Raw genomic sequence first — 55,339 nt, 5'->3', positions numbered from 1 at the left:
ATCGGATATTGCAGATAGACTGGCTCGCCGGAGGATTTGACCGCGGTGATGAACGGAAGCTGCACCGGGCCGATCAGCCAGCTCGGCGTCGGGATCTGGTAGAAGTCGCCGCCGAACACCCACAGCATCAAATCGGCGAACACGATCGCAAGCCCGATCGTCACCATGGTCTGGCGCAAATCCTGGCCCTCCATGCGGCGGAATACCAGGATCTGCAGGAGCACGCCGACGAGCGCGACCGCGAGGAAGGCGACGACGAAGCTCAGGATCCAGGAGCCGGTCCAGGCGCTGATGGCGTATCCGACATAGCCGCCGAAAAGGTAAAGCGAGCCGTGCGCCAAATTGACGTTGCGCATCAAGCCGAAGATCAGCGTGAAGCCGCTCGCCACCAGGAAATAAAGCCCGCCGAGCGTGATGCCGTTGAAGACGGCGTTGAGGAAGACCCGCTTGCGGCCGATCGCCTGCTCCAGGCCCGGCGGCCAGACCGCGAAGACCAGCCACAGCAGGAGCGCGATCGCGACGATCGCGATCAGCGCCCATGCCGGATGGCGTTCGATGAACCGTGCCATCGACGTGCGTTCCCTCAAGGCCTCGCGATCGTCTTTGCGGATCGCGTTGTTTGCATCCTAGTGCGGGCCGAGGCGGCGGATTTGACCGGGAGTATCTTTTATCGGCGCTGACGATGGGGTCGAATTGCATCCGCAGGCGACGCTGCGCTCCCTCTCCCGCTTGCGGGAGAGGGCTGGGGTGAGGCTGTCTCCGCATTGGGACTCCCCGTGTGGAGAGAACCCTCACCCGGCGCTACGCGCCGACCTCTCCCGCAAGCGGGAGAGGTGAAGTCGGCGCTAGGGGCGCAGCACTTTGGCGGCGCGGCGGTAGTCGGTTGGGGCCATGCCGACATTGGCGGCGAAGAAGCGGGTGAAGCCGCTTTGCGAGGAGAAGCCGAGATCGTAGCCGATATCGGCGATCGGCGCCTCGGTGGCGACCAGCGCGTCCAGCGCCTGCTCCATCATCAGCGTGTTGCGATAGAGATGCGGCGTGACGCCGGTCTGGGTGCGGAACAAGCGGTAGAAGTGAGGCCGCGACAGGCCGGAGGCGCGGGCGATCGAATCCAGCTCGATCTCGGCCCCGGGGCTTTCGGACAACAGCTTGACCGATTTGCGGATGCGAAAATCAGTGATCGCGGCGGCGGTGCGAATTTCCTGCGGGACTTCGGATTGTCGCCAGCTTTCTTCGTAACTGAGATCGATCAGGCGCCGCAATTCGCCATCGAGGCTCTTGAGCGAGGGTGCGCCGCACACGAGTGCTGCGGTGTGGCGGATGAGCCTGTCGAGCGTGTCGCTGCGCTTGAAATGGGTGCGGCCGAAGCGGAGGACTTGCGCGCAGGACACGTCGGGCGCGAACCATTCGGCGTTGACATAAAGCACGAAGAAGATCGCGCCCCTTTCCATGTCCGTTGGCAGGAAGTTGTGCGGCTCCCACGGGTTGACTGCGACCACGGAATCCTCGGTCAGAAGGCGGCGCTGATCGCAGACGTCGATCTGCGCCGGCGTGCCGCCGACGTGGAAGATCAGATGTCCTTCACGGTGCGCATGCACGTTGAAGGGACGGTTCAACTGATAGACCGTCGCGCGACCGAACCGGCCGTGGAAGACGGCAAGCGCTTTGCTCAATGCGCTCCCTCCCGCGGGATGTTCTTGATCTTTTCAACCAGCGTTCAACATCCGGGAAAAGAACGCAAGCGTGACAACGCAGCGCGCCCGTCAGCCAACGGTCGGTTCGCACCTGCAAAAATTAGGTCAGTACTTCTTGCATTCCGGGACGGTGCGGCTCGGCAGGCCGATCTTGGCGAACACCGCCGGATCGTAACCGAGCGTCTGGTTCACGTTCGGGATCACCTTCACGACCTTGCTGAACAGGGCGCCCTTGCCGTCATCCACCACCTCGGTCACGAAATTGGTTCCGATCGCTTGGCGGTTGGAATCGAGCTTGATCTTGCCGTTGGGCGCGTCGAGCTCGATCTTGGCCAGCGCTTCCTTGAGCTTCGCCTGGTTGTTGCTGAGGTCGCCATTGACCTGACGCAGCGCCAGGATCAGGGCCATGGTCGAGCCGTAATAGTTGGTGGCGAGCAGCGAGGGGCTCGGGAAGCGCTTGTTCGGCGGGAAGGAGTCCTGATAGGCCTTCACGAATTTCTGCCAGCCGGGATCCTCCCAGGTGTCGGCCTGGCCGCTCGCGGCGATGGTGCCGATCAACGCGTTCTTGGCGTTGCCCTTGGAGGACAGGATGGTCTGGTCGATCATGATCGAACCGCCCATCAGATGCGCCTTGCCGCTGGCCTGCTGATACTGGTTGAGGAAGTTGACGGCGTCGGCACCGCCGAGGCCGAGATAGATCGCATCGACTTCGTCGGGCAGGGCGGCGATCACGGAGGCGAAGTCCTTGGTGCCGAGCGGCACCCATTGCCGGTTCGTGACCTGTCCCCCGGCACCGCAGAATTCAAGCACAAGGCCGAACACCTGGGTGTAGATGAAGGAATAGTCCTCGCCGACGGTCGCGATCTTGCGATAGCCCTTGTTTTCATAGGCATATTTGCCGAGACCGACCTGCCACTGCGCGCCGTCCATGTTGTAGCGGAAGAAGTTCGGGGCGGGGTCGACATAGGTCGTCTCCTGCGCACCGGAGGCGGCGTTGACGAAGGTCAGCTCGGGACGTGACTTGGCAAAATTCTTCACCGCGATGCCTTCGTCGCCGGAGAGCGGCGAGAGCAGGATCTGCACCTTGTCCTGCTCGATCAGCTTGCGCACCGCGCGCACCGCGGAATCGGGCGTCGCATCCGTCGAGGCGATGACGAATTCCAGCTCCTTGTCGCCGACCTTCTTGCCGAGCGTGTTGAGCGCAGTCTGGAAACCGCGGATGCCGTCCTCGCCAAGCACGGTGTAGGTGCCTTCGAGGGTTGCGGTGACGCCGACCTTGATCTTCTCCTGCGCGACTGCGGCGCCTGAAAGCAACAGGCTGCCTAGCGCGATCAGTCCCACACTGCCTTTCAACATCGCTCTCCTCCTCCCATTTTTCAGCGTCTTGCATACGGCCCGCGTGTTTGCGATGGCCGCGACGTCTGGTTGTTGGGCGAAGGCTAACCGATGGCGGATGCAGCGCGGACGTCTCCGCGCCGCGCGGCTTGACGGGCAGTCTCATTTTGCATGCTGCGCCGCAGCGAGCCGCGCGATGACGCGTGGGTCACGCTAGGCCGGCTCGGACGCGTGAAATCGGCTATGCGCCTCCGCGAGATGCAGGAAGCGCGTCAGACTCTGCGCGATCGGGTCGCGCGTGAGTCCGCGGGTGATGAACACCAGGAACGACGGCTGCCCGGCGTCCTCGCCGGTGAGATGAACCGGCGGGTGCATGGAGTGCTGCACGCCATGGATCACGACTGGATTGGCGCCGGCCGACGTTCGGACCAGGCCTTTGACGCGCAGGATGCGGTCGCCGTGCCGGTGCAGCAGTGCGGAAAGCCACAGCGTGAATGCAGGCCAGTCGATCCGCTCGGGCAGCGCCAGCGTGAACGAGCCGACGTCCTGATCGTGCTGCGGGACCTCGGTGGCGGTGAATGGCGTCCTACCGCGGGACGCACTCTCGCCCGCCGTCCGGTCGAACAGCCATGCAAGACTGAAGTCGGGATCCTGCGCATCGTGCAGGACAAGGTCGGGCGCGATCGTTGTCGCTGCCGCGGTGATGTCGCGGGTAGGATGTGCGGCGCGAAGATCGGTCTTGGTCACCACCAGCGCGTCAGCAATCGCGACCTGTCGCCGCGCTTCGTCAAAGTCCCGCAGGTTGCGCAGGCCCGCGACGGCGTCGATCACCGCGATCACGCTGACGAGTTCGACATGCTGGCGCAGCCATGGGTCGCGTGCGATGGTGCCGACGATCGGGGAGGGGTCCGCAAGTCCGGAGGTCTCGATGATCGCGCGGGTGAAGCGGGACTGTCCGTCCTGCCGCGACATCCGCACCAGATCGTAGAGCGCGCGGCCGACATCGGCGCGCCGCGCGCAGCACATGCAGCCATTACCGATCAGCTCGACGTTCTCGGCGGCATGCACCATCAACCGATGGTCGAGACCGGCCTCGCCGAATTCGTTGACAACAACGCCGGTGCCCTGGCCTTCCGGCTCCCGCAGAAAGCGCTGGACCAGCGTCGTCTTGCCGCTGCCGAGAAAACCCGTGACGATAAAGAGCGGCAGGCGATCAGGCATGTCGGCTACCGCTGGCGAACGATGGGTCAAGCGGGTCGATGCGCCGTCCGGACAGCGCCTCCGTCGCCGGCCAGACATCGTTGAGGGTCGGCGCGATCCTGGAGCGGCCGACCCGGTCGAATACCATCAGGGCCTCGCCGTCCCAGTCCTCGCAGCTCGTTTCAAGCGGCGCCAGGATGATGTTCAGGAGCTCGATGCGGCGCTTGCGCTCGTCCCGATAGTGCTGGATGTCATCGAACGGAAAGCGCTCGTCGCGCAGGCGGCCGAAGTCGCTCCAATGCTCGCCGGCGCCGAAGATGGCGCATACTTCACACATCGGCCACCTGTTCGCCAAGCCGGATCTCCATCGCCGGCGTCATCGTCTGCGTCAGGCTCTCCGACACCCGCTTGCGGGCGAGGTCGGCATGGGATCGCGCCAGCTCTTCAGCGCGATCGCCGTCGCGCTCGCGGATCGCTTCCACCAGTTCGCGATGCTCGCGGACGATCTGGCTCACATGGCTGCGATACGAGCGCTCGGTCGGAAAGCACTCGCTGGTCATGGCGAGCCGCGCAATGCGCAGGTCGGCCGTAAGCTGCTGGATATAGAAGCGTTGCAGCAGGGAATTGCGGCAGGCGGCTCCGATCACGGCGTGAAAGCGGAAGTTGGCGTCCAGCATCGCCACCGAGTCGTCCTGCCTGAACGCGGTCTCGAACGCCTTGCGCTCGATATCCATCTTCGCGACCTGCTCGTCGGTGCGGCGGATTGCCGCCCATCGCGTGACGAGGCGCTGTGACACGTCGAACGCTTCGAGATGTTCGCGGATGTCGTTCCAGCCCATCGGCGCGACGCGTGCACCGCGATTGGGGACGAGCTGCACTAGGCCTTCGGCGGCAAGCCGCACAAGGGCTTCGCGCACCGGCGTGCGCGAAACGCCGAAGCGGGCGACCAGCGTCGCTTCGTCCAGATCCTCGCCCGGCACCAAGGTGAAAGAGACGATCTCCTGCATCAGGGCGCGGTAGGCATGCTCGCTGCTGGCACCCTTCAGTGCCTTAACATTAGAGCGCGATGCCTTGTTTTTGCTCATTGCGGCCTCCGTCGCTTTATGTATATTTTGTGTATGCACCGTTTGCAACTCATCGTCGACAAGGTTTTTGATGCTCGCACAAGCCACCGTGAATGGCATCTTGCTGGGAGGCCTCTACGGCCTCGCGACGGTCGGCTTTTCCATGGTGTGGGGCGTGATGGGGGTGATCAATCTCGCCCACACCGCCTTCATCACGCTCGGCGCCTACGTCACTTACGTGCTGTTCGAGCGCTACGGCGTCGATCCCTTGCTCTCGATGCCGCTCGCCATGGCGTCGATGTTCGTGCTCGGCTACGGCATCCAGAGATTGATCCTCAATCACGTCATCCGCACCAGCCTCTTGCTTTCGCTGGTCGTGACGTTCGGCATCGAACTCGTCCTGACCGATGCCACCGTGCTGATCTTCACTTCCGATGTGCGCTCGGTGAACGCCTCCTACGCCAGCACCTCGGTCGCGGTGTTCGGCACGCTGGTGCCGGTGGTGCGGTTGCTTGCTGCCGGGCTCTCACTTGCGCTGGGCGTCGGGTTCTTCGTGTTCCTGCGCCGCGCCAGCCTCGGGCAGGCGATCCTCGCGACTGCGCTGGACCGCGAGATGTCGAACCTGATGGGTATCAATCCGCAGCAGGTGTTTGCGCTCACCGCAGGCGCCGGCGCGGCGCTGGCGGGGGCCGCGGGCTCGCTGTCGAGCATGCTGTTTCCGGTATCGCCGACCATGGGCGTCAGCTTCCTCGGCGCTGTGTTCGTGATCACTGTGCTCGGCGGCATCGGCAGCGTCGAAGGCTGCATCGTGGCAGGCTTCCTCTATGGCCTCGTGCAGGCCTGGGCTGCCTATTGGCTCGGGACCAGTTTCCAGGAAATCGTCGCGTTCGCGATGTTCCTCGGTGTGCTCGTGGTGCGGCCGCAGGGCCTGTTCGGTCGCGCCTTCTTCGGAGAACACGCATGAGCGAGGCCGCAGTCCTGGAGCAGGGCGCCAAGGCGTCCACCATGCGCCCCCTGGTGTGGGCTGCGGTCGCGATCGGTCTTCTCGTGCTGTGCGCGGCGCCGCTCGGCATCAGCTCCTACTGGCTGCGGGTGCTGACCACGGTGCTGATGTATGTGATCGTCACGCAGGGGCTCAACGTGATCGTCGGCATCACCGGCTATCATGCCTTCGGCAACGGCGTGTTCTTCGGGATCGGCGCCTATGCGTGCGGCACCGCGATGGTGGCGGGGCTGCCGTTCGTGGCCGGCATCGCGCTCGCCATCGTGATGTCGGCGGTTTGCGCGTTCATCCTTGGCTGGCCGATCCTGCGGCTGAAGGGCCATTACTTCGCGATCGCGACGGTGGCGCTGAACCTTGCGGCGGTGCAGATCATCATCCAGATCGGCGGCATCACCGGCGGCGCGCAGGGCCTTGCGCTGCCGCTCAGCGACTGGGACCCGAAGCCGCTCTACATCGCGCTCTATTATCTGATGCTCGGCGGCGCAGTGGCGTCGACCGCCATCGTCGCCATCCTGTTGAAGCGTCCGCTCGGCTTCGCGCTGCGCGCGATCCGCGACAGCGAGCGTGCCGCCGCGGTGATGGGCATCAACACCACGAAGGCGAAGGTCTATGCCTGGGCGATCAGCGCGGGCCTGACCGGTTTCGCCGGCGGCGTCTGGGCCTACTGGATCACTTTCATCGAGCCGTCCAGCGCCTTCGATCCGGCCGTCGGCGTGAAGGCCTACATCATGCTGATCATCGGCGGCATGGGCAGCATCCTGGGGCCGGTGATCGGCGCTTTCGTGCTGGAGATCGTCTCCACTCTGGTCTGGAGCGGATTCCTGAAGGCGCATCAGTTGATCCTGGGGCTCCTGATCGTCGTCGTCTGCATCGTCGCCCCCAATGGCATCATCAACGCCTTTGCACGGCTCGTTCGATCGGTGAGGAGGAACGATGGCGCTGCTTGAAGGCCGCAACCTCACTATCAAGTTCGGCGGCGTGCTCGCGCTCGATGGCGTCAGCTTCGGCGTGGAAGCCGGACAGATCTTCGGCGTCATCGGCCCCAATGGCGCCGGCAAGACCACGCTGCTGAACGCCATCTCCTCGGTCTACAAGCTCGATGGCGGCTCAATTTCGTTCGCCGGGGAGGACGTCACCAACGTTCCCTCGTACCAGCTATCGCAGCTCGGCGTGGCGCGCACGTTCCAGATCGTGCAGCCGTTCAACCACATGACCGTGCGCGAGAACGTGACCGTCGGCGCCATGTATGGCCACGCCCGATTGCGCCAGCGCAACGAATATCTCGATGCCGCCGACGAGGCGCTGGAGCGCGTCGGCCTGATCGCCAAGGCGCATTTCATGCCGCCGCATCTGACGCTGTCGGACCGCAAGCGGCTCGAAGTCGCCCGCGCGCTCGCCATGCAGCCGCGGCTCCTGCTGCTCGACGAGGTCATGGCGGGGCTCAACCTCACCGAGATCGAGCGCATGATCGACCTCGTTCGCGAGATCAATGCCGCAGGCATGACGGTGATCGTGATCGAGCACGTCATGAAGGCGGTGCTGGCGCTGTGCCACCGCGCCATGGTGCTCAATTTCGGCCGCAAGCTGACCGAAGGCCTGCCGCATGACGTGGTCAACGAGCCTGCCGTGATCGAGGCCTATCTCGGCACCCGCTTCGCAAAGACCCGCACAGGGAGTGCCGCATGAGCCTGCTGTCGGTCGAACAGCTCGCGGTCAGCTATGGCGACAGCCGGGTCCTGGTCGATGTCGGCTTTACGCTGCAGCAGGGAGAGATCGTCGCGCTGGTCGGCGCCAACGGCGCCGGAAAGACGACGCTGCTGCGAACCTTGACCGGGCTGGTGTCGCCGCGATCGGGCTCGATCACGTTCGACGGCCAGCCGATCCTCACTGTCCCGCCCTATGAGCGCGCGCGGCTCGGGCTTGCGATGGTGCCGGAGGGACGCCGCCTATTCCAGGGGCTGACGGTGCGACAGAACCTGGAGCTGGGTTCGCGCGCCGCGCCTGATACCTCGCACAAGACAGAAGATATCGACTTCGTCTTCGAGCTATTCCCGGAGCTGGTGCGGCTGCAGAACCGGCTGTCGGGCCTTCTTTCCGGCGGCGAGCAGCAGATGTGCGCGATCGGCCGCGCGCTGACGGCGCGGCCAAGGATGCTGCTGATCGACGAGATGTCACTCGGGCTCGCGCCTGTTGTCGTCGAGCGCATCGCCGGCGTGATCCGCACCATCAACCGCGACCGCGGCATCAGCATCCTGCTGGTCGAGCAAGACGTCGGCCTCGCGCTGGAGATCGCAGCGCGCGGCTACGTGCTCGACACCGGCCGCATCCTCATCGACGGCCCGTCGTCGGAGCTGCTGCTTCGCGACGACATCCGAGCGGCCTATCTCGGGCTGCAATAGATCAAGCTGGAGGAGTTAGTGAGCGTAGCCTACGATCTCGTTATCGAAAACGGCACCATCTGGTCGCCGACGTCGTCCTACCGCGCCGACGTCGCGGTGAAGGACGGCAAGATCGCCGCGATTGGCGGCCCGTTCCCCGATGCCGCCAAGCGCATCGACGCGCGTGGGCAGGAGGTGCTGCCCGGCATCTGGCACGTGCACTGCCATTTCCGCGAGCCGGGGCACACCTACAAGGAAGACTTCCAGACCGGATCGGCGGCCGCGGCGGCCGGTGGCGTGACGTTCTGCATCGACATGACCAACAACACGCCGCATCCGACCAGCCTCGAGCATTTCGAGGAGAAGAAGGCAATGGTCGCGCCGAAGGCGCATGTCGACTATGCGCTCTATGGCGGTGGGCTCTATCCGCGCACGGTCGAGGCCCTGGCGAAGGCCGGCGCGATCGGCATCAAGATCTTCAACACCCGTCACATCAAGGAAGTCTATCCCTATATCTCCGAGCTCGGCGTGCTCGACCACGGCATCCTCTACGAGCTCTACGAGGCGACCCGCGATGTCGGCCTGGTCGCCTCCGTGCATCACGACGATCCGGAGTGGTGCAAGCGGCTGACCTTCCGCGACTACATCGACAAGGGCCGCACCGACGCGATGGCCTATCAGGAAAGCTTCGCCAAGGGCTACATGTACGGCCATGGCATGGTCGCCGGTCTCGCCGCATCGCTCTATTACGCGCGGATCGCCGGCGTGAGGCTCCATGTTCTGCATCTCGGCGTGATGCCGCCCGGCGCCAACGAGATGATTCGCCATGCCAAGTTCGAGCTAGGCCAGGACGTTACCGCGGAACTCGAACTCGGCACGCTGTTCATGACCCGCGAGCAGATGGAGAAGGTCGGGCCCTATACCTACAACTGGGGCTACGCGCCAGAGCACGGTTGGAAAGCGATCGAAAACGGCGTTGCCGATTTCATCGTGCTGGAACACGCGCCGCATACCCGCGACGACGTCGAGCCGGGCTGGAAGGACATGTTCTCGGTTCCGCTCGGCATGACCGGGGCGCAGGAATTCGTGCCGCTGATGATCAACGCGGTCAACGAGGGAAGGCTGACGCTCAACCAGGTGGCCCGCATGGCGGCCGAAAAGCCGGCGCGCACCTTCGGAATCTATCCGAAGAAAGGCGTGATCCAGGTCGGCTCGGACGCCGACTTCAGCATTATAGACATGAACCGCGAAGGCGAATTCCGGCATGAGGACATGCTGTCGAAGTCGGCGCATACGAGCTGGGTCGGCATGCGCACCAAGGGCGCGGCGACCTACGGCATCGTTCGCGGCACCGTGGTGATGCGCGACGGCAAGGTCGTCGGCTCGCCCGGCTATGGCCAGTTCACGCCCGGCACCGCCGGCCGTTCGACCTAACTGCGAACTGAAGGGGGAAGGCGATGAGGATGAGTAGATCTGCGTTTCTGGCTGGCGCGCTTGCCAGCGGTTTGTTGCTGATCGGCGGCGCGCAGGCGCAGGAGGTCGTCAAGATCGGCGCGGCCGTGAGCCTGACCGGCAACTTCTCGCGCGAAGGCAATCTTCTCAAGAACGGCTATGCCTATTGGGAAAAGCTCGTCAACGAGGCGGGCGGCATCAATGTCGCCGGCAAGAAGGTCAAGGTCCAGGTCATCTATTACGACGACGAAAGCAAGCCGCAGAGTTCGGCGCGCCTGACCGAGAAGTTGATCACGGAAGACAATGTCAACTTCATCCTCGGGCCGTATTCGTCCGGCATCGCCACCGCCACGGCGGCGATCAGCGAGAAATACAAGGTCATCACCATGACGCCGATGGCCACCGCCGACAGTCTCTATCAGCGCGGCTACAAGTTCATCTTCTGCCCCGCGCCGCTCGCCTCGACCACGCTCGATCCGATGCTGGACATGATCAAGAAGCTGCCGACGCCGCCGGCGACGGTCGCGATCGCCGGCCCCGACGATCTATTCCCCAACGTCTTCGCGGGCGCCGCGCAGAAGAAGGCCGAGGCGCTTGGCTTCAAGATCGCCTACAACAGCAAGTATCCGAAGGGCGCCGTGGATCTGTCGTCCGTCGCCACCGCGCTGAAGGACGCCAATCCCGAGGTGCTGATCCTGACCGGCTATGTGCAGGATTCGATCCAGCTCGTGAAGGCGCTGCAGTCCTTGAAGGTGAACCCGAAGATCATCGGCTTTGCTTTCGCCGTCGGCATTCCCGACGTCCTGAGCGCGCTTGGACCGGCTTCGGAAGACCTCATCGGCGTGCAGATCTGGGATCCCGCGGTCAAGTACAAGGGGCCGCTGGTGGCCGACGCTGCCGCCTATGTCAGCGGATATGAGAAGGAGTTCGGCGGCTCCAAGCCGAACTACATCACGGCATCGGGCACGGCGGGAGCGCTCGCGCTGCAGCTCGCGATCGAAAAGGCCGGTTCGCTCGATCCGGTGAAGGTGCGCGACGCCATGCTGCAGCTCGATGTGGAGACCTTCTTCGGCCACGTCCAGTTCGATCAGACCGGGGTCGACAAGAAGGCATCGGCGGTGATCTCGCAGGTTCAGGGCGGCACTGCCGTTCCGGTTTATCCGGCGGAGATCGCGGCCAAGCCGGTGCGCTATCCGCGCAAGCCGTTCGAATGATCATCGACGTACACGCCCATGCGCTCACGCGCGCGTTCCTGTCGGAGCTCGCGCGCGAGAAGGCATTCGGGATCGAGGCGAGGGAAGAGGGCTTCGGGTTCGGCGGCTATGGGCCGCTCGATCCGCTCCTGTTCGATATCGAAAGCGCCGCACAGAGTGTTGCCGCGCGCGGCATCGCATTGCAACTTGTGTCACCACCGCCGCGCATCGTCAGTCATGCGAGCTGGGGAGCCGATCGCGCATTCGCGCGCAGGCTGAACCGGCAGACCGCGGATTTCGTAAAGGAGGCTGGTCGGCGCCATGGCGGTCTCGCGGTGCCGGCATTGACCGAGCCGGAGCATGCCGTCGCCGAGATCAGCCGCGCGCTCGACGAGGATGGACTGACCGGCGTAGCGCTGCCGACCTCGGCGGCAGGCCGGCCGCTCGACGATCCGGCCTTCGAGCCATTGTTTGCGGAATGCGCCCGGCGCGGCGTGATCGTGTTCATGCATCCGACCACCGGCATCGAACGCCCGGCGTTCGGCCAGTACACGATGCTGCAACTGGTCGGCTGGCCGTCGGAGACGGCGTTGTGCGTAGCGCGTCTCATCTTCGCCGGTGTGTTCGAGCGCCATGCGGGATTGAAGCTTGTGTTGGCGCATGGCGGCGGAACGCTGCCGATGCTCGCCGGACGGCTCGATCTCGCCTATGAGGCGCCGCGCTACGAGGCCAATCCCGATTGCCGCAAGAACATCTCGCGGCCGCCGAGTTCATATCTGAAGCAGATTTTCTACGACTCTGTGGTCGCCCATGCCGCGCCGTTGCGCTACCTGATCGACCTCGTCGGTCCCGGGCAGATCGTGTTCGGCTCTGACTTCCCGTTCGAGATCGGTGATCCCGTCGGCGCCAAGGCGCTGCCGGCGATCGCGCAGCTTCCCGAGGCTACCGCGGCCGCAATCCTACACGGCAATGCGTCGCAGATTGTCGGCGGGAGCAGACCGAACGCGGTGTGACGGAAGCGGGTATCGTGTGGGAGGCTTGATACTTTCAGGGCGGCGTTTCGGGTTGAAACGCCGCCCTGATTTCTTGTCTATGGCTTGCGACAGCCTTCAGGGTCTCAATGGGCCACGAGGTCGAAGCGGTCGAGGTTCATGACCTTGGTCCAGGCCGCCACGAAGTCCTTTACGAACTTCTCCTTCGCGTCCGAGCTCGCATAGACTTCCGCCAGCGCGCGGAGCTGCGAGTGCGAACCGAAGATCAGGTCGGCGCGGGTGCCGGTCCACTTGACGTCGTTGGTCTTGCGGTCGCGGCCCTCGAACACCAGTCCGGCGCTGTCGGACGCCTGCCACTGCGTGCTCATGTCGAGCAGGTTGACGAAGAAGTCGTTCGTCAGCTTGCCCGGCTGCTTGGTCAAGACGCCGTGCCCGGACTTGCCCGTGTTGGCGCCGAGGACACGCAGGCCGCCGACGAGAGCCGTCATCTCCGGCGCCGTCAGCGTCAGCAACTGCGCCTTGTCGACCAGCAGCTCCTCGGGCGAGATGTGCTGCGCGCCGTGCTGATAGTTGCGGAAGCCGTCGGCGATCGGCTCGAGCGGCGCAAAGGATGCGACGTCGGTCTGCTCCTGCGAAGCATCCGTGCGACCGGGCGTGAAGGGCACCTTCACGTCGAGGCCGGCGTCCTTGGCGGCCTTCTCGATCGCCGCGCTGCCGCCGAGAACGATCAGGTCGGCAAGCGAGACTTTCTTGCCGCCGGACTGCGAAGCGTTGAACTCCTTCTGGATTCCTTCCAGCTTCTGCAGAACCTTCGTAAGCTGAGCCGGCTCGTTGACCTCCCAGTCCTTTTGCGGCGCAAGGCGTATGCGCGCGCCGTTCGCGCCACCGCGCTTGTCGGAGCCGCGGAACGTCGAAGCCGACGCCCAAGCCGTCGAGATCAGCTCGGAAACCGACAGCCCGGATGCCAGGATCTTCGCCTTCAGCGCCGCGATGTCCTGCTCGCTGACCAGCTCATGATTGACGGCGGGAACATGATCCTGCCAGATCAGCTCTTCCTTCGGAACGAGCGGGCCGAGGTAACGCACGATCGGACCCATGTCGCGGTGCGTGAGCTTGAACCAGGCGCGAGCAAACGCATCCGCGAACTGATCCGGGTTCTCGTAGAACCGCCGCGAGATCTTCTCGTAGTCCGGATCGACCCGCAGGGCGAGGTCCGTGGTCAGCATGGACGGCGCGTGACGCTTCGACGCATCGTGCGCATCCGGCACCGTGTTGGCGCCTCCGCCGTTTTTCGGCGTCCACTGATGCGCGCCGGCCGGGCTCTTGGTCAGCTCCCATTCGTAGCCGAACAGGTTCCAGAAGAAATTGCTGCTCCACTTGGTGGGCGTCGTGGTCCAGATCACTTCCAGGCCGCTGCCGATCGCGTCACCGCCCTTGCCCGAGCCATACTTGCTCGCCCAGCCGAGGCCCTGCTGCTCGATGTCGGCGGCTTCCGGCTCCGGGCCGACCAGCGTCGCATCGCCGGCACCGTGCGTCTTGCCGAAGGTGTGACCGCCGGCAATCAGCGCAACCGTTTCCTCATCGTTCATCGCCATGCGGTGGAACGTCTCTCTGATATCGCGAGCCGCAGCCAGCGGGTCCGGATTGCCATTCGGCCCTTCCGGGTTGACGTAGATCAGGCCCATCTGCACGGCAGCGAGCGGATTCTGAAGGTCGCGGTCGCCGCTATAGCGCTCGTCCGCCAGCCACTTGCCTTCGGGACCCCAGTAGATGTCGACTTCAGGCTCCCAGGTGTCCGCGCGTCCGCCGCCGAAACCGAAGGTCTTGAAGCCCATCGACTCCAGCGCGACGTTACCGGTGAGGATCATCAGATCGGCCCAGGAGATCTTGCTGCCGTATTTCTGCTTGATCGGCCACAACAGGCGGCGCGCCTTGTCGAGGTTCACGTTATCAGGCCAGCTATTCAGCGGCGCGAAACGCTGCTGGCCGGCTCCGGCGCCGCCGCGGCCATCGTGGATACGGTAGGTGCCCGCGCTGTGCCACGCCATGCGGATGAACAGCGGCCCGTAATGGCCGAAGTCGGCCGGCCACCACTCCTGCGAATCCGTCATCAGGGCTCGAAGGTCCTTGATCACGGCATTCAGGTCGAGGCTCTTGAATTCCTTGGCGTAGTCGAACGCCTCGCCCATCGGATTGGACAGGCTGGAGTGCTGGTGGAGAACCGAGAGGTCGAGCTGATTCGGCCACCAGTCTTTGTTTTGATTTATGCGGGTCGCACCCGAAAACGGGCACTTGGTAGTGTCATCCATCATCGCCTCCTGCGGCAGTTTCTGGTGGGGCTCTGGAAGGACTCTAAACAACCGATATCATAAGGTGAAATTGACTTTCGTGATTGTTGCGATAAGCTTTCCTGATGATCCAGTTTACCCTGCGACAACTTCGTTATTTTGACGCTCTGGCGCGTCACGGCCATTTCGGACGCGCAGCGGAGGCATGCGCCATCACGCAGCCAGCGCTGTCGATGCAGATCAAGGAGCTGGAAGAAGCGGTCGGCGGCGTGCTGCTCGAGCGCAGCGCCCGGCAGGTCGTGCTGACGAAGTTCGGCGAAGAACTCGCCCAGCGCGTCCGCGAAATCCTGCGCTCGGTCGATGAACTCGGCGACTTTGCGCGGGCGTCGCGGGACCAGCTCGTCGGCCGGCTCCGCATCGGCATGATCCCGACGATTGCTCCCTATCTGCTGCCCAAGGTGATCGGCAATCTCACGCAGATGCATCCCGAACTCGACATTCACGTCCGCGAGACGGTGACGCCGAAGCTGATCAAGGAGCTGGCGGAAGGCCGGCTCGACACCGCCATTGTCGCCCTGCCGGTGTCCGAACCCTCGCTGACCGAGGTCGCGCTGTTCACGGAAAATTTCCTGCTGGTGCGGCCGGGGGAGGACGAGGGAACGCCGGTGCCGAGCAGCGAAGCGCTGCGCGAAATGAAGCTTCTCCTGCTGGAGGAGGGACATTGCTTTCGCGAACAGGCGCTGTCGTTCTGCAACATGAAATCATCGCCGCCGCGCGAGGTGCTGGAGGCGAGCTCGCTGTCCACCCTCGTTCAGATGGTCGGCGCCGGCATCGGCGTCACCTTGATCCCGGAAATGGCCGTGGGGGTGGAGACGCGCTCGGCATCGGTGTCGGTCGCCCGCTTCAAGGACCCGCAACCCTCGCGAACCATCGGTATGGTCTGGCGCAAGACCAGTCCTCTGTCCAGGCAGCTCATGCAGATTTCCGAAGTGGTTTGTTTGTCAGCCGATGCGTTGCGCGAGCAGGGCGCTCCAAAGTCTTCATCGCGATCGCGCCATCGCCGGGCCTAAACAAAGAAACGAGAGGAGATCGATACGATGGCGGGACAGTGGATCGACATCGCCACAAAGGACGGCGGCGGCGGCTTCAAGGGATATCTCTCCGTGCCCGCTTCGGGCTCCGGTCCCGGCATCCTGCTCCTGCAGGAAATCTTCGGCGTCAACGCCTCGATGCGCGCGGTGGCGGACTACTACGCTGAGGAAGGCTATGTCGTGCTCGCGCCGGATCTGTTCTGGCGCATGGAGCCGGGCGTCGAGCTCGGCTACAGCGAGGCGGATTTCGGCAAGGCGATGGGCTACTACCAGCGCTTCGATGTCGACCAGTCGATCAAGGATGCGGCCGATGCGCTGAAGGTCCTGCGCGCGCGTCCCGAATGCAAAGGCGGGGTCGGCACGCTCGGCTTCTGTCTGGGCGGCAAGCTCGCCTATCTCCTCGCCGCGCGCACCGATGTCGATTGCGCCGTCAGCTATTACGGCGTCGGCATCGAGGCCGATCTTGGCGAGGCCGGCAACATCAAGGGACCGATGGTGTTTCATTTTGCCGAGCTCGACCGCTTTGCGCCGGCGGAAGCGCGCGAGCAGATCAAGGCTGCGTTTGCGGGGCGTCCCGACGTCGAATTCTATCTCTATCCCGGTTGCGATCACGCGTTCGCCGCGCCGGAGCGGACGAGCTTCAACAAGCCTGCATCGCTGATGGCGCATACGCGTTCGATCGCGTTGTTCCGGAAGGTGCTGGGTCCTCGGTACGATCTCTCCGCATTGTGGGACAAGCATACCGAGCTCGAATTCGCGACGCGCTCGGCTGAGGAGACCATGAAAACCATGGTCGCCGAGCCCTATGTCAACCACATCCCGACCATGACCGGCGGCGTCGGCTATCGCGACCTGCTCCGCTTCTACAAGAACCACTTCATCCCGAAGACGCCGCAGGACACCAAGCTGGTGCCGATCTCGCGCACCATCGGCGCCGACCGCATCGTGGACGAGATGCTGTTCTGCTTCACCCACGACATCGAGATCGACTGGATGCTGCCCGGCATTCCCCCTACGGGCAAATATGTCGAGATCCCGCTGGTCGCGATCGTCCGTTTCCGCGGCGACAAGCTCTACAATGAGCATATCTATTGGGATCAGGCCTCGGTGCTGGTGCAGATCGGATTGCTCGATCCTGCGAAGCTTCCGGTGGCGGGCGTCGAGACCGCGAGGAAACTCGTCGACGAGTCCTTGCCGCGAACACGTTGATGGCACGCTGGGCCGAGAGCGCTCCGAAATAATAGGAACTAATCATCGGCGGCGCGGCGCTAGCCGCTGTCGCGCAGCACCAGTTCGAAGCCGAGATCGATCCGGCGCTCGCCGCCGCGCTCGAGCGTCAGTGTCGCGGCGGTGCGGCCGATCGCATCGCCATGGACGCTGATGGTGCTGAGACTCGGCGAGATCAGCCGTCCCATCTCGAGATCGCCGAGGCCGACAACGGCGACCGGCTGCGCCGCGGCCGGGCCGTCGCGGAGCAATCCGGCCTTGCGCAGGCCGGCCATGAAGCCGATGGCATGGGCGTCGTTGGCCGCGAACACGGCATCGACGCCGGGCAAATTCGCATGCGCGGCGACGCTGCCGGACGCGTTGCGTTCGAGGATCAGCCGCCGCGGCGGTTGCAACCCGCACGCCAGCGCGTGGTCTTGGAACCCGAGCCATCGCCGCGTGCCGCGCGGGTCGTCGCCGCCGATGAAGGCGAGTTGCTGTCGGCTCTGCGCGATGAAGTGGCGCGCGACTGCGACGCCGGCTTGGTAATTGTCGAAACCCGCAACGGCGTCGATCGGATCGATCGGCAGCTCCCAGGTCTCGACGATCGGAATGCGCGCGTGACGCAGCAGGCGCTTGCCGTCCTCGGTCGCGGGCGAGCCGACCATGATGATCGCTTCCGGCCGCCGCGACAGCAGCGCCGCGAGCATGCGGTCCTCGCGCGCGGCGTCGTAGCGTGACTGCGCGAGGATCACCGAATAGCCGAGCGGCTCGAGCTTGTCGGACAGGCCCTGCACAGTGTCGGCAAAGATCGAGTTCGCGATCGTCGGCACCAGGACGCCGACCGAATTGGTCTTCGCGCTCGCGAGTGCGCCCGCGACCAGGTTGGGTACGTAGCCGAGTTCCCGCATCGCCTTCTCGACCCTGGCGCGGGTCGCCGGCGCGACCAGTTCCGGCAGCCGGACCACCCGGCTCACGGTTATCGATGAAACGCCGGCGCGCTTGGCCACCGCCGACAGCGTCGGGGCGACCTCGTCGGAACTGATGTCGGTCTCAGTCAATTCGGAACTCATGGCGGTGGGAATCTGCACGATTCCGGATTGCGCATCCATAGTGACAGCTCTAGCATTGACAATGATAGCGCTAACATGTGGAAATAATAGCGCTAGCATAATAATAAGGAGGAACCGCCGTATGATTTCCGACGAAGTGGTCCAGGCCTACCAGCGCGACGGGGTGATCGTGGTCCCCGAGGTGCTCGACAAGGAGACGCTGGCGCAGGTCCGCACCGTGCTGGCCGAACTCATTGCCGGTGCGGCTAACGTCACGGAGCACACCGACGTCTATGACCTCGAACCCGGGCACACTCCGGACAATCCGCGAGTCCGCCGCATCAAGGCACCGCACAAGGTGCATCCGATCTTCGATCAGATCGTGCGTAGCGAGCCCGTTATCTCCATCCTTACCAAGCTGATCGGACCCGGCCTGCGCCTGCATGGCTCCAAGCTCAACATGAAGTCCGCGCAGTACGGCTCGCCAGTCGAGTGGCACCAGGACTGGGCGTTCTATCCCCACACCAATGACGACATCCTTGCGATCGGCGTGCTGCTCGACGATTGCGACCTGGAGAATGGTCCCATGCTGGTGACACCGGGATCGCATGTCGGCGACGCCATGTGGAATCATCACGGCGAGGATGGCTGCTTCGCCGGCCTGATCGATCCCGACCTGATTCAGGACCAGATCAAGCGTGCGGTGCCCTGCATCGGCAAGGCGGGCAGCATGTCGTTCCATCACGTGCGCGCGCTGCACGGCTCGGCGACCAACACGTCGAACCGCCCGCGCAACCTTCTGCTCTATGAAGTCGCGGCAAGCGATGCCTGGCCGCTGGCAGGCGTGAAGGATCTTGCCGAGTTCGACAGCCGCCTGCTCGCCGGCGGCTCGGTGGTTGCGCCGCGCATGACCCGCCTTCCGGTGCGGATGCCGTTGCCGCCGCCCAAGCGCCAAGGCTCGATCTACGAAACGCAGTCCGCGTCGAAAAAAAGCTACTTCACGCGCGCCGCCTAAAAGAATTCCGACGAAGCCCGCGGGGAGCAACACCCGCGGGCTTCGTGCTTGCGACGACCAATAAACAAACAACAGGGATGGAAACCAATGACCGAGCTCAAGGCCGGCGCCGCCGGCCAATCGCGTTTACGTGTGATCCTTGCTGCGAGCGTCGGCTCCGCGCTCGAATGGTATGACTTCTTCCTCTATGGCACCGCGGCCGCGCTGGTGTTCGGCGAACTGTTCTTTCCCAAGAGCGATCCCGTCGTCGGAACGCTGCTGGCGTTCCTGACCTTCGGCGTCGGCTTCGTGGTGCGCCCACTCGGCGGCATCCTGTTCGGCATCATGGGCGATCGCTATGGCCGCAAGCCGGTGCTGGTTGCGACGCTGTTGATGATCGGCATCGGCACCACCGCGATCGGCCTGTTGCCGACCTATGCGCAGATCGGGATCTGGGCACCCCTGCTGCTGGTCGCAATGCGCGTGGTGCAGGGTCTCGGCGCCGGCGCTGAATATGGCGGTGCGGTGATCTATCTCGTGGAGAATGCGCCCGCGAGGCATCGCGGCTTCTGGGGCGGCTTCGCGCCGCTCGGCGTGTCGGTCGGCAATCTGCTCGCCGCCGGCGCCTTTGCCCTCGTGACCATGCTGCCGCGCGAGGCGATGCTGAGCTGGGGCTGGCGCCTGCCGTTCCTGGCGAGCTTCCTGTTGATCCTGGTTGGTATCTTCGTGCGCTTGCGCGTGACGGAAACGCCCGTCTTTACCGAAGCCGTCGTTGCGCGCGGCAAGGTCGAGCGCAATCCGGCCATGGAGGCGCTGCGCCAGCATCCGCGCAACTTCATGGTCGTGCTGGGCGCGCGGATGGCCGAGAACGGGCTCGGCTATTTCTTCCCGGTGTTCGGGCTCAGCTACGTCATCACCACGGTGGGCGTACCGAAATCGGATGCGCTAAGCGCGCTGATGCTCGCATTCACCATCGAACTGTTCGCGATTCTTGGCTTCGCGGCGCTGTCGGATCGCATCGGACGGCGGCCGGTCTATCTGTTTGGTGCGCTCGCAGGCGTGGCGCTGGCTTTCCCGTTCTTCTGGATGGTCGGGACCAAAGAATGGATCTGGATCGCGGTGGCCTTCATCCTGGCGAGGGCCGTGGTGACGGCAGCGATGTTCGGACCGCAAGCTGCTTACTTCGCCGAGTTGTTCCCGCCGCAGCGGCGCTTCGCCGGATTCGCGTTTGCGCGCGAGCTCGGCTCGCTGCTCGCGGGCGGTCCGGCGCCGTTCGTCGCAACAGCGCTGGTCGCCGCCTACGGCAGTTGGTGGCCGGTCGCCTGCTACGCGATGTTCCTGTCGCTATGTACGGTGATCGCGATCTGGATCGGGCCCGAGACCTATCGCGAGGATATCACCGCCGACGAGCCCGTCGTGCAGCACGACTTGCCCGTGGCGATGCCGCAGCGGGCCTGAGGGGCAGTGCAGCCACTCCGCGTCCAGTCGCCGCTCCAGTTCATGGAGCGGCGATTGGCCGACGCGGCAACGCCGCCGCTATGACGGCAGCGGTTTGCCGGCCTGTTCATTGACGATGTACTCGGCGTACCAGTCAGGCCAGTTCTCGTCGCGCTGGCCGCCGTTCCGCTTCTCGTGCTCGCCGTGCGCGGCCGCCGCGCGCCGCAGTGCGCTCGCGAGTTCGGTCGATGAGCTGAACGTCGTGCCGTCCGTGTCCACGCGTCCCGGCAAACGCGCGGTGATCTCCTGGAGCAGCCAGCCGTTGCCATCCGGATCGCTGAAGGAGGCAAACGACTGGTAGCTGCCACGCTCGGGATCGCGGCCGCTGACCCGCAGCCGGCCGAACAAATAGGGTTCGTCACTGCCAGTGTGCACGTCGCCGCCGCCGTGGAAGGCCTCGCTGACCTTGATGCCGCGACCGAGCAGATCGTTGCGGGCGGCCTCGATGTCGGGAACGACGAGGTACAGGCCTTGCGCGGAGCCGGGCGCCGCCGCGGTGACATTCTTGCCGAAGATGACCGAGGAGGGCGAGCCGGGCGGCGTGAACTGGATCACGCGCCAATCACCAGCGGCGAAGTCGGCATCGAGCCTCCAGCCAAGGTTCGCGTAGAACTGCTTCGCGCGGTCGACATCCGAAACGGGAATGACGACGATCTCCAGTTTCATGTCGACCCGCGCCCTCGCGCCTTCGGTCACATCTGTCATGGATCTCTCCCTGATGTTGATAGTTGATCGGCGAGCACGCGGCGCGTGCCTGATCATCCTATATCGATTGCCGCAGGCGATACGGCGTGAGGTGGTCACGGACTTTCGGTTCCCTTTTCTCACGTGCTTTCACGATCTTTTTATTCCCACATCGGGACTATGGGATGCGGATTCGGACAGGCCTCACAATTTACTTGAAATGACAGCCGTCATCTGACGGGGGATTGCCCAAATTTTGCCTGGAGCCGCATATGGGTGAAGTCGTTCGATTTGTTCCAAAGGCTGAGCTCGAGCGGGCTCGGCTTATTCGAGAGGCGCGCGCGATATACGACGCCATATTCCCGGCGGCCGACGAGGCCAGCTCACAACAGGGCGACGAGACACCGCAACGTCGGTGACTTTACCGTTCAAGACGGCCGCTGCTCGCGTGCATTGAGCGCTCGGGCAGCCTCGATCGAAATCTGCTTTGGCGCCGGCTAGGATCCACGCGCTACGTTCGACGTTTCCCCGCGGCCGACCGCGATGAGATCCGCTGCTCCAGTACCGAGAATTTCCTCGGCACGTTGCCCATCCCAGATCATATCGACCGTCATTGTGGTCATACCTGCGCCCCCTCGGGTCGCGCGGAGGAAATACCTATGGAGCTCGCTCGACTACCAATCACCAGATGTCGCCGATCCCCCTTGAGTTCACTGGGAAACCAAGTGTAAAAGGACAACGACAAAATAGAACATCGTTCTGCTACACAGAACGATAGGGTTGGAGGAATCGAGCGTGAACCCTGATGCGGCATCGACCGACCGGCCATCTGTCGCGTTCGACAATCAGGTGGTCGAAGCGTTCAAGACCATTCCGGAATTGCTGTCGCGCGATGAGAAGCTGATCAGCCGCGGCCGGCTGCTTGATGTGGAGTGTCTGCTCGGACCCACGGTGCAGCCCTTTCATGTGACCATTTGCGGCGGGCAAATTCTCGATATGACTCCCGCACCGGTGCTGATGCGGTCCTGGCGTTTCGCCTATCGCGCGACGCCGGCCGCATATCGCGCCTATTGGCAGGCGATGCCGCCGCCGGGCTGGCACGATCTGCTCGCGCTCACCAAGCGCGGGGAGGCGACGCTGGAAGGCGATCTGCATCCCTTCATGTCGCACCTGCAGTACTTCAAGGATCTCCTGGCGTTGCCGCGTGGCAGCGGTTTGGTGGGCGCGTCATGAGTGGCTTTGTCGAACCGATCGTTGGACGCTACGTCCATGTCGAGATCGATGGCGAGATCAACCGCATCTATTTCGAGGAAAATGGCACCGGCATTCCCCTGGTCTGCCTGCACACCGCCGGCTCCGATGCGCGGCAGTGGCGCCATTTGCTCATCGACGAAGAGTTCACGAAGCAGTTCCGCATCATCGCGTTCGACATGCCCTGGCACGGCAAGTCGAATCCGCCGGACAGCCGATATGGCAACGAATACAGGCTGACGACCGCGACCTACACGGCCACCATCCGCGCCTTTTGCAGCGCCTTGAGGCTCGATCGGCCTGTCGTGATGGGCTGCTCGATCGGGGGACGTATCGTCCTCAATCTTGCGATATCGCATGCCAGCGAGTTTCGCGCGCTGATCGGACTCGAGGCCGCCGACTTCCAGCAACCCTGGTACGACACGGCCTGGCTGAACCGGCCCGATGTCCATGGCGGCGAAGTCTGCGCCGCGCTGGTCTCCGGCCTGATCGCGCCGAACGGTCCGCAGGTCGCGCGCGACGAGACCCTTTGGGGCTACAAGCAGGGCGGTCCCGGTATCTTCAAGGGCGATCTCTATTTCTACCGGGTCGACGGCGATCTGCGCGGCCGCGTCGGCCAGATCGATGTGCGCCAGTGCCCGCTCTATCTCTTGACCGGCGAATACGATTTCTCCTGCACGCCGGAGGACACGCTACGTACTGCCGCAAGCATTCCAGGCGCCAAGGCCACGATCATGGAGCGGCTTGGCCATTTCCCGATGAGCGAGAATCCAGCGCAGTTCCGCGCCTATATCGCTCCAGTACTGCAGGACATCCTGAGCAGGCAGAATACTTGAGTTAGGTAGGGAGCGTATTGATGAAGTTGTGTTGGACGATTGTGGCCGTGCTGGCCGCGCAGGTGAGCGTCGCGTCGGCAGCCGATAACGTCATTCGGATCGGCGTGCTCAACGACCAATCCGGTGTGTTCGCCGACAATGGCGGCCGCGGCTCGATCGCCGCGGCGAAGCTCGCGGCGGAGGATTTCGGCAACGAAATTCTCGGCAAGAAGATCGAGATCATCACCGCCGATCACCAGAACAAGCCGGACATTGCCTCTGCCACCGCACGCAAATGGTTCGACAACGAAGGCGTCGATATGATCGCCGATGGCGCCGCATCCTCCGCGGGCTTTGCCATCCTGGAAATCGCGCGGCAGAAGAACAAGATCTTCGTCATCAGTGGGCCCGGCTCGTCCGACTTCACCGGAAAATCCTGCTCGCCGATCAGCTTTCACTTCAACTACGACACCTATGCGCTGTCGAAGCTGACCAGCGATGCGATCACGCGTGCCGGCGGCAAGACCTGGTACTTCGTCACGGCCGACTATGCGTTCGGCCATGCGTTGCAGCGTGACGCCACCAAGTTCATCGAGGCCGCCGGCGGCAAGGTGATCGGTTCGGCCGCACACCCGCTGGGCACCGCGGACTTCGCCTCGTTCCTGCTGCAGGCGCAAGGCTCCAAGGCCGATGTCGTCGGGCTCGCGACCTCGGGCGCGGACGTGCAGACCGCGATCAAGCAGGCCGGCGAGTTCGGCATCGTCGAGGGCGGGCAGAAGCTGGCCGGTCTCCTTGTGTTCATTACCGACGTCAACTCGCTCGGGCTGAAGGCGACGCAAGGCCTGCAGGTGACGACCTCGTTTTACTGGGACCTCAATGAGGAAACCCGCGCCTGGTCGAAGCGCTATGCGGCGTTGATGGACGGCAAGGTCGCGAGCATGGTTCAGGCCGGCGTCTATAGCGGCGTCCACCACTATCTCGCCGCGGTCAAGGCGGCCGGCACGACCGATACGGCCGCCGTTGCCGCCAAGATGCACGAGATGAAGGTCAACGACATGTACAACAAGGATGTCGCGGTCCGCCCTGATGGACGCGTGCTGCACACCATGTATCTGGTGCAGGTGAAGAAGCCGGAAGAATCCAAGTACAAATACGATTATTACAGGATCGTCAGCTCCAGGCCCGGCGAAGAAGTGTTCCGGCCCATGAACGAAGGCGGCTGTCCGCTGGTCAAGTGAAGCTATCGAGACGGGCAGGCGTTCGCATCGGTCGCCGCCCCAAAGTGTGAGGAGAATGCCTGCATGACAGGGACAATCGGTTTCATCGGTCTTGGCGTCATGGGCGAGCCGATCTGCCGCAATCTGGTGCGCAAAAGCGGACGGAAAGTGCTGGCGTTCGACCTTGCGGCGGAGCCGCTGGCGCGGATCGTCGCCGATGGCGCCGCGGCCGCCGGATCGGTTGCTGATGTCGTCAGCGGCAGCGAGGTCACCTTCATCTGCCTGCCGAGCGCAAACCATGTGTCATCGGCCTTCGAGGGCGGCATCGCGCAGTCGATCCGAAGCGGTCAGACCGTGATCGACCTCGGTACCTCCGATGTCGGCATGACCCGCGAGTTTGCGCGGCGGCTGGCGGAAAAGGGTGCGCTGTGGATCGACGCGCCGATCGCGCGCACCCGCCAGGCGGCGCAGGAGGGTACGCTCAGCGTGATGGTCGGCGCGACGGCCGATGCGTTTGCCAAGGTCGAGCCGCTGATCCGCCATTTCGCCACCGACGTCACGCTCTGCGGCGGCACCGGCGCCGGACAGGTGACGAAGATCCTGAACAACATGGTGTTGTTCGAGACAGTCAATGCATTGGCGGAAGCTGTCGCCGTTGCGAGCCACAGCGGCGTCGAACCAAGGCTGCTGCTGGAAACCTTGTCCAAGGGCTCGGCGGACAGTTTTGCGCTCCGCAACCACGGCATGAAGGCGATCGTTGCGAAGGAATTTCCGCAGCGCGCGTTCTCGACCGAATATGCGCTGAAGGACCTGACCTATGCGCTGGAGCTGGGAGGGCAGGCCGGCCTGAACCTGCGGGGCGCGGCGCTCATGCGCAGCATTTTCGAGGAGACGATCGACAAGGGGATGGGCGATGCGTACTTCCCGGTTATCGCAAAACTGATCGATCCGGCCGGCTTCTCCAAATAGGAGATACGAGACACCATGCGTTCGCCCGGCGTTGCCGCCGTCGATCGTGCGCTCACCATCCTGGGGGCGTTCGAGGAAAAACCGGAGCCGATGAGCCTCGCCGAGCTCTCCCGGCATACCGGGATGTACAAAAGCACGCTGCTGCGGCTGATGACCTCGCTGCAGGAATTCGGCTATCTCGTGCAGCTCCCCGAGGGCCGCTACCATCTCGGGCCGACGCCGTTCCGATTGGGCGCGATCTATCAGCGCGCCAACAATCTGCATGACCAGGTGATGCCGGTCCTGAGGCAACTGGTGGCCGCGGGCACGGAAAGTCCGTCGTTCCACGTTCGGCATGACGGCAAGCGCCGCCTGTGCGTCTTTCGCATCGATTCCCAGCACTCGACGCTCGACCGCGTCGAGGTCGGCATGCTGCTGCCGCTCGACCGCGGCGCCGCGGGACGAGTCATCCTGGCGTTCGACGGCGAGAACGGCGAGGCCTACGACCGTATCAGGAAAGGCGCCATTGCGGCTTCGTTTGGCGAGCGCGACCCGGACTGCGCCGGTATCGCCTGTCCCGTGTTCGGACCGAACGGGAAGCTCGTCGGCGCGCTGTCGCTGTCCGGCCCCAAGCCGCGCTTCACCAAGGATAGCATCAAGACGATGTCCGCACTGCTGTCGCAAGCGGCGTCCAGGCTGACGCGGTCGCTCGGCGGACCGACTGAACTCCCGGATCGCGTTGCTCCGCCGCTCGAGGGGACGGCGCGCTCGCCGCGGCGGGCAAGGAAATAGCGCGGAGCGTTCGCTACTGCTTCTGCAGAAGTTTCAAGCGGCAGCGCAGCGCTTCCCTGATATGGGCGCGCGCCAATTTCTCCGCCTTGTCGCCGTCGCGGGCGGCAATCGCGCTGATGATGGCCCGATGTTCCCTACGGCTAGTCGAGGGGCGGCCGGTCACGGAGAAGGTGGTGGGGCCGAGCAGCGCAATCCAGTCCTGCAGCTCCCTGGAGGCACCATCGAGATAGCGGTTGCGGGCAGCGCGGCAGATCGCTTCATGGAAGGCGCGGTTGAGCTCTGCCATCTCCGTGGGATCGTCGGGGTGTTCCGCAAAGGCCTGCTCGATATCCGTCAGGGCATCGATCTCGGGCCGTGAGGCGTGTTCGGCGGCAAGCCGGGCGGCCGCGCCTTCCAGGATCTCGCGCATGGTATAGAGCTCGAGCACTTCGCCGACATCGAGGCTGCGGACGATCAGCCCGCGGCCGCCCGCCGGCGCCACGAAGCCGCGCTCCGCAAGCCGGCCCAGCGCCTCGCGCACCGGGGTGCGGCTGACCTTCAGCCGCTGCGCAACTTCCTCTTCCCGCAGCCGGTCTCCGGCCCGATAGGCTCCCGCCTTCAGCGCCTCGCACAATGAGCGGAACACGGCTTCCCCGAGCTGAACGCCGGAGCCGCGCGAAATCGATCCGATCGCCTTGTTCGGCCGCTTTGCCATCCTGCCTCCGGTCGCAGGCGCATTAATCCCATGCAAAGACGGCGCTTGCGGCGCTTATGTATATCTTTGTATACAAAAAGGACAATGGTGCAGGCATCCCGGAAAACGCCGAAAATGGCCTTTCTCGGTTGGGCAGAGGAATGAACAGCAAATACGACGTGCTGGTGATCGGTGGCGGCAATGCGGCCCTGTGCGCGGCGATCAGTGCGCGGCGTGCCGGCGCCTCCGTGCTGGTGCTCGAGGGGGCGCCAAAATTCTACCGCGGCGGTAATACCCGCCACACACGCAACATGCGCTGCGCCCATGACGCGGCGACCGAGATCCTTACCGGCCCCTATACCGAGGAGGAGTTCTGGAAAGACCTGCTGCTCGTGACCGGCGGCCAGACCGACGAGGAACTTGCCAGGTTCATGATCCACGAGTCCAAGGACATCCTGAACTGGATCGTGGAACAGGGCGTACGCTGGCAGCCCTCGCTCGGCGGCACGCTCAGCCTCGGCCGCACCAATTCATTCTTCCTCGGCGGCGGCCGCGCGATGCTGAACGCGCTCTATCTTACGGCGGAACGGCTCGGCGTCGAGATCCGCTACGACGCCGAAGTCGTCGATCTCAGGATCGAAGACGGCATGTTCCTCTCGGCCGAGCTGAAGCAGCCGATCGACGGCGCGACCGAGGTGCGCGCCGCGGCGCTGGTTGCGGCCGCCGGCGGCTTCGAAGCGAATATCGAATGGCTGAAGGAATATTGGGGCGAGGCCGCCGATAATTTCCTGATTCGCGGCACGCCCTATAATCGCGGCTCGATCCTGAAGATGCTGCTGGCCAAAGGCGTGCAGGAGGTCGGCGATCCCACCCAGTGCCACGCCGTGGCGATCGACGCCCGCGCGCCGAAATTCGACGGCGGCATCATCACACGACATGACTCCGTCGTGTTCGGCATTGTCGTCAACAAGCATGCGGAGCGCTTCTACGACGAGGGCGAGGACATCTGGCCGAAGCGCTATGCGATCTGGGGCCGGCTGGTCGCCGCGCAGCCCGACCAGATCGCCCATATCATTTTCGATTCAACCGTCGTGACCAGCTTCATGCCGACGCTGTTCCCGCCGATCGCCGGCGCCACGATCGCTGAGCTTGCCGGCAAGCTCGAGCTTGATCCAACGGCGCTGGAAAAGACCATCACCGAGTTCAATGCCGCGGTGCGGCCCGGCACTTTCGATCACACCATCCTCGATGATTGCCGCACCGAGGGCATCGTGCCGCCGAAGACGCATTGGGCGCGCCGGATCGAGACGCCGCCCTATCTCGCCTATCCGGTGCGGCCCGGCATCACCTTCACCTATCTCGGCACGCGCGTGAACAGGCAGGCGCGGATGCTGATGAAGGATGGAAAACCTTCCGCCAACATGTTCGCCGCCGGCGAGATCATGGCCGGCAATGTGCTGGGACGCGGCTATGCCGCCGGCATCGGCATGACCATCGGCAGCGTGTTCGGCCGGATCGCAGGACGGGAAGCGGCAAAGAATGCACGGAACTAGGACATTGCAGGAAGCCGATCGTCTGATGACGGTCTGCAATTCGTGTCGCTATTGCGAGGGATTGTGCGCGGTATTCCCCGCGATGGAGATGCGCCGCTCGTTCTCCGACGGCGACCTCAACTATCTCGCCAATCTCTGCCATGCCTGCGGCGCCTGCTACGTCGACTGCCAGTTCTCGCCGCCGCACGAATTCAACGTCAATGTGCCGAAGACGCTGGCGGTGGCGCGCGCCGAATCCTATGCCGCCTACGCCTGGCCGCGCGCGCTGTCCGGTATGTTCGCACGCAACGGGCTCGTCATCAGCCTGATTGCCGCGTTCAGCATGGCCGCTTTCATTCTCGGCTTTGCCGCGTTCAACGATTCCACGCTGCTCTTCGGCGTCCACACCGGCCCCGGCGCCTTCTACAGACTGATGCCGCACAATGCGATGGCGGCACTGTTCAGCGCGGCCTTCCTCTATGCCATCCTGGCCCTCATCATGAGCGTGCGCGCGTTCTGGCGCGACATTGGCGAGCCGATCGGTGGCCGCGCCGATGGCGGCTCGATCTTTCAGGCGATCCGCGATGCCGGCGAGCTGCGCTATCTCCATGGCGGCGGGGTCGGCTGCTACAATGAGGATGATCGGCCGACCGACCGGCGCAAGCTCTATCACCATCTCACCTTCTACGGCTTTCTGCTCTGCTTCGCGGCGACGTCGGTTGCCACGCTCTATCACTACCTCCTGGGACGTGAGGCGCCCTATGCGTGGTGGGACCTGCCGGTCGTGCTCGGCTCGCTCGGCGGCATCGGTCTGATCGTCGGGCCGATCGGGTTGTTGCTCGCGAAAGCCCAGCGCGATCCCGCGCTGCTCGATGATACCAGCTATGGCATGGATGTCGGCTTCATCGCCATGCTGTTCCTGACGGGCGTCACCGGAATGGCGCTGCTGGTGTTGCGTGCGACGCCGGCCATGGGACCGCTGCTCGCGCTGCACCTCGGCGCCGTGTTCGCGCTGTTCATCACCATGCCCTATGGCAAGTTCGTCCACGGCATCTACCGCTTCGCCGCGCTGGTGCGTTACGCGCAGGAGCGGCGCGACGGCTTGAATGGTTAGGCGAATCAAGGAGGGCGAGATGTTGACCATCACCGCGATCATCCGGGCCAAGAAGGGCCATGAGGCCGCCATGCGTCAGGCGCTGCTCGAAGTCGCAGCGAGCGTTCGAGCGAACGAAACGACGACTGTCGGCTATCACATATCGCAGGACACGACGGATCCGTGCGTGTTCACGACCTACGAACGCTACGTCGATCGCGCGGCGATGGATCGGCATAACAACTCCGAAGCCGTCCTCCGCTTCTTCGGCGTAGCCAAACCCATCATTGACGGCGAGGTAACGCTGGTCGCCGGCACGGAAATTTCCACCAAGTCGAACGAATAGGTTTAAAATCTATCCGGTCGCGCGGGGCAGGCTTCCGTTCGCGGCGATCTCAGCCGACATCTGCTCGATTGTTTTGCGCTGCTCCATGGCAGCTCGCCGGATCAGTGCAAAAGCGGCAGGTTCGGCAACAGAGTGCGTATGCATCACTTGCAGGACGGCAGCCAATACGACACGGCGCGAGCGAAGACGTTCTTCCAGCTTGAGGAGTTGCTGCTTTAGCTCGCTGGTGCGCTCGGCCCGCTCGAAGGCCATCACCAGCGCCGCATAGATGCCCGCGGAGCGCAGCGGCTTGACCAGAAACGACGCCGGATCGAGTTCCAGCACCAGCTTCAGCCGGCTTGGGGTCTCCGTGCCCAAAAGGGCGATGACGGGACATCGTCCAAGCAAGGCCCGCTGCGCCGGCGAGGTGAGCGGCAGGAATTCATCGTCGATCAGCGTGACATCCGGATGGCACCCGAGAGCGCTTCCTTGCTCCCATGTGAGGACGTCGATTCCCAGACGTTCGAACTGGCGCCTGACGATCGACAGGTCACGCTCGTCCTTGATGGCGACGAGGGCCTTGCGGCCGCGGAGGGAAAATGAAGATGGTTTGCTCATTTCACGACCCGCAAGTGGAGTGCACTCGGCGACGATCCGTCCCTTGACTTCTCACGCACGGGGCCGACGGCGACGTCGAGCTGTGTCAGGTAGGGATCCGGCTTAACCGGCGCGTCGGACTCCCAGAAGATGTCGAACTGTCCCTGCGCATTCGATACGGCCAGGCGTGGCGTAAGGACGCAATGGTTATTGGCACCATCGATCCAGACCGGTCCCTGCGGCGAATTGTAGCGATACCCGGCGGCCGCGCGCCGCACTTCACCAATGTTGGACGTCCCGGCCCGATGCAGCGCACGCGCCAGCAGATACACCGCGACATAGGCGGATTGTCCATCGACGGATGGGCTGCTCGCCTCGCCATGACGCGCCTTCCAGCGCTGCACGAAAGCAAGGTTCTCGGGCAGGCGGATGCTCTCGAAATAGGCTGACGATGTGATGCATCCGGCGGATGCGGGTCCGACGATCTTGAGCTCCGGTTCGCAGAGGCTGCAACTCAGCATCGGAATGTCGAGACCTGCAGCCGTGGTGGCGGCATGAAAGGCGCGGATGAAATCGTAGCTCGAACTGCCGACGAGCGTATTGAAGACGACGGGCGGCTTGCGGCGGACGATTTCGTCGACGATGTGCCCGACTGCGCTTTCGCCCAGCTCGAGCAGCCGTTCGGCAAGGATGCTTCCCTGCGCCGCCGTCACCAGCTCGCGGGTGACGCGATTGGTCTCCCACGTCCAGACATAGTTGGATCCGACGCAGAAGATGTGCCTTGACAAATTGTCGAGCACGTACCGCACGAGCGGCAGGACATTATGATTGGGCGATGCGCCGACGTAGATGACATTGTCTGAACATTCGAACCCTTCGTAACGCGCGGGATACCAGAGCAGGCGATCGGTGCGCTCGACGATCGGCAGCACTTGCTTGCGCGAGGCGGATGTGTAGCAGCCGATGATATGCTCGACTCCGGCGTTGCGAATGAGATCGTCGCAAACCGTGTGGTATTCCGAAATGACTCCGCGGGGATCGCGGACATGCGCAGTGAGCGAGAAATCAAAGTCAGGGTGATCGTTGATCTCGTCGACCGCCATCAGGGCGCTCTTCAATATCTCGCGCCCCATGGCCTGATAGGGCCCGGACTGCGAACATATGATGCCAACTGGAACCGACGGCTTTGTCATTGATGGCTTTCGAAGGGGCGGAGCCTTGAGGAAATCATCATCGCCGATACCGGTGCAAGAGGTCTTGCCGATTTACTGCGCATGACGCTTGCGAAATTTGTGCAACCTCCCTCGTTGACAATGCGCTAGGCACGAACCTAGACTTTTTGACTACCGGGCTTACTGTCGAACCTTAATCTGCTTCGGTCAGGCCGATGACGTCCTGATCCCTGCAGCGACTGCTCCGTTCGATCTTGAGCCCATGCGATAGACCATAGCAGCGGCATTTGAGCCATTCGTCACCTCATTCCGGAGGGGCGGGTGGCTTTTTTCTTTTGCCACACAAGAAACTGGCGAAACATGCGTGTCGCCAGGCTGATGGCGCGTACGCGACGATCGGCCTGATGCGCCTGGGAAGCGACGAGCGAGGAGCGAAAGGCGATGCCGACGACAGATATTGGTTATCTCGGGCTGGTTGAGGTTGGGCAGCAGATACAGGCGAAGAAGCTGTCGCCCGTCGAAGTGACGAAGGCGATGCTTGAACGGATTGAGCGGCTCGATTCGAAGCTCAAGAGTTACGCCTATGTCATGGCTGATTCCGCGCTTGCGGAAGCGGCCGTTGCGGAAAAGGAAATCGCGTCTGGAAAGCTGAAGGGGCCGTTGCACGGCGTGCCGGTTGCGATCAAGGACCTTTGCTGGGTCAAGGGTGCGCCGGCCGCGCACGGCATGACCATCCACAGCGACTTCCGTCCGAATGAGGATGCCACGGTCGTCGCACGGCTGAAGGACGCGGGCGCGATCATCCTCGGCAAGCTGCAGCAGACCGAAGGTGCTTACGCCGATCATCATCCGAAGATCGACCCGCCGAAAAATCCGTGGAATGCGGATTTGTGGTCGGGCGCGTCGTCGAGCGGTTCGGGTTCCGCCACCGCGGCCGGCCTCTGCTTCGGCTCACTCGGCACCGATACCGGCGGATCGATCCGCTTTCCTTCCGCAGCCAACGGCATCACGGGGCTGAAGCCGACCTGGGGGCGGGTCAGTCGCTATGGCGCATTCGAACTCGCGGCGACGCTGGATCATATCGGGCCGATGACGCGCAGCGCGGTCGATTGCGGCGCCATGCTCGGTGCGATCGCGGGCGAGGACGCCAAGGACACCACCGCTGTGCCGCTGGCTGTGCCGGATTATCTTGCAGGACTGTCCGGTAGTCTGCGGGGCGTTGTGATTGGTGTCGATCGACGCTGGACCAGCGAAGGCACCGATGAGGCCGTAAGCAAGGTCCTCAGTGAAGGTTTGCGCGTCGCGGCGGACCTCGGCGCAGAGATCAGCGAGATCACCTTTCCGGATGCCAAGGCCATTGTGGACGACTGGTTTCCGCTTTGCGGCATCGAGGCGGCGGTCGCGCATGAGGGGACCTATCCCTCGCGCAAGGACGAATATGGCCCATCCCTCGCTGGACTGCTCGATCTTGGCCTGCAGCAGTCCGGCACCGATTATCAGAAGATCGTGCTGCGGCGCGAAGCGTTTCGCGGTGCGGTGCGACGGCTCTTCGAAACGGTCGATCTTATCGCTGTGCCGGCCCAAGCCTTTGCCGCACCCACGCTAGCCAAGATGGCGACGCTCGGCGAAGACGCTTCCCTGATTGCCGGATTGTTGCGCTTCACCTGTCCGTTCGACATGACCGGAAGCCCGACCATTACCCTTCCGGGCGGCTTCGCCCCGAACGGCGGTCCGGTCGCCTTCCAGTTCGTCGGCCGCCACTTCGACGAAGCGGGTCTCGTCCATGCGGGTGACGCGTTTCAGCGCGTCACTGACTGGCACAAGCGCCATCCCGCCCTCTGATGCAAGGAGCCGTTCGCATGAAAGCAGAAGATTGGTTGCAGGGTTCCATCATGTCGAAGCGCGCCGTTGCCAAGGGGGCGGCCGGCGCGAGGCGCAGCCTGACGATCGAGCAGCAGGGGGGCTTCCACTACGTCTACGGACCTTATGCGAAGCCAACACTGTCGATCGATCCGGGAGAAGTCGTTGTCGTCGAGACCGAGGACGCCTTCGGCGGCGTGCTCACCAGTGAGAGCGACAGTCCGACGGCGAAACTGAACTTTCCGTACCTCAACCCGCAATGCGGACCGATAGCAGTCAAGGGCGCGAAGAAGGGCGATTGTCTCGCCGTCTATATCCACGACGTCGAGACGCGCGGCGAGCAGCCGGCCGGAACGACCTGCATCATCCCCGAATTCGGCGGGCTTGTTGGGACGAGCTCCACCGCGATGCTCAATCCGCCGCTGCCTGAGCGCGTCCGCAAGCTGCATGTCGACAGGAACGGCGTTCGCTGGAACGACAAGATCACGCTGCCCTATGAGCCGTTCATCGGCACGATTGGTGTGTCGCCCGAGATCGAGGCGATCTCCTCGCTGCAGCCGGACTATCACGGCGGCAACATGGACCTGCCCGATGTCGCACCCGGCGCCATCCTCTATTTGCCTGTGCATGCCGAGGGCGGGCTTCTTTACGTCGGCGACTGCCACGCAACACAGGGCGATGGCGAACTCTCCGGTGTCGCGCTCGAGCAGCGTGCGACGGTCACGCTACAGATCGATCTGATCAAGAACTGGAGCTTTGCCTGGCCGCGTCTGGAGACGCGCGACTTCATCATGACCATCGGCAGCGCACGCCCGCTCGAGGATGCGGCCCGCATCGCCTATCGCGAACTCACGCGATGGATGAGTGCGGACTACGGCTTCGACGAGATCGACGCGTACATGCTGCTCAGCCAGGCCGGGCGCATGCGGCTCGGCAACATGGTCGACCCGAAATACACGATGGGTGCATCGATCCTGAAAACTTATCTCAAGGCGTGAATTCAGCAGCTTTTCAACAAGGGGACATTTCAATGCAATCAGCACATCTGTTCAGAGCTGCCTTTTTTGGCGTCGCGCTGGGGACGGCGGCCCTCGGCGCCGCGCGGGCGGCCGAACCGCCGTTGAAGGTCGGTCTCCTCGAAGACGTCTCCGGCGATCTTGCGTTCATGGGCATGCCGAAACTGCACGGCTCGCAGCTTGCGGTCGAGGAGATCAACAAGAGTGGCGGCATCCTCGGGCGGCAGATCGAGCTCATCCATCTCGACCCGCAGGGCGATAATGCCCGCTATCAGGAGTTTGCGCGACGGCTGCTCAGCCGCGACAAGGTCGACGTGCTGATCGGAGGCATCACGTCCGCTTCGCGCGAGGCCGTCCGGCCGATCATCGATCGCACGACCACGCCGTACTTCTACACCAACCAGTACGAAGGCGGCGTGTGCGACGCCAGCATGATCAGCATGGGGGCGGTACCCGAGCAGCAGTTCTCGACGCTGATCCCCTGGATGGTCGAGAAGTTCGGCAAGAAGGTCTACGTCATCGCCGCCGACTACAATTTCGGACAGATTTCGGCGGAGTGGAACCGGAAGATCATGAAGGATCTGGGCGGAGAGGTCGTCGGAGAGGAATTCATCCCGCTCGGCGTTTCCCAGTTCGCGCAGACGATCCAGAACATCCAGAAAGCGAAACCGGATTGGCTTCTGACGATCAATGTCGGCGCCGCCCAGGACTCGTTCTTCGAGCAGGCCGCCGCGGCGAAGCTCAACCTGCCGATGGGCTCGTCGATCAAGGTCATGCTCGGTTTCGAGCATAAGCGGTTCAAGCCGCCGGCGCTCAACAACATGCATGCGACCGCGAACTGGTTCGAGGAGATCGATACGCCCGAAGCCAACGACTTCAAGAAGCGCTGGCATGCGAAGTTCCCCGACGAGCTCTACATCAACGACATGGGCTACAATGCCTATAACGCGCTCTACATGTACAAGACGTTGGTCGAGAAGGCGAAATCGACCAAGCTCGAGGACATGCGCAAGGTGATCGCGACCGGCGATGCCTGCATCGATGCGCCCGAAGGCAAGGTCTGCATCGACCCGAAGAGCCAGCACACGTCTCACCGCATGCGCCCGATCTCCGTCGGTCCTCAACACGAAGTGACGGTCGAGAAGGACTACGGAACGATCAAGCCGTATTGGCTTGGCGACATCGGCTGCGATCTCACCAAGAAGAATGACAAGGACCAGTACACGCCGAGCCATTTGCCCAACAAGTCGTGACGCCACTCATCGGATCATGACTTCGGACTGCGCGGGCGCCGCATCGCTGCGGCGTCCATGATGAAGGAGCAGGAGACCGATGATGTCGGCTGAACTTTTCTCGGTATTCTACCAATTCGCCGACGTCTTTGCGTTTCTGATCCTCTCGGCCGCAGGCCTCGCCATCGTGTTCGGCATGATGGGCGTAATCAACATGGCGCATGGCGAGTTCATCATGTGCGGCGCCTACGTGACGGTCGGGCTTGTGAAGCTCGGTGTACCGCTTGCCCTAGCTCAGGTGCTTGCCGCGGTGACGGCTGGATTGATCGGTGTTGCCGTCGAATACCTCATTGTTCGTCGGCTGTATAAGAGGCCGCTCGACTCCTTGCTCGCCACCTGGGGGCTCAGCCTGATCGTGACGCAATCGATGCTCCTGATCGTGGGATCATCGATAACGGGGATTGGCACGCCGGAGGGCAGCTTTGCGATCGGCGGCTACACATTCTCGACCTATCGCCTGGTGCTGTTCGCCTGCGCGGTCGCCGTGCTGATCGGTCTCTACGTGATCTTCATGAAGACGCGCTTCGGCGTGATGGCGCGTGCGACCATGCAGAATGCCGCAATGGCAAAGGCGTTGGGTGCGCGCACGGGACGGATCTACGCAATCAGTTTCGGCATCGGCGCCGGGCTCGCGGGCCTTTGCGGCGCGCTTTATGCACCGACGATGACGCTGATTCCGACGATGGGTGCGACGTTCGTGGTGGAGAGTTTCGTTACCGTCGTGGTCGGAGGCGCAAATGTCCTGCTCGGAACCGCGCCGGCCGCCGTGTTCCTGGCGATGATTCGAATGGCCTTGAATGCAAGCTATGGGCAGATCATCGGCCAGATCGGCATGTTGTTTGCAGTGATCCTGATCATCCGTGTCTTGCCCGAAGGCCTTTCCAGCGTGTTGGTCCGTCGCGGGCGCTAAGCGGGGGTGTGATGTTCAAACTGCTTGATGGTCCGCAGACCTTGGGACGTGGACGGACGTTCTGGTCCTGCTTTCTCGCCGTGCTGGCAGCCGCGTTGATCTATCCGGTCTTTGCGGACTCCTACGATGTCGGCAACTTCTCCTATTTCCTGATCTGGGTTTTCATGGCGCTCGGCCTCTGCCTGATGTGGGGCTATGGCGGCATGCTGTCGTTCGGCCAGACGTTCTTCTTCGGCATCTCCGGTTATGCTTATGGCGTGCTGGCCATCAACATGGGTGGAGGTTCGACGACGATCGCGGCGCTCGTACTGTCGGTCATCATCGCGATGATCGCGGCGGGGATCCTCGGTTACTTCATGATCTGGGGCGGCATCAACGGCATCTTCTTCGGTATCGTGACGCTGTCGGCGACGCTGGTGCTGGCGTTCTTCCTCGGACAGACGGCCGGACCGGAATGGCACATCGGCACTGCGCGACTGAACGGCTTCAACGGCATGAAGGGCATGGATCCGCTCACCGTCGGCGATTTCTACATCGAGGGGTCCGCCCTCTACTATGTCATGGTCGCGCTCATCGTGATCGTCTACATCGCGCTGCGCATGCTGGTGAACTCGCGCATCGGCAACGTGATCGTTGCGACGCGCGAGAACCCGCAGCGCGCCGAGATGCTCGGCTACGACGTCCGCAAGTATCAATTGCTCACGTTCATCATCGGAAGCGGGCTCGCGGGCCTCAGCGGCGCGCTGTATACGTCGTGGGGGCAATTCATCACCCCGTCGAGCATCGGGCTGCCGGCCGCCGCGATGCCGATCGTATGGGTGGCTTTCTCCGGGCGAAGCGATCTGACAGCGACGCTGGTTGGCTCGTTCCTGCTGCTGTTCGGGTTCCAGACCATCACCGTCTATAGCCAGCAGGCCGCGCTCGTGCTGATGGGTACGCTGCTGCTCGCCACCGTGATGTTGGCGCCGCAGGGTTTTGTGCTCGGTGTTGGCAAGTTTGTTGCTGATCGATGGACGGGGCGCCGGCGGCGTGACGCGAATTCCACTCTGGCGGACGCCGGCCGCCTGCAATCGGACGAGGCCTGACATGGCGCTTGTCGATGTGAAGGGCGTGACCAAACGCTTTGGCGGATTGACGGCCGTCTCCGACGTCGATCTGACTGTCAATGTCGGGGAGGTTCATTGCCTGATCGGCCCCAACGGGGCCGGCAAGAGCACGCTGTTCAAGCTGATCGTCGGCCTCTATCCGCCGACCAAAGGCAATATATTCTTCGACTCCATCGATATCACCGAAGAGCGGCCCTTTGCGCGTGTGCAGCGGGGCATGAGCATCAAGATGCAGGCGCCGAGCGTGTTCAAGGAGCTGCCGGTCCGGCAGAATATCCAGATCGCCCTGCAGGGGCGTTTCTCGGGCGCGGAGCGCGACGTCGAGGAGGAGCGGCTGCTTACGCTGCTCGATCTGGCGTCGGAGAGCAGCAAATTGGCCGGAGCACTTTCGCATGGCCAGCAGCAATGGCTCGAGATCGGCATGGCGCTGGCGCTGCAGCCGCAGCTATTGCTGCTGGACGAGCCGACGGCCGGCATGTCGCCGGAGGAGACGTTCAAGACCGGCGAACTCATCAAGTCGTTCAATGCCGAGGGCATGACGGTGCTCGTCGTCGAGCACGATATGGCGTTTGTGCGCCAGATTGCGCAACGCGTGACTGTGCTGCATCTTGGCAAGATCTTTGCGCGAGGCAATCTGGAGACCATCATTCAGGACGAGAAGGTCGCCGAAATCTACCTTGGGAAGACGCATGCCCACTGATCGGATTCTGGAGGTATCGGAACTCTGGGCGGGCTACGGCGCCACGCCGATCCTGCAGGGCGTGAGCATGTCGGTATCCCGCGGCGAGATCGTCGGCGTGATCGGCCGGAACGGCGTCGGCAAGTCGACGCTGATGCGATGCCTGATCGGGCTTCTGGAGACGTGGCGCGGCACGATCACTTTCTTGGACCAGGATGTAACCCAGTTGCAGGCGGACGCCCGGGCGCGCGCCGGCTTCGGCTACATCCCGCAGGGACGGGATGTGTTTCCACAGATGAGCGTCGAGGAAAACCTGCAGGTCGGCGAGCTGATTGGCGGACCGGAGGGCAAGAAGCTGCCGGAGCTCGTCTACGAGTATTTTCCGCGATTGAAGGAACGACGGCGGCAGGTTGCCGGCACCATGTCGGGAGGCGAGCAACAGCAACTCGCGATCGGCCGGGCTCTGATCGGAAACCCGACCTTGATGATCCTAGATGAGCCGTCCGAGGGCATTCAGCCGTCGATCGTGCGGCACATTTGCGATGCGCTGAAATCGTTCCGGGCTGAGCTGGGCACGACGATCGTTTTCGTCGAGCAGAACCTCGACACGATCCTGGAGATCGCCGAGCGCTGCTACATCATGGAAAAAGGCAAGATCACGCGATCATTGATCGGCGGGGACGTCAACGCCGACAATGTCCGCGCGCAACTGTTGTTGTGAGGCTGATCCGCCGTTTTTGAGAACGCGTCTTGTTCATCAGCGTGCCATTTGAAGTCAAAAATGACCAGGGAGGGAGACGAACATGGACTTAGGACTCAAAGGAGCCAACGTTCTCATCACGGGCAGCACCAAGGGCATCGGCAGGGCGATCGCCGAGACCTTCGCCGCTGAAGGCGCCAATGTCGGAATTTGCGCGCGCAATCAGGCGGACGTGGACAGCACCGTCGCCGCCCTCAAGGCAAAGGGCGTCGCGGCGTTTGGCGGTTCGGTCGATGTATCCAATGGTGCGGCGCTCAAGGCCTGGGTGAGCGACATGGCATCGAAGCTCGGCGGCGTCGATGTCGTCGTCGCCAATGTCAGCGCCCTCTCGATAGGGCAGGACGAGGAAAGCTGGGAGAAGGAATTCTCCACCGACATGATGGGAACGGTCCGCCTGGTGAACGCCGCGATGCCATATCTGGAAAAGAGCGGCGCTCCTGCGATCGTGACGATCGCCAGCGTGTCGGGACGCGAGGTCGACTTTGCGAGCGGCCCCTACGGCACCTTCAAGGCGGCGATCATCCACTATACGCAGGGCCTGGCCTACCAGCTCGCCGCCAAGGGCATACGGGCCAACTCCGTGTCTCCGGGCAACACCTATTTCGAGGGCGGTGTCTGGAACATGATCAAGGACAGCAATCCCGAACTGTACAAGACCGCGCTGGCGCTCAATCCGACAGGACGGATGGGCACGCCGCAGGAGATGGCGAATGCCGTCGTGTTTCTTGCGAGCCGGGCCGCCAGCTTCATCACGGGAACGAACCTTGTCGTGGACGGTGCCTTGACGCGAGGCGTCCAGTTCTAGAGCATTTTCGGTTCTGATTGAATCAGAACCGAAGCTCTAGATTCTTGTTTTGACGCGTTTTCTTCACGCGAACCGGTATCCACTTCGCTCGAAAACGCTCTAAGGCGCAGCCCCGATGACAACAGGAACTCGATATGTCTGCGGATCAACTGCACTACAAGTCCATAACTGAACTGTCCGAATTGTTTCGCCGCAAGGAGCTGTTGCCTTCAGAGGTCACCGAAGCAACGTTGAACCGTATCGACAAGCTCGATGGAGGCTTGCACGGATATGCCGTCGTCCTCGCGGAACGGGCCATGGCGCAGGCAAGGAAGCATGACAGCGAGATCGCCAAGGGCATTTGGCGCGGCCCGCTTCATGGCGTTCCGATCGGACTGAAGGATCTGTGCTACACGACATTCGCACCGACGGCGGGCGGCACGAAGATTCATGCGAACTTCGTGCCGTCGTTCAATGCGACCATCGTTGATCGGCTCGAGCGCGCCGGCGCGGTCACGCTCGGAAAGCTCAAGATGACGGAAGGCGCCTATACCAGCCATCATCCGGATGATCAGGCCCCGCTCAATCCCTGGAATGCGGATTATTGGGTCGGCTCTTCGTCGACTGGATCGGGCGTCGCCACCTCCGCCGGTCTCTGCTACGGATCGATCGGAAGCGACACGGGCGGTTCGATCAGGTTTCCATCGGCGACCTGCGGGCTGACCGGAATCAAGCCGACATGGGGCCGGGTGAGCCGCTATGGCATTTTCCCACTGGCGGACTCGCTCGATCATATCGGGCCGATGTGCCGAAGTGCTGCGGACGCCGCAGCGATGCTGGGCGTCATCGCAGGCGCGGATGCCAACGATCCGACGGCTTTGCAGGCTCCCGTTCCGAATTATCTGGCTCGGATTGGCGATGGCGTACGCGGCCTCAGGATTGGGGTGGATCGCAAATACACGCAGGAAGGAATCGACCCGCAGGTCGTAGCAGCCTTGCTGGAGGCCGAGCGCACGCTGGTGGATCTCGGTGCCGAAATCCGTGAGGTTCGATTTCCCTCCTACGAGAAGCTCGTGAGCCTGTGGATTCCGATGTGCTCGGTCGAGACGGCCGAAGCGCACCTCAAGACCTATCCGTCGCGCAAGTCGGAATACGGTCCGGACCTTGCGCAGTTGATCGAGCAGGGCAGGTCGGTCAGCGGTATCGAAATCGCCGCCATTCATCATGAGCGCCTCAAGTTCTGCGGCAGCCTCGCAGCATTGTTTGGGGATATCGACCTTTTGCTCATTCCGACGATGCCGGTGCCGATTCCGACGCTTGCGAAGATGAGTGAATATGGCGCTGATCCGAATGTGTTGTTGAGCATCCTGCGATTCACCGCGGTGTTCGACTTCAGCGGAAGTCCGACCATTACGCTCCCCATGGGGGTTGCGTCAGATCGGATGCCGTTGAGCATGCAACTGGTCGGCCCGCATCTATCTGAGGGTGTGCTTGCTCGCGCAGCTCACGCGTTCCAGTCGACGACGGACTGGCATACCCTGCGGCCGCCGATTGGATGACCCTGGCCGGGACCGGCCTATTGCGTGAAGAAGAGCACGGCGGCGATAGCGCCCGACAGCGCAATCGCCGCGATCGTCGCGGTGGTCGACAGGACACCCATCGCTCGCATCGCGCCGGCGAAGATCATGATCAGAGGCGTCGCGGTGAGGAGGCCGACCTGCGCGTCGCTCATGGTTCCAACTCCGATTCGTAGATCTCTTTGTTTGAGCATGATCTCCACGCAAACGCTTCGCGTTTGTCGCGAGGGAAAACCGGTTTCCACTTTTCCGGATCATGCTCTGACGCCGGCCGCCTTCGCGCGACCGTGCTGACCCGGACCCTACGCGGCGGGCTGCACCCGTCTTTGTCCCGCAACAAAGATCGCCGCTGTCATCCCCGATAGCGATCCCAGCGACGACCCCGCCCGGAGGATCCATGTCGGCTCAAGATTGCGAAGTGCAGGAAAGCGGCCTGCTGGCTGAACTCCCCGGCGACCCCATGATCTGGGTCCTGATCTTCAGCGAATTCGCCGTCTTTGGTCTGCTGCTGGGCGCGTTCGCGGTCGCCCGCGCCGTCAACCCCGTTATCTTTGCCTCCGGCCAGGCCGTCCTGGATCCCGGCCTTGCGGCCCTCAACACCTTGGTGTTGGTGACCAGTGGGTGGGCCGCTGCACGTGGCGCGGCGGCTGCTCGCGCGCGTGCAGCGGCGGCCTGCCGTCGCTGGCTGCTGCTCGCGATCGCGCTTGGAGGCGCGTTCGTTGCGATCAAGCTTCTCGAATACGATAGCGAGATCGCGACCGGTGTGGGACTGGAGACCAGCACGTTCTTCACGCTGTACTTCCTGCTGACCGGCTTCCACCTGCTGCACATCGTGCTCGGCATGGTGATCCTGGCAGTGGTCCAGCGCGGTGCGGAACCCGACGCGGTCGAGACCGGAACGTCGTTCTGGCACATGGTCGACCTGGTCTGGATCCTGATGTTTCCGATCATCTATCTGGTGCGCTGAAATGATGGCCCGTCATCCGCTCGAAACGACCCTGATTCTCCTGATCGGCCTCGCGATCGCGACGCTCATCGCTTCCCGAAGCGTGCCGGTTGCCTGGTTGGGCAACGTCGTCGTGCTCGCCCTCGCGGCCCTGAAAGGGCGATGGATCCTGCTCGACTTCCTCGGACTTCGCGCGGTGCCGGCGATCTGGCGCGGACTGGTCAGCGCCTGGGTGCTCGGCGTGGCATCGTTCGCCTTGGCTGCCTCCGTCGCCAGACTGCTGATCTGAGGCGGCGAATGCGACGCTGGTTGCTCCAGCACAAAGAACCGATGGGGCTGCCACGTAGATTGGCGCGGCGCTCGCACTATCAACAAGAACGGGAAAGGATAGGTGATGGCTGAACGCCTCACGAAAACGGCTGCCCGGAACGTCTTCTACGGGGGATCCGCCTTCTTCTTTGCGATCTTCCTCGGCCTGACGGCCCACAGCCACTACTACATGGTGAACACCTCGACGAACGCCTCGACGCTGACGGATTCGGTCGCGCGCGGCAAACATGTCTGGGAAAAGAACTCCTGCATCAACTGCCACACGCTGCTGGGCGAGGGCGCCTATTTCGCGCCGGAAGTCGGCAATGTCTGGGATCGCTGGGGCGGCAAGGAAGACCCGGCCGCTGCAAGGGACATCCTGAAGTCGTGGATGCAGGCGCAGCCGTCCGGCGCGTCGGGCCGGCGGCAGATGCCGCAATTCAACCTGACCGACCAGGAACTCAACGATCTCGCCGACTTCCTGCAATGGACCGGCACCATCAAGCGCCATGACTGGCCGCCCAACAAGGCCGGATGAGCACCGCGTCCCGACAGCCCTTCAACAAGTGAGCTTTTCGATGAAATACCAGACCCAGAAAGTCGCGATGCTGTATTTCTACGGCGCGCTGACGCTTTTCCTCGCGCAGGTCGTCTTCGGCCTGCTCGCCGGCACGATCTACGTCCTGCCGAACACGCTTTCGGTCATCCTGCCCTTCAACATCGTCAGGATGATACACACCAACGCCCTGATCGTGTGGTCGCTGATCGGCTTCATGGGCGCGACCTACTACCTGTTGCCGGAGGAGACCGAGACCGAGCTCTTCAGTCCGCTGCTCGCGAAGATCCAGTTCTGGATGTTCTTCGGCGCCGCGGGCGCCGCGGTTGTCGGCTATCTCTTCCACTACCATGAGGGGCGTGAATTCCTCGAGCAGCCCTTCATCATCAAGGTCGGCATCGTCGTCGTCTGCCTGATGTTCCTGTTCAACGTGACGATGACGGCGCTGAAGGGGCGCAAGACCACGGTGACGAACATCCTGCTGTTCGGCCTGTGGGGAGTCGCGATCTTCTTCCTGTTCGCGTTCTACAATCCGGCGAACCTTGCAGTCGACAAGATGTACTGGTGGTACATCGTGCATCTGTGGGTCGAGGGCGTCTGGGAGCTGATCATGGCCTCCGTGCTCGCCTTCCTGATGATCAAGCTCAACGGCATCGACCGCGAGGTGGTCGAGAAGTGGCTCTACGTCATCATCGGTCTGGCGCTGTTCTCGGGCATCCTCGGCACCGGCCACCACTTCTACTGGATCGGCGCGCCGGGATACTGGCAGTGGATCGGCTCGCTGTTCTCGACGCTGGAGGTCGCGCCCTTCTTCACCATGGTGATCTTCACCGTGCAGATGACCTGGAAGGCCGGACGCAAGCATCCGAACCGTGCGGCGCTGTTGTGGTCAGTCGGTTGCTCCGTGATGGCGTTCCTCGGCGCCGGCGTGTGGGGCTTCCTGCACACCCTGTCCTCGGTCAACTATTACACGCACGGCACCCAAGTGACCGCTGCGCACGGGCACCTCGCGTTCTTCGGTGCCTATGTGATGCTGAACCTCGCGGTGATGGCTTACGCGATCCCGGAGATACGCGGACGCGCGCCATACAACCAGTGGCTCAGCATGGCAAGCTTCTGGATCATGTGCACGGCGATGCTGACGATGACCTTCGCGCTCACCTTCGCCGGCATCATCCAGGTCCATCTGCAGCGCGTGCTCGGCCAGAGCTACATGGAAGTGCAGGACCAGCTCGCAATGTTCTACTGGGTCCGTCTCGGCTCCGGTGTGTTCGTCGCGATCTCCGCGCTGATGTTCGTCTGGGCGGTGCTGGTGCCCGGACGTGAGAAGCACTCCCTGGCCGGCGGAGCCCTGCAGCCGGCCGAGTAGAGCAACGCGGCGGCCGCGCACCTCGCGGCCGCCATTCCCCTGGATGTCCCGGAGAACCATCATGAAATCCGTCCTTCAGGCTGTAGCAGGCTCCGTTTCGGAGATTCCGGCTTATGTGCCGAGTGGAAACGAGTGCGCGCTGTTCGAGCACGCGTGGCGTCACCGCCTGCCGGTGCTGCTGAAAGGCCCAACGGGCTGCGGCAAGACCCGCTTCGTGGCTCACATGGCCGCACGCCTCGGCATCCCCTTGCATACCGTCGCCTGCCACGACGACCTCACCGCGGCCGATCTCACCGGCCGCTATTTGCTCAAGGGCGGCGACACGGTCTGGACGGACGGTCCCCTGACGCGGGCGGTACGCGAAGGCGGCATCTGCTATCTCGACGAGGTGGTGGAAGCCCGCAAGGACGTGACGGTGGTGCTGCATCCATTGACCGACGACCGCCGGCTCCTGCCGCTCGAACGGACCGGCGAGGAGCTCGTCGCGCCGCCGGGCTTCATGCTGGTCGTGTCCTACAATCCCGGCTACCAGAGCCTGTTGAAGGCATTGAAGCCTTCGACGCGGCAACGCTTCGTTGCCATCGAGTTCGACTTTCTGCCGCCGGAGCAGGAGATCGCCGTCGTGTCGGCGGAAAGCGGGCTTCCACCGGATCGCGTGCGCCCGCTGGTTCAGCTTGCCCAACGCCTACGCGCGCTGAAGGGACATGACCTGGAGGAGGGCGTCTCGACGCGCCTCATCGTCTACTGCGCCACCCTCGTCGCGGCCGGTGTTTCCGTCACCGAGGCCGTCCTCGCCGGCATGATCGAGCCGCTGACTGACGATAGCGACGTCAAGGCCGCGCTGGTGGAGGTCACACGGGCCGTGATTGGATAGGTGAGCGCCGATGCTGGATTTTCTCGAGCTGGAGGAGACCGTCGGCCGTGCGTGGCATCGCCTGGTCGGCGCGACTGCGTCCTATCCGGTTCATGCCGAACACGCCGTCGCACTCTCGGAGATGCAGGGACAGATCGCCGTCATGTTCCGCGCGCTCGGCGGCGAGGCGGGCGTTGCGCTCGCCGGCGCGGGCGCGCGCAAATCCGGACACCGGCTCGCCTGGAGGCAGAGGATTGGCCTCGGTGATGAATCCCTTGCCCATCCCGGGCGCGACGCGGCGACCGTCTTCCTGCCCGAGCGCATCGCTTTGTTTCCGGATCGCGGCCTGAACGCGGCTCTCTATCGTTGGCTCGCTGCGTGGTTTGCGATCGTGCCGCTGGAGGCGATAGATGAGACCGATCCGCTCCGGCGCGATCTCCTCATCTTGCGTCGCGCCCGCGCCACGGCCGCCATGGTCGCCGCTCGATTTCCGGGACTAGCCGGCTCCTACACGCGACTGGCCGCGGCAGTCGCATCTGGCCGGCCGCAGCGGCCATTGCCTCGCGTGGAGCGCGAGGTCGAACAGATCGTGCTCGCGCTGCTTGGCGCCGCGGCGCCGCCGCAAGGAAAGCTTTGGCTTTCGCTGACCGGCGACAAGGCGCTGCGAGAACGGGCGCCGCCCGGATATCGTCCGGTGCTGCCATGTCCATTGTGGGGCGATTGCTGGACCCGCGACGTCGGGCAGGTATCTCAAGATCAGGACGACGCCTCGCACGACGCCCAGGCGGACGCGCTGGACTCGCGAAAGCGCTTTGCGACCCGCGAGCGGGAGAACGGAGCCGACAAGAGAGATCCGTTCATCCTCAACCGGTTCGAGAAGATCCTGGCCATGGCGGAGATGGTGAACGTCGACCGTCCCTCCGACGACACCGAGGACGAAAATGCGCGCAAGGCGGCCGACGATCTGGAAGAGCTGTCAATCGGGCGGCGCAGCGGAAAGCCTGCGACGAAGCTGAAGTTCGATCTCGATCTGCCGCCGGAAGCGGTCGATCCCTCGCGGCTCGACGGCGAACGGCTGTATCCGGAATGGGATTACCGCAGTCGCAGCTACATGCAGGACCACTGCCGTGTGTTGACGGCGCATGCGAGCGAGACCGGCGAAAGCTGGGCGGCGGACCAGGCCACGCACCGTCGCATCCGCCAGGTGCGGCGCCAGTTCGAGGCGCTGCGGCCCCGCCACGAGCTCGCGAGGGCACAGCCCGACGGGCACGACCTCGACATCGACGCGCTGGTCCGTGCCCGTTGCGATCTCCGTGCCGGCAGCGGCACGCTCGATCGCGTTCACCTCGCGATGCGGCCGCAAGGCCACGATCTGGCGGTGACGCTGCTCGTCGACGTGTCGCTCTCGACCGACGCCTGGGTCGACGGGTACCGCGTGCTGGACGTGGAGAAGGAGGCGTTGCTTGTCCTCGCTCACGGACTGTCGGCCTGCGGCGATCACCACAGCATCCTGACCTTCACCTCGCGCCGGCGTTCATGGGTGCGGCTCGAAACCGTCAAGGCGTTCGGAGAGCCGATGAGTGCGCAGGTCGAGCGGCGGATCGGGGCGCTCAAACCCGGATACTATACCCGCATCGGCGCGGCTGTGCGCCACGCCGCGTCCGAACTCGCAGCGCAGCCGCAGCGGAAGAAATTGCTGATCGTTCTCACCGACGGCAAGCCGAACGACGTCGACCACTATGAGGGGCGCCTCGCCATCGAAGACACCCGCAAGGCCGTCCAGGAGGCGCGCCGGCTCGGCGCCGCAGTCTTCGGCGTCACGATCGATGCAACCGCCCAGAGTTATTTTCCAACGCTGTTCGGGCGAAGCGGCTATGCGATCGTCGGCAACATCCGACGCCTGCCGGCCGCCTTGCCGGCGCTCTACCGGCAACTCACGCAATAGCCAGCTTCTCGGGCAGATGCTGGGCTATCGCATATAGCTGTTTGATGGCCGTGAACGAGGCGGGCCTCATGGTTCTCCGAGCGATGCGCAGCATCGTCTCGAGACGCGCCGCAAGCGGCGCTCCTCACCATGAGGATCAAAGATTCCGCCGCGAAATCAGACCTCATCCTGAGGAGCCCGCCAAAGTCGGGCGTCTCGAAGGATGGGCCGCGATGGAACCGCCCACCAAGTTCTATTCCATATGCAATAGCACTGCCCGCAAGCGGAGGAAGTGTAGCCAAGCTGCAATCGATCAACCTGATCGGATCATGCTCTCGTTAGTTCAGACCGCGCGACTGTGCGTGGCTACGGATCGTGGAAGATGCGCGTCGAATGCCGAAGCGACGCTGCGGACCAGGAATTCGGCGCCGTCGTTGACCAAGAGGCGGTCGTCGAACATCGTCACAGCGCCATCGGCGATGAGGCTATCGATCCGTTGCCGATCGACGATCGCGGAGTTCGGATCGCGGCTGTGCAGCCGCGATACCTTGGGGAGGTCGACGGCAAGATCGCACATGATCCGCTCGATGATGTCGGCGCGGAAGAGATCTTCCTCGGTAAACGCGTAGCCCTTGACCGTGGCGAGCCGGTCCTCGACGATGCGCGCAAGATAGTCGCGCGTCGGCACGGCGTTCTGTACGAATCCTTGAGGCATGCGGCCGATGGCGCTGGCGCCAAGACCAATGAGCGTGTCGGCCGAATCGTCGGTGTAGCCCTGGAAATTCCGCCGCAACCTGCCTTCCCATCTTGCCACGGCAAGATTGTCGGTGGGAAGGGCGAAGTGATCGAGGCCAATGCGCACGTAGCCTGCATCGAGCAAGGCCTGCGCGATCGTCTCGGACTGAAGATGCCGCTCGATGCTGTCAGGCAGGGATTCTTCGGCAATCTTGCGCTGGTGCTTCTTGAACGACGGAATGTGCGCGTAGCCGAACACCGAGAAGCGATCCGGACGCAGCTCGACACATTTTGCAACCGTGTCCAGGCACGAATCCACCGTCTGCAGGGGAAGGCCATAGAGCAGGTCGAAATTGAGCCTGCAGACGCCAGCCCGGCGCAGCCGCTCGACGGACGCGGCGGTCTGTTCGAAGCTCTGGTGCCGATTGATGGCGCGCTGCACGGCCGGATCGAAGCTCTGGACGCCAAGGCTCGCACGGTTGACGCCGCAATAGCCCAGCGCCTCCGCCATCGGCTCGGTCAGCGTGCGGGGATCGATCTCGACGGCGATCTCGGCTTCCGGCAGCACGAAGAACGAATAGCGCAAGGCGCCGATGAGATCCGCGAACGTCTCCGGCGACATGATCGTCGGCGTGCCGCCACCGAAGTGGATATGGGAGAGCGGCAGCCTTTGTCCAATCGTCTCGGCGACAAGGAGCGCTTCCGTGCGCAGGCCCGCCGCGTAGATCGCGATCGGTTCGTCACGCTTGCTCACGGACGTATGACATCCGCAGTACCAGCACATCGCTCGGCAGAACGGGACGTGGAGGTAGAGCGACGCCGGCTGGCGAATGGGTATCGATTTGAGCCACCGCCGATAGTCGTCCTCGCCGATTTCAGGTGAAAAATGCGGGGCCGTCGGATAGCTGGTGTAGCGTGGCAGCCGGTCCTGCCCGTAGGATTGCGCTAAGTCGGATCGCATCTGCCTTCCTCCTTCGTCTCCGCATCATCTATCGGACCCGTGGGGGAATGACTTTGTTCTAGCTCAACCCGTCCGTTTGTCGTCGAACGCTCATGTTCGCGGCAGCAGCTTCGCCACATTCCGGGAGATCGCCGCGGCGACCGAGCTGGAACGCTCGACGACGAGCCTAAAGCCAAGATTGGTCGGCGGAATGCCCACGGCGCATCCGCCGGACTTGGGATCGCGGATGAAGTCGGTCATGTAGGCGCGGTGGACTCCCTCCACGACGCGGAGCCCGCAATTCGTGTTGGTGATCCGCTCGCCTCCGTCGTCGAGCGAGGCGCGGACGAAGCAGCTATCCGTCCACTCCCAGACATTGCCGGCCAGGTCGTCCAATCCGTTGCTGTTCGTGCCGAACGCGCCCCCGGGCTGCGCGGCCTTCTCGGCGGGCTTGGAGCGGGCAGATTCGGCTTCATAACGGGCGATCCAGGCCTGCGCCGGATCCGCGGGGTCGACCAGCGGCAACGCTTCGTCGCGGGCCTTCTCGGCGGCCGCGAATGTCCACTCCTCGTCCGTCGGCAGACGGTGGATAACACCGGTCCTGCGCGACAACCATGCAGCATAGGCCGAGGCGTCGTGCCAACTGACGCCGACGACGGGCACGTCCAGGGAGCCGTTGGGGACCGGCACCTTTGGACAGGCTCCGTCGTCGACGCAGCGCACGTACTCGGCGACCGTGACCTGCCGCTTCATGACGATAAGATCAGCAGGCAGGCGGAGTTTGCGCAGGGGCCCTTCGACCGGTCTGTCATTCCGCGAGAAATCGCCAGCAGCCCGATAGCTGAAGGAAACAGGAGAGAGGCGCACAGCACCATTGTCATCATGCGGAGGCGCGGGCGAGAACACGGTGGCCAGGATCGGCGCAGCCAGCGCGCCAGCGAGCATGGCCGTTTTCATTTTCATCAGGATGAGCATGATGTCGCCTCCGATTGGTGAAACGGCCCGCGGGTAGGGACCGCGGGCCGTTCCTTCAGCTCCACCTACCGGCTTAGGGTCACCGGGTCGGCGGCGCCGAGCTTGTCGGCCGGGATCGGGCCGGGAGGAGAGACCTGCTTCATGAGGTCATCGCTCCATTTGCCTTCCACCTTGATGTGCGCCGCGGCGCCGAGTTCGAAGGCCTCGATCAAGTTGTGGTTGAGATAGGCGTACACACCGGGCTGGCGGAAGGTATACAGCGCGGCTGCCGCCGAACCGCCACGCACCAGCCAGGTCTCGAGATCCTTCTCCGGCGGGTTGTTGAACTTGCCGGTCTCCCAGACATAGTCGCCGTGCCCGCCGATCAGGTGCGGACGGGTGTCGCGGTTGGCCTGCGAATGCACGATCATCACGGTCTCGCCGACCTTCGCGGTCAATGCATTCTTGCCGGTCAGCGCACCGACCCGTCCGTTGAAGACGACGTGCGTCGGGATCAGCTTGCGCATGACCTCCGTGGTGTCCGCATAGGACTCGCCGACCGTGTCGTAGGTCTTGTACTTGCCGTTCGCGTCCTTCGGCACATAGAGGTCGTTTTCGCCGATGTAGAAGATCTTGTCGTAGCGCAGCGACTTGCCGTCACGGTCCTTCAGCCCATCACGCGGCAGCACCATCACCGTGCCATGCATGCCGGAGACCACGTGCCATGGGACCATGCCCTCAGGAGCGCAGTGATAGACGAAGACACCGGGACGCGTCGCCTTCCAGCGCAGCACGGCCTGTTCGCCCGGATTGACCTTGGTCAGCGCGCCACCGCCCAACGCTCCGGTCGACGAGTGAAGGTCGATGTTGTGCGGCATGGAATTGGTCGCGGGATTGACGAGCGTCAGCTCCATGTAGTCGCCTTCGTGCACCACCATCATCGGGCCGGGCATGGAGCCATTGAAGGTCATCGCATGAAACTTGGTGCCGGCGTCGTCGATCACGACTTCCTTCTCCTGGACCGTGAGCTTGAACTCGACGATCTTCGGTCCGGCCTTGGTCGCCTGTTCGTGCGGATGCACGAAAGGCGGCGCGACCAGCTCGACTCGTTCACGCGGCAGCTTGAGGTCGTCGGCGGCCAGCGCCGGCGCGCTTATCATCAGCGCCGCGATCGCGGCTCCCATCAGGGCGGTCCTTCTCGTCAGCATGATGTTCTCCATCGCTTCAATCGTCCTAATTCGATGCCTGCATCATGTTGGATCTGGTGGCCAGACACTTTGCTCTGGAACAATGAGATGTCGATTTATTCGACGAAGCGATCTGCTCGAGAATTTGCGGACGATCAAAGAGAACTGAAGGCCGACACGTTAAGGTAGCGACATGAAATCGAACGCAGTGCCTACCGCGGATATGATGGTCGACGACGTGATGCGTCGATGGCCGCTCGCGATAGGCGTCTTTCTCGACTTCCGGATGCTATGTGTCGGCTGTCCGATCGGCGCTTTCCACTCGATCGAAGAAGCATGCGGCGAACACGGCGTAGACACCGACATCTTCGTGTCGAAGCTTATGGATACTGCGAGGGCGGCTTAGATCATGATCCGATTAGAAGGAATCGGATCATGCTCTAGGGCTCGCGCTTGTGTGCCTGAACGGCTTCTTCGCCTTCGGCAAGATCATGCAGCCGATGCGTGTCGCACAGAACGATGCGCTGTCTGCCGCCCTCGACCAAGCCCTGCTGCTCCCACGCGCTGAGAATACGGCTGACGGTATGCAGCGTCGTTCCGGTCATCTCGGCGACGTCCTGCCGGCTGATCGGGAAGTCGATCTCGACGCCGGCATCGACCTTCCTTCCGGCCTGTTTCGCCAGGCGGAGCAGCGCATGGGCGACGCGCTGCTCGACCTGCTCGCTCGACATCTCCATGACGCGCGCTTGCGTATCCTGAAGACGGCTCCCCACGGTTTGGAGCGCGGTGCTGGCGAGGCTCGGGTATTTGACGATCAGGCGATGCCAGGAAGAGGAAGGCCAGGCGAGCGCGATGCTGTCCACGGCGGCGACGGCGGTTGCCGGATAGTTCGTCGGGTTCATGGCCTGCGCGACGCCGAAGAGCTCGCCCGCCGAGACGTAGCGGACCACGGACTGCTGTCCCTGCGACGTCGTCTTCTCGACCCGAAGATGTCCGTGAAGCAAAAGGAAGAAGCGATCCGCTTCCGCGCCCTGGTCGAACACCGCGGCTCCCTTTGGGTATCGAATCGAACGCGCCTCGCGCAGCAGTTCGTCCTGTTCGGTGGGCGTAAGCCCGGCGAACATCGGCAGGTTCGCGACCAGCGAGCGGTCGACTGCGGCCATCGATATCCTCATTCCAATATGCCGCGGCGACTATCCGCGGCCGATGCAAGCCCCAACGGCTCGTCAGGTTCTTAGTCCAGGATTCTACGACGAAGTTGAGCTGGCGCAACCTAGGCCGGGCGAGGCGGGGATATCTGACACGCGGGAGCCCGGTGGATTTCGGGCGCAAGTTTCAGGAAATGGAAAGCATGAGACAGATTGCGATGTTGGTTGGCGCCGCGGCGGCTCTAATCCTGGCCGGAAGCGCCCAGGCGGCGGACGTGGAAGTCAAGCTCCTGAACAGGGGAGCCGATGGTGTGATGGTGTTCGAGCCGGCCTTCGTGAAGATCGCACCCGGCGACACCGTGAAGTTCCTGTCCCCCGACAAGGGCCACAACGCCGAGTCCGTCAAAGGCATGCTTCCGGAGGGCGCAACGCCCTTCGTCGGCAAGAACGGTGAAGATATTGCCGTCAAGTTCGACAAAGAGGGCGTCTACGGCGTGAAATGTCTGCCTCACTACGGCATGGGCATGGTCGCGATGATCGTGGTCGGAACGCCCGGCAACGTCGACCAGGCCAAGGCGGTCCCGCAGAGCGGCAAGGCAAAGCAGGTGTTCGCGACGCTCTTCGACAAACTCGAAGCCGGCAAGACCGCGTCCAAGTGACGGTCTACCGGCCTCAGCTTCGCCAGAGTGTGATGCGATCAGATCGCTTGGCATCCCCGATGGCAACTGCGCTCCCTCTCCTGCTTGCGGGGGAGGGCTGGGGTGGGGGTGTCTCCGCGATTCACGCTGTCCTTGCAAGCGGAGAGAGCCCCCACCGACGCTGGCGCGCCGACCTCCCCCGCAAGCGGGAGAGGTAAAGCAGTCGCTGCGGATTTAATCAAATCGCATCAGGCTTTAGTAAGTCGAATGGCGGGAGCCAGCCGCCGTCCGGGGCAGCGCCACACATTGACAGCTATTCTATTGCCGAAAGCGACAGGCGCATTGATATAGCGCAAAGCCAGACCTATTGACGCACCTTCTCTTCGACCGGGCAGCAGGCAGCCTTGCTCTCGGGGAAAATCAGGATCGACGTTCCCTCCTCGAGCCTCCGGAGAATATCGTCGGTGATAGCCTCGAAAAGTTTGCGTTCGATCACGCGATCTCTTCGGCTTCGTCGTCGCAATCTTTCGAAAATCCGCATCGCGTCCTCCGTTCATGATGAACCCGATATTGCAGATTTGGGGCGGTTCGATCTTTGTCGGGGATCAAACAGCTAGAGCTTCGGTTCTGATTGAATCAGAACCGAAGCTCTAGATTCTTGTTTTGACGCGTTTTCTTCACGCGAACCGGTGTCCACTTCGCTCGAAAACGCTCTATGTGAAGGACACGGCAATTTGTGCTCCGACAAAGAGCCCTCGATCGTGACGACCTACGATTACGGTTATTGAACGAGAATGACGCCCAAAGACGCCAATGGCGGCGATGCAGAGAGAGTTCTGAGATCACGATGATCGGCGCCAGCATATCACGATGGACGATGAGCTACTTCGCGATGGCGATCGCCTGGCTGTTCGTCGCGCTGGCGCTGATGGTGGCGGGCGTCGGCTTTCCCGCGGCCGATGTTGCAGCACCGGATACGCTCGTCCTCGCGCACGTGGTCTGCATCGGATGGCTCAGCCTCGCAATGTGCGGCGCGCTGTTCCAGTTCGTGCCTGTGCTCGTGGCGAAGCCGCTGTTCTCGGAGAAGTCGGCTTTGCCTGCTCTGGGTCTTCTGACCGCCGGTCTCGCCTCGCTGCTCGCGGGCTTCCTGGCATTGGGAGGTCGGCTGCCGGCCTGGCTCTGGCTGCTTCCGCTCGGCGCGGTCCTGCTGATCGCTGGATTCGGGCTGATCGTCGTCGATCTCGGGCTGACCGTATGGTTGCGGCCGGTAGGGCCGGCCCGCTTCGTCCTCGTCGGGTTGGCCTCGCTCTGTGTCACCGTCGCCTTCGGCGCGGTGTTCGCGTTCGCACTCGTGGGGTGGGCGGGATCGACCGGGCAATCGCTTCTGGCCGGCGGCGTGCCACTGCACGCGATCGCCGGTCTTGGCGGCTGGCTGACGTTGACGGCGATGGGCGTCAGCTACCGGCTATTGTCCATGTTCATGCTCTCGCCTGACGTCGACGACCGGAAAAGCGGCACGACGTTGATGGCGGGCGCGCTCGCGATCGCCGTTACAGTGGTCGGCGGTGTCCTCGCGGTCGAGCTCTTTGCCGGATTGGACGTGGTGCTATCGATTGCCGCCGTCCTCGGCCTCGCAACTGCCGCTCTATACGGGCGCGACGTGTTCGCAATCTTCCGCGCGCGCAAGCGCCGCCAGCTCGAGCTCAATACGCGGATGGCGATGCTGTCTTTCGCGAGTCTGGCGGGGACAGCGCTTCTCGGTGCAGCGCTTGTCGTGACCGGCGACTTTGCCGCGCATGTGGGCGCGTTCGCCTTCCTCGCCGTCTTCGGCTGGCTGTCGGGCCTGGTCCTCGCCAAGCTCTACAAGATCGTAGCGTTCCTGACCTGGCTGGAGACCTATGGTCCCGTGATGGGACGAACCCCGACTCCCCGCGTTCAGGACCTCGTCGCGGAGCGGAGGGCATCGAAGTGGTTCGTGATCTACTACGCGGGCGTCTGGACCGGAACGCTGCTGCTGCTGGTCGGCCAACCCTGGGGATTCCGAGCGGCCGCGATGGCGATGACGGCCGGAGTCATCGGCATCGTTCGCGAAGTGATCCGGACGCGGCAGCTTGCTGATGTCGCGAATCCGCTGCGCCTTCCGGGCGGCGTCCGCGCGCCCCATCTGCTGTTCGCAAGGAACTAGGCCGTGTGGACAGTTACCTTATCCAGAGCAGAGTGGCGGCAATGGCGACGACGGCGAAGTAGTTTCGCGCGGT

The 55,339-nt window shown here is 63.3% G+C and carries 55 protein-coding genes (1 of these 55 cut by a window edge); 37 read left to right on the top strand and 18 right to left on the bottom strand.

The window, feature by feature from the left end:
- From AAFX91_RS03340 to AAFX91_RS03315, 6 genes are all read right to left on the bottom strand, one after another.
- Positions 1 to 569, bottom strand: the 5' portion of a protein-coding gene (locus AAFX91_RS03340; protein ID WP_394565534.1) for a branched-chain amino acid ABC transporter permease. 442 nt of this gene lie to the left of the window's left edge; 569 of the gene's 1,011 nt are visible here — the first part of the coding sequence; the start codon lies at positions 567 to 569; its stop codon lies off the left edge, out of view.
- A gap of 276 nt (positions 570 to 845) precedes the next feature.
- Positions 846 to 1,673 carry a helix-turn-helix domain-containing protein gene (locus tag AAFX91_RS03335; protein WP_394565533.1) on the bottom strand — a complete coding sequence of 276 codons (828 nt, stop codon included), beginning with the start codon at positions 1,671 to 1,673 and terminating at the stop codon, positions 846 to 848.
- 126 nt (positions 1,674 to 1,799) lie between these two features.
- Positions 1,800 to 3,050: an ABC transporter substrate-binding protein gene (locus AAFX91_RS03330; protein ID WP_394565532.1), complete on the bottom strand. Its 1,251-nt coding sequence runs from the start codon at positions 3,048 to 3,050 to the stop codon at positions 1,800 to 1,802.
- A 192-nt stretch (positions 3,051 to 3,242) separates the two neighbouring features.
- Positions 3,243 to 4,250: a CobW family GTP-binding protein gene (locus AAFX91_RS03325; protein ID WP_394565531.1), complete on the bottom strand. Its 1,008-nt coding sequence runs from the start codon at positions 4,248 to 4,250 to the stop codon at positions 3,243 to 3,245.
- Positions 4,243 to 4,584 (bottom strand): hypothetical protein, encoded by a 342-nt coding sequence (locus tag AAFX91_RS03320; protein WP_394565530.1) that lies wholly within the window; start codon positions 4,582 to 4,584, stop codon positions 4,243 to 4,245. Before AAFX91_RS03320 ends, AAFX91_RS03325 begins: the two co-directional genes overlap by 8 nt.
- Entirely contained in the window at positions 4,559 to 5,314 is a 756-nt protein-coding gene (locus AAFX91_RS03315; protein ID WP_394565529.1) for a GntR family transcriptional regulator, read from the bottom strand. Before AAFX91_RS03315 ends, AAFX91_RS03320 begins: the two co-directional genes overlap by 26 nt.
- Before the next feature lie 70 nt (positions 5,315 to 5,384).
- Here AAFX91_RS03315 and AAFX91_RS03310 point away from each other — a divergent pair, with 70 nt between their 5' ends.
- From AAFX91_RS03310 to AAFX91_RS03280, 7 genes are read left to right on the top strand one after another with little or no spacing between them, the layout of a single operon-like run.
- Positions 5,385 to 6,257 (top strand): branched-chain amino acid ABC transporter permease, encoded by an 873-nt coding sequence (locus AAFX91_RS03310; RefSeq protein WP_394565528.1) that lies wholly within the window; start codon positions 5,385 to 5,387, stop codon positions 6,255 to 6,257.
- A complete protein-coding gene (locus tag AAFX91_RS03305) occupies positions 6,254 to 7,243 on the top strand; it encodes a branched-chain amino acid ABC transporter permease (protein ID WP_245475689.1) in 990 nt (329 codons plus the stop codon). Before AAFX91_RS03310 ends, AAFX91_RS03305 begins: the two co-directional genes overlap by 4 nt.
- Entirely contained in the window at positions 7,230 to 7,982 is a 753-nt protein-coding gene (locus AAFX91_RS03300) for an ABC transporter ATP-binding protein (RefSeq protein WP_130577284.1), read from the top strand. Before AAFX91_RS03305 ends, AAFX91_RS03300 begins: the two co-directional genes overlap by 14 nt.
- Complete coding sequence (locus AAFX91_RS03295) at positions 7,979 to 8,695, top strand: ABC transporter ATP-binding protein (protein WP_394565527.1); 717 nt, start codon at positions 7,979 to 7,981, stop codon at positions 8,693 to 8,695. The genes AAFX91_RS03300 and AAFX91_RS03295 overlap by 4 nt, the downstream gene beginning before the upstream one ends.
- Before the next feature lie 18 nt (positions 8,696 to 8,713).
- Positions 8,714 to 10,108, top strand: coding sequence for a dihydroorotase family protein (locus tag AAFX91_RS03290; protein ID WP_130577286.1), 1,395 nt, complete (start codon positions 8,714 to 8,716; stop codon positions 10,106 to 10,108).
- Between the two features lie 29 nt (positions 10,109 to 10,137).
- Positions 10,138 to 11,340 carry an amino acid ABC transporter substrate-binding protein gene (locus AAFX91_RS03285; protein WP_165420977.1) on the top strand — a complete coding sequence of 401 codons (1,203 nt, stop codon included), beginning with the start codon at positions 10,138 to 10,140 and terminating at the stop codon, positions 11,338 to 11,340.
- Positions 11,337 to 12,332: an amidohydrolase family protein gene (locus AAFX91_RS03280; RefSeq protein WP_394565526.1), complete on the top strand. Its 996-nt coding sequence runs from the start codon at positions 11,337 to 11,339 to the stop codon at positions 12,330 to 12,332. Before AAFX91_RS03285 ends, AAFX91_RS03280 begins: the two co-directional genes overlap by 4 nt.
- Before the next feature lie 104 nt (positions 12,333 to 12,436).
- Here AAFX91_RS03280 and katG read toward each other — a convergent pair whose 3' ends face one another.
- Positions 12,437 to 14,620, bottom strand: coding sequence for a catalase/peroxidase HPI (gene katG, locus AAFX91_RS03275; protein WP_394565525.1), 2,184 nt, complete (start codon positions 14,618 to 14,620; stop codon positions 12,437 to 12,439).
- Positions 14,621 to 14,724: 104 nt separating this feature from the next.
- On the opposite strand from katG, the gene AAFX91_RS03270 reads away from it, so the two are divergent.
- Complete coding sequence (locus tag AAFX91_RS03270) at positions 14,725 to 15,669, top strand: hydrogen peroxide-inducible genes activator (RefSeq protein ID WP_130577290.1); 945 nt, start codon at positions 14,725 to 14,727, stop codon at positions 15,667 to 15,669.
- Positions 15,670 to 15,696: 27 nt separating this feature from the next.
- On the top strand, positions 15,697 to 16,899 hold the full coding sequence (locus AAFX91_RS03265; protein WP_394565524.1) for a dienelactone hydrolase family protein: 1,203 nt from the start codon (positions 15,697 to 15,699) through the stop codon (positions 16,897 to 16,899).
- 59 nt (positions 16,900 to 16,958) lie between these two features.
- Here AAFX91_RS03265 and AAFX91_RS03260 read toward each other — a convergent pair whose 3' ends face one another.
- Positions 16,959 to 18,008 (bottom strand): LacI family DNA-binding transcriptional regulator, encoded by a 1,050-nt coding sequence (locus tag AAFX91_RS03260; protein ID WP_394565523.1) that lies wholly within the window; start codon positions 18,006 to 18,008, stop codon positions 16,959 to 16,961.
- 82 nt (positions 18,009 to 18,090) lie between these two features.
- On the opposite strand from AAFX91_RS03260, the gene AAFX91_RS03255 reads away from it, so the two are divergent.
- Positions 18,091 to 18,963: a phytanoyl-CoA dioxygenase family protein gene (locus AAFX91_RS03255; protein ID WP_394565522.1), complete on the top strand. Its 873-nt coding sequence runs from the start codon at positions 18,091 to 18,093 to the stop codon at positions 18,961 to 18,963.
- A gap of 87 nt (positions 18,964 to 19,050) precedes the next feature.
- Positions 19,051 to 20,400 carry an MFS transporter gene (locus AAFX91_RS03250; protein WP_394565521.1) on the top strand — a complete coding sequence of 450 codons (1,350 nt, stop codon included), beginning with the start codon at positions 19,051 to 19,053 and terminating at the stop codon, positions 20,398 to 20,400.
- Between the two features lie 78 nt (positions 20,401 to 20,478).
- On the opposite strand, the gene AAFX91_RS03245 is transcribed toward AAFX91_RS03250, so the two are convergent.
- A complete protein-coding gene (locus AAFX91_RS03245; RefSeq protein ID WP_394565520.1) occupies positions 20,479 to 21,144 on the bottom strand; it encodes a VOC family protein in 666 nt (221 codons plus the stop codon).
- A 774-nt stretch (positions 21,145 to 21,918) separates the two neighbouring features.
- Here AAFX91_RS03245 and AAFX91_RS03240 point away from each other — a divergent pair.
- The 5 genes from AAFX91_RS03240 to AAFX91_RS03220 all read left to right on the top strand — a co-directional run bounded on the left by AAFX91_RS03240 (position 21,919) and on the right by AAFX91_RS03220 (position 26,146).
- On the top strand, positions 21,919 to 22,356 hold the full coding sequence (locus AAFX91_RS03240) for a hypothetical protein (protein WP_394565519.1): 438 nt from the start codon (positions 21,919 to 21,921) through the stop codon (positions 22,354 to 22,356).
- Positions 22,353 to 23,210: an alpha/beta fold hydrolase gene (locus tag AAFX91_RS03235; RefSeq protein WP_394565518.1), complete on the top strand. Its 858-nt coding sequence runs from the start codon at positions 22,353 to 22,355 to the stop codon at positions 23,208 to 23,210. Before AAFX91_RS03240 ends, AAFX91_RS03235 begins: the two co-directional genes overlap by 4 nt.
- A 20-nt stretch (positions 23,211 to 23,230) precedes the next feature.
- Positions 23,231 to 24,427 carry an ABC transporter substrate-binding protein gene (locus AAFX91_RS03230; protein ID WP_130577298.1) on the top strand — a complete coding sequence of 399 codons (1,197 nt, stop codon included), beginning with the start codon at positions 23,231 to 23,233 and terminating at the stop codon, positions 24,425 to 24,427.
- 63 nt (positions 24,428 to 24,490) lie between these two features.
- On the top strand, positions 24,491 to 25,375 hold the full coding sequence (locus tag AAFX91_RS03225; protein ID WP_394565517.1) for an NAD(P)-dependent oxidoreductase: 885 nt from the start codon (positions 24,491 to 24,493) through the stop codon (positions 25,373 to 25,375).
- 15 nt (positions 25,376 to 25,390) lie between these two features.
- The gene (locus AAFX91_RS03220) at positions 25,391 to 26,146 is read left to right on the top strand and encodes an IclR family transcriptional regulator (protein ID WP_394565516.1); all 756 of its coding nucleotides are present in this window, start codon (positions 25,391 to 25,393) and stop codon (positions 26,144 to 26,146) included.
- Positions 26,147 to 26,159: 13 nt separating this feature from the next.
- Here AAFX91_RS03220 and AAFX91_RS03215 read toward each other — a convergent pair whose 3' ends face one another.
- Positions 26,160 to 26,840 (bottom strand): GntR family transcriptional regulator, encoded by a 681-nt coding sequence (locus AAFX91_RS03215; RefSeq protein WP_130577301.1) that lies wholly within the window; start codon positions 26,838 to 26,840, stop codon positions 26,160 to 26,162.
- A 140-nt stretch (positions 26,841 to 26,980) separates the two neighbouring features.
- Here AAFX91_RS03215 and tcuA point away from each other — a divergent pair, with 140 nt between their 5' ends.
- From tcuA to AAFX91_RS03200, 3 genes are read left to right on the top strand one after another with little or no spacing between them, the layout of a single operon-like run.
- Positions 26,981 to 28,372 (top strand): FAD-dependent tricarballylate dehydrogenase TcuA, encoded by a 1,392-nt coding sequence (gene tcuA, locus AAFX91_RS03210; protein WP_394565515.1) that lies wholly within the window; start codon positions 26,981 to 26,983, stop codon positions 28,370 to 28,372.
- The gene (gene tcuB / locus AAFX91_RS03205) at positions 28,359 to 29,465 is read left to right on the top strand and encodes a tricarballylate utilization 4Fe-4S protein TcuB (RefSeq protein ID WP_394565514.1); all 1,107 of its coding nucleotides are present in this window, start codon (positions 28,359 to 28,361) and stop codon (positions 29,463 to 29,465) included. Before tcuA ends, tcuB begins: the two co-directional genes overlap by 14 nt.
- A 19-nt stretch (positions 29,466 to 29,484) precedes the next feature.
- Positions 29,485 to 29,790: a putative quinol monooxygenase gene (locus tag AAFX91_RS03200; RefSeq protein ID WP_130577304.1), complete on the top strand. Its 306-nt coding sequence runs from the start codon at positions 29,485 to 29,487 to the stop codon at positions 29,788 to 29,790.
- A gap of 9 nt (positions 29,791 to 29,799) precedes the next feature.
- Here AAFX91_RS03200 and AAFX91_RS03195 read toward each other — a convergent pair whose 3' ends face one another.
- The gene (locus AAFX91_RS03195; RefSeq protein WP_394565513.1) at positions 29,800 to 30,387 is read right to left on the bottom strand and encodes an ANTAR domain-containing response regulator; all 588 of its coding nucleotides are present in this window, start codon (positions 30,385 to 30,387) and stop codon (positions 29,800 to 29,802) included.
- Complete coding sequence (locus AAFX91_RS03190; protein ID WP_394565512.1) at positions 30,384 to 31,559, bottom strand: transporter substrate-binding domain-containing protein; 1,176 nt, start codon at positions 31,557 to 31,559, stop codon at positions 30,384 to 30,386. The genes AAFX91_RS03195 and AAFX91_RS03190 overlap by 4 nt, the downstream gene beginning before the upstream one ends.
- Positions 31,560 to 31,979: 420 nt before the next feature.
- Here AAFX91_RS03190 and AAFX91_RS03185 point away from each other — a divergent pair, with 420 nt between their 5' ends.
- From AAFX91_RS03185 to AAFX91_RS03145, 9 genes are all read left to right on the top strand, one after another.
- Positions 31,980 to 33,380, top strand: a complete 1,401-nt coding sequence (locus AAFX91_RS03185) for an amidase (RefSeq protein ID WP_394565511.1) — start codon at positions 31,980 to 31,982, stop codon at positions 33,378 to 33,380.
- A 17-nt stretch (positions 33,381 to 33,397) separates the two neighbouring features.
- Positions 33,398 to 34,396 carry an acetamidase/formamidase family protein gene (locus AAFX91_RS03180; RefSeq protein WP_394565510.1) on the top strand — a complete coding sequence of 333 codons (999 nt, stop codon included), beginning with the start codon at positions 33,398 to 33,400 and terminating at the stop codon, positions 34,394 to 34,396.
- Between the two features lie 32 nt (positions 34,397 to 34,428).
- Positions 34,429 to 35,667, top strand: a complete 1,239-nt coding sequence (locus tag AAFX91_RS03175; protein ID WP_394565509.1) for an urea ABC transporter substrate-binding protein — start codon at positions 34,429 to 34,431, stop codon at positions 35,665 to 35,667.
- 82 nt (positions 35,668 to 35,749) lie between these two features.
- Positions 35,750 to 36,616, top strand: coding sequence for a branched-chain amino acid ABC transporter permease (locus AAFX91_RS03170; protein ID WP_282526802.1), 867 nt, complete (start codon positions 35,750 to 35,752; stop codon positions 36,614 to 36,616).
- Positions 36,617 to 36,627: 11 nt separating this feature from the next.
- The gene (locus AAFX91_RS03165; RefSeq protein WP_394565508.1) at positions 36,628 to 37,701 is read left to right on the top strand and encodes a branched-chain amino acid ABC transporter permease; all 1,074 of its coding nucleotides are present in this window, start codon (positions 36,628 to 36,630) and stop codon (positions 37,699 to 37,701) included.
- A gap of 1 nt (position 37,702) precedes the next feature.
- Positions 37,703 to 38,422, top strand: coding sequence for an ATP-binding cassette domain-containing protein (locus AAFX91_RS03160; protein ID WP_394565507.1), 720 nt, complete (start codon positions 37,703 to 37,705; stop codon positions 38,420 to 38,422).
- The gene (locus AAFX91_RS03155; protein WP_394565506.1) at positions 38,412 to 39,122 is read left to right on the top strand and encodes an ABC transporter ATP-binding protein; all 711 of its coding nucleotides are present in this window, start codon (positions 38,412 to 38,414) and stop codon (positions 39,120 to 39,122) included. The genes AAFX91_RS03160 and AAFX91_RS03155 overlap by 11 nt, the downstream gene beginning before the upstream one ends.
- Positions 39,123 to 39,204: 82 nt before the next feature.
- The gene (locus tag AAFX91_RS03150; RefSeq protein WP_394565505.1) at positions 39,205 to 39,966 is read left to right on the top strand and encodes an SDR family NAD(P)-dependent oxidoreductase; all 762 of its coding nucleotides are present in this window, start codon (positions 39,205 to 39,207) and stop codon (positions 39,964 to 39,966) included.
- 134 nt (positions 39,967 to 40,100) lie between these two features.
- Positions 40,101 to 41,504, top strand: a complete 1,404-nt coding sequence (locus tag AAFX91_RS03145; protein ID WP_394565504.1) for an amidase — start codon at positions 40,101 to 40,103, stop codon at positions 41,502 to 41,504.
- A gap of 17 nt (positions 41,505 to 41,521) precedes the next feature.
- On the opposite strand, the gene AAFX91_RS03140 is transcribed toward AAFX91_RS03145, so the two are convergent.
- The gene (locus AAFX91_RS03140) at positions 41,522 to 41,677 is read right to left on the bottom strand and encodes a hypothetical protein (RefSeq protein ID WP_165420981.1); all 156 of its coding nucleotides are present in this window, start codon (positions 41,675 to 41,677) and stop codon (positions 41,522 to 41,524) included.
- Positions 41,678 to 41,919: 242 nt separating this feature from the next.
- Here AAFX91_RS03140 and AAFX91_RS03135 point away from each other — a divergent pair, with 242 nt between their 5' ends.
- The 6 genes from AAFX91_RS03135 (at position 41,920) to AAFX91_RS03110 (ending at position 47,500) form a co-directional block, all read left to right on the top strand.
- Positions 41,920 to 42,489: a cytochrome c oxidase subunit 3 gene (locus AAFX91_RS03135; protein WP_130577315.1), complete on the top strand. Its 570-nt coding sequence runs from the start codon at positions 41,920 to 41,922 to the stop codon at positions 42,487 to 42,489.
- 4 nt (positions 42,490 to 42,493) lie between these two features.
- On the top strand, positions 42,494 to 42,757 hold the full coding sequence (locus AAFX91_RS03130; RefSeq protein WP_130577316.1) for a hypothetical protein: 264 nt from the start codon (positions 42,494 to 42,496) through the stop codon (positions 42,755 to 42,757).
- Between the two features lie 105 nt (positions 42,758 to 42,862).
- Complete coding sequence (locus AAFX91_RS03125; protein ID WP_394565503.1) at positions 42,863 to 43,315, top strand: c-type cytochrome; 453 nt, start codon at positions 42,863 to 42,865, stop codon at positions 43,313 to 43,315.
- A gap of 40 nt (positions 43,316 to 43,355) precedes the next feature.
- The gene (locus AAFX91_RS03120; protein WP_130577318.1) at positions 43,356 to 44,702 is read left to right on the top strand and encodes a cbb3-type cytochrome c oxidase subunit I; all 1,347 of its coding nucleotides are present in this window, start codon (positions 43,356 to 43,358) and stop codon (positions 44,700 to 44,702) included.
- 61 nt (positions 44,703 to 44,763) lie between these two features.
- A complete protein-coding gene (locus AAFX91_RS03115) occupies positions 44,764 to 45,576 on the top strand; it encodes a CbbQ/NirQ/NorQ/GpvN family protein (protein ID WP_394565502.1) in 813 nt (270 codons plus the stop codon).
- Between the two features lie 10 nt (positions 45,577 to 45,586).
- Positions 45,587 to 47,500 (top strand): nitric oxide reductase activation protein NorD, encoded by a 1,914-nt coding sequence (locus tag AAFX91_RS03110; protein WP_394565501.1) that lies wholly within the window; start codon positions 45,587 to 45,589, stop codon positions 47,498 to 47,500.
- A gap of 322 nt (positions 47,501 to 47,822) precedes the next feature.
- Here the strand turns inward: AAFX91_RS03110 and hemN are convergent, their stop codons facing one another.
- The 3 genes from hemN to nirK all read right to left on the bottom strand — a co-directional run bounded on the left by hemN (position 47,823) and on the right by nirK (position 51,316).
- Positions 47,823 to 49,175: an oxygen-independent coproporphyrinogen III oxidase gene (gene hemN / locus AAFX91_RS03105; protein ID WP_394565500.1), complete on the bottom strand. Its 1,353-nt coding sequence runs from the start codon at positions 49,173 to 49,175 to the stop codon at positions 47,823 to 47,825.
- Between the two features lie 90 nt (positions 49,176 to 49,265).
- Positions 49,266 to 50,129, bottom strand: coding sequence for an SUMF1/EgtB/PvdO family nonheme iron enzyme (locus AAFX91_RS03100; protein ID WP_130577322.1), 864 nt, complete (start codon positions 50,127 to 50,129; stop codon positions 49,266 to 49,268).
- A 65-nt stretch (positions 50,130 to 50,194) separates the two neighbouring features.
- Positions 50,195 to 51,316, bottom strand: coding sequence for a copper-containing nitrite reductase (nirK, locus tag AAFX91_RS03095; protein WP_130577323.1), 1,122 nt, complete (start codon positions 51,314 to 51,316; stop codon positions 50,195 to 50,197).
- 172 nt (positions 51,317 to 51,488) lie between these two features.
- Between nirK and AAFX91_RS03090 the strand changes: the two genes are divergently transcribed.
- Positions 51,489 to 51,701 (top strand): DUF1858 domain-containing protein, encoded by a 213-nt coding sequence (locus AAFX91_RS03090; protein ID WP_394565499.1) that lies wholly within the window; start codon positions 51,489 to 51,491, stop codon positions 51,699 to 51,701.
- A 34-nt stretch (positions 51,702 to 51,735) separates the two neighbouring features.
- Here AAFX91_RS03090 and AAFX91_RS03085 read toward each other — a convergent pair whose 3' ends face one another.
- A complete protein-coding gene (locus AAFX91_RS03085) occupies positions 51,736 to 52,458 on the bottom strand; it encodes a Crp/Fnr family transcriptional regulator (RefSeq protein WP_394565498.1) in 723 nt (240 codons plus the stop codon).
- Positions 52,459 to 52,646: 188 nt separating this feature from the next.
- Between AAFX91_RS03085 and AAFX91_RS03080 the strand changes: the two genes are divergently transcribed.
- Positions 52,647 to 53,102 (top strand): pseudoazurin, encoded by a 456-nt coding sequence (locus tag AAFX91_RS03080; protein WP_130577325.1) that lies wholly within the window; start codon positions 52,647 to 52,649, stop codon positions 53,100 to 53,102.
- Positions 53,103 to 53,445: 343 nt separating this feature from the next.
- Here AAFX91_RS03080 and AAFX91_RS03075 read toward each other — a convergent pair whose 3' ends face one another.
- The gene (locus tag AAFX91_RS03075) at positions 53,446 to 53,577 is read right to left on the bottom strand and encodes a hypothetical protein (RefSeq protein ID WP_282526816.1); all 132 of its coding nucleotides are present in this window, start codon (positions 53,575 to 53,577) and stop codon (positions 53,446 to 53,448) included.
- A 381-nt stretch (positions 53,578 to 53,958) separates the two neighbouring features.
- Between AAFX91_RS03075 and AAFX91_RS03070 the strand changes: the two genes are divergently transcribed.
- Positions 53,959 to 55,266: a hypothetical protein gene (locus AAFX91_RS03070; RefSeq protein ID WP_245475690.1), complete on the top strand. Its 1,308-nt coding sequence runs from the start codon at positions 53,959 to 53,961 to the stop codon at positions 55,264 to 55,266.
- The last annotated feature ends 73 nt before the right edge of the window (positions 55,267 to 55,339 follow it).

This window comes from Bradyrhizobium sp. 31Argb (genome assembly GCF_043638955.1).
Taxonomy (GTDB): Bacteria; Pseudomonadota; Alphaproteobacteria; order Rhizobiales; family Xanthobacteraceae; genus Bradyrhizobium.
This window is presented reverse-complemented; position numbering and strand designations above follow the sequence as displayed.

What these genes read in the sequence shown, in the direction of transcription:
- AAFX91_RS03225 (WP_394565517.1), top strand. Translation starts at nt 24,491, where the DNA reads ATGACAGGGACAATCGGTTTCATCGGTCTTGGCGTCATGGGCGAGCCG.
- AAFX91_RS03160 (WP_394565507.1), top strand. Translation starts at nt 37,703, where the DNA reads ATGGCGCTTGTCGATGTGAAGGGCGTGACCAAACGCTTTGGCGGATTG.
- AAFX91_RS03155 (WP_394565506.1), top strand. Translation starts at nt 38,412, where the DNA reads ATGCCCACTGATCGGATTCTGGAGGTATCGGAACTCTGGGCGGGCTAC.
- AAFX91_RS03195 (WP_394565513.1), bottom strand. Translation starts at nt 30,387, where the DNA reads ATGAGCAAACCATCTTCATTTTCCCTCCGCGGCCGCAAGGCCCTCGTC.
- AAFX91_RS03145 (WP_394565504.1), top strand. Translation starts at nt 40,101, where the DNA reads ATGTCTGCGGATCAACTGCACTACAAGTCCATAACTGAACTGTCCGAA.
- AAFX91_RS03185 (WP_394565511.1), top strand. Translation starts at nt 31,980, where the DNA reads ATGCCGACGACAGATATTGGTTATCTCGGGCTGGTTGAGGTTGGGCAG.
- AAFX91_RS03120 (WP_130577318.1), top strand. Translation starts at nt 43,356, where the DNA reads ATGAAATACCAGACCCAGAAAGTCGCGATGCTGTATTTCTACGGCGCG.
- AAFX91_RS03325 (WP_394565531.1), bottom strand. Translation starts at nt 4,250, where the DNA reads ATGCCTGATCGCCTGCCGCTCTTTATCGTCACGGGTTTTCTCGGCAGC.
- katG (WP_394565525.1), bottom strand. Translation starts at nt 14,620, where the DNA reads ATGGATGACACTACCAAGTGCCCGTTTTCGGGTGCGACCCGCATAAAT.
- AAFX91_RS03310 (WP_394565528.1), top strand. Translation starts at nt 5,385, where the DNA reads ATGCTCGCACAAGCCACCGTGAATGGCATCTTGCTGGGAGGCCTCTAC.
- AAFX91_RS03175 (WP_394565509.1), top strand. Translation starts at nt 34,429, where the DNA reads ATGCAATCAGCACATCTGTTCAGAGCTGCCTTTTTTGGCGTCGCGCTG.
- AAFX91_RS03070 (WP_245475690.1), top strand. Translation starts at nt 53,959, where the DNA reads ATGAGCTACTTCGCGATGGCGATCGCCTGGCTGTTCGTCGCGCTGGCG.
- AAFX91_RS03130 (WP_130577316.1), top strand. Translation starts at nt 42,494, where the DNA reads ATGGCCCGTCATCCGCTCGAAACGACCCTGATTCTCCTGATCGGCCTC.
- AAFX91_RS03150 (WP_394565505.1), top strand. Translation starts at nt 39,205, where the DNA reads ATGGACTTAGGACTCAAAGGAGCCAACGTTCTCATCACGGGCAGCACC.
- AAFX91_RS03170 (WP_282526802.1), top strand. Translation starts at nt 35,750, where the DNA reads ATGTCGGCTGAACTTTTCTCGGTATTCTACCAATTCGCCGACGTCTTT.
- AAFX91_RS03315 (WP_394565529.1), bottom strand. Translation starts at nt 5,314, where the DNA reads ATGAGCAAAAACAAGGCATCGCGCTCTAATGTTAAGGCACTGAAGGGT.
- AAFX91_RS03085 (WP_394565498.1), bottom strand. Translation starts at nt 52,458, where the DNA reads ATGGCCGCAGTCGACCGCTCGCTGGTCGCGAACCTGCCGATGTTCGCC.
- AAFX91_RS03080 (WP_130577325.1), top strand. Translation starts at nt 52,647, where the DNA reads ATGAGACAGATTGCGATGTTGGTTGGCGCCGCGGCGGCTCTAATCCTG.
- AAFX91_RS03265 (WP_394565524.1), top strand. Translation starts at nt 15,697, where the DNA reads ATGGCGGGACAGTGGATCGACATCGCCACAAAGGACGGCGGCGGCGGC.
- AAFX91_RS03135 (WP_130577315.1), top strand. Translation starts at nt 41,920, where the DNA reads ATGTCGGCTCAAGATTGCGAAGTGCAGGAAAGCGGCCTGCTGGCTGAA.
- AAFX91_RS03270 (WP_130577290.1), top strand. Translation starts at nt 14,725, where the DNA reads ATGATCCAGTTTACCCTGCGACAACTTCGTTATTTTGACGCTCTGGCG.
- AAFX91_RS03295 (WP_394565527.1), top strand. Translation starts at nt 7,979, where the DNA reads ATGAGCCTGCTGTCGGTCGAACAGCTCGCGGTCAGCTATGGCGACAGC.
- AAFX91_RS03115 (WP_394565502.1), top strand. Translation starts at nt 44,764, where the DNA reads ATGAAATCCGTCCTTCAGGCTGTAGCAGGCTCCGTTTCGGAGATTCCG.
- AAFX91_RS03165 (WP_394565508.1), top strand. Translation starts at nt 36,628, where the DNA reads ATGTTCAAACTGCTTGATGGTCCGCAGACCTTGGGACGTGGACGGACG.
- AAFX91_RS03125 (WP_394565503.1), top strand. Translation starts at nt 42,863, where the DNA reads ATGGCTGAACGCCTCACGAAAACGGCTGCCCGGAACGTCTTCTACGGG.
- AAFX91_RS03110 (WP_394565501.1), top strand. Translation starts at nt 45,587, where the DNA reads ATGCTGGATTTTCTCGAGCTGGAGGAGACCGTCGGCCGTGCGTGGCAT.
- AAFX91_RS03300 (WP_130577284.1), top strand. Translation starts at nt 7,230, where the DNA reads ATGGCGCTGCTTGAAGGCCGCAACCTCACTATCAAGTTCGGCGGCGTG.
- AAFX91_RS03090 (WP_394565499.1), top strand. Translation starts at nt 51,489, where the DNA reads ATGAAATCGAACGCAGTGCCTACCGCGGATATGATGGTCGACGACGTG.
- nirK (WP_130577323.1), bottom strand. Translation starts at nt 51,316, where the DNA reads ATGCTGACGAGAAGGACCGCCCTGATGGGAGCCGCGATCGCGGCGCTG.
- AAFX91_RS03280 (WP_394565526.1), top strand. Translation starts at nt 11,337, where the DNA reads ATGATCATCGACGTACACGCCCATGCGCTCACGCGCGCGTTCCTGTCG.
- AAFX91_RS03220 (WP_394565516.1), top strand. Translation starts at nt 25,391, where the DNA reads ATGCGTTCGCCCGGCGTTGCCGCCGTCGATCGTGCGCTCACCATCCTG.
- hemN (WP_394565500.1), bottom strand. Translation starts at nt 49,175, where the DNA reads ATGCGATCCGACTTAGCGCAATCCTACGGGCAGGACCGGCTGCCACGC.
- AAFX91_RS03100 (WP_130577322.1), bottom strand. Translation starts at nt 50,129, where the DNA reads ATGCTCATCCTGATGAAAATGAAAACGGCCATGCTCGCTGGCGCGCTG.
- AAFX91_RS03330 (WP_394565532.1), bottom strand. Translation starts at nt 3,050, where the DNA reads ATGTTGAAAGGCAGTGTGGGACTGATCGCGCTAGGCAGCCTGTTGCTT.
- AAFX91_RS03215 (WP_130577301.1), bottom strand. Translation starts at nt 26,840, where the DNA reads ATGGCAAAGCGGCCGAACAAGGCGATCGGATCGATTTCGCGCGGCTCC.
- tcuB (WP_394565514.1), top strand. Translation starts at nt 28,359, where the DNA reads ATGCACGGAACTAGGACATTGCAGGAAGCCGATCGTCTGATGACGGTC.
- AAFX91_RS03255 (WP_394565522.1), top strand. Translation starts at nt 18,091, where the DNA reads ATGATTTCCGACGAAGTGGTCCAGGCCTACCAGCGCGACGGGGTGATC.
- AAFX91_RS03235 (WP_394565518.1), top strand. Translation starts at nt 22,353, where the DNA reads ATGAGTGGCTTTGTCGAACCGATCGTTGGACGCTACGTCCATGTCGAG.
- AAFX91_RS03200 (WP_130577304.1), top strand. Translation starts at nt 29,485, where the DNA reads ATGTTGACCATCACCGCGATCATCCGGGCCAAGAAGGGCCATGAGGCC.
- AAFX91_RS03285 (WP_165420977.1), top strand. Translation starts at nt 10,138, where the DNA reads ATGAGTAGATCTGCGTTTCTGGCTGGCGCGCTTGCCAGCGGTTTGTTG.
- AAFX91_RS03250 (WP_394565521.1), top strand. Translation starts at nt 19,051, where the DNA reads ATGACCGAGCTCAAGGCCGGCGCCGCCGGCCAATCGCGTTTACGTGTG.
- AAFX91_RS03230 (WP_130577298.1), top strand. Translation starts at nt 23,231, where the DNA reads ATGAAGTTGTGTTGGACGATTGTGGCCGTGCTGGCCGCGCAGGTGAGC.
- AAFX91_RS03305 (WP_245475689.1), top strand. Translation starts at nt 6,254, where the DNA reads ATGAGCGAGGCCGCAGTCCTGGAGCAGGGCGCCAAGGCGTCCACCATG.
- AAFX91_RS03245 (WP_394565520.1), bottom strand. Translation starts at nt 21,144, where the DNA reads ATGACAGATGTGACCGAAGGCGCGAGGGCGCGGGTCGACATGAAACTG.
- AAFX91_RS03190 (WP_394565512.1), bottom strand. Translation starts at nt 31,559, where the DNA reads ATGACAAAGCCGTCGGTTCCAGTTGGCATCATATGTTCGCAGTCCGGG.
- AAFX91_RS03140 (WP_165420981.1), bottom strand. Translation starts at nt 41,677, where the DNA reads ATGAGCGACGCGCAGGTCGGCCTCCTCACCGCGACGCCTCTGATCATG.
- AAFX91_RS03180 (WP_394565510.1), top strand. Translation starts at nt 33,398, where the DNA reads ATGAAAGCAGAAGATTGGTTGCAGGGTTCCATCATGTCGAAGCGCGCC.
- tcuA (WP_394565515.1), top strand. Translation starts at nt 26,981, where the DNA reads ATGAACAGCAAATACGACGTGCTGGTGATCGGTGGCGGCAATGCGGCC.
- AAFX91_RS03260 (WP_394565523.1), bottom strand. Translation starts at nt 18,008, where the DNA reads ATGGATGCGCAATCCGGAATCGTGCAGATTCCCACCGCCATGAGTTCC.